The sequence below is a fragment of the Sphingobacterium pedocola genome (assembly GCF_015209965.1).
Taxonomy (GTDB): domain Bacteria; phylum Bacteroidota; class Bacteroidia; order Sphingobacteriales; family Sphingobacteriaceae; genus Sphingobacterium; species Sphingobacterium pedocola.
In genome coordinates this window covers 230686-288356 of the sequence record NZ_MU158690.1, presented here as the reverse complement: position 1 = coordinate 288356, position 57671 = coordinate 230686, and the positions used below count along the sequence as shown (strand labels likewise).

Sequence of the window (57671 nt, the reverse complement as noted above, 5' to 3'; positions counted from 1 at the left end):
TGGTAATGAAGAAGAATAAGTCCTCGAAATAATGGTCTCGCTATTAGCTCGACCTTTTGTTTGCCAGATTTTTCCATATTCAGGCATCAAACTACGTCCTTTCGCAATACACAGATCATATGCAGCCTTATTTGCTTCTAGCGCTTCATCCCATCTTGATGCGTCATACGGATGCTTTGGATCATTAACGGGGTTAAACTGTGGACTTGCCCAGTATAACAATGCTTTTGCTTTCAATGAAGCGGCAGCCTCTTGGGTAATCCGTCCCCAATCATCACCTGTATACGTCACACCCTCCAAATAGTCTTCTGCCTTCGTTAAGTCGTCCACGATGACATCAAAACATTCGCGTGCACTAGCCCGTCCTTTTGCTTCTAAATTTTGTGGATCCTGAGGTTCCAAAACCAAAGTTGTTCCACCATATACTTTAACTAACTCCAGGTAGACCATAGCACGCATTGCGTGGTATTGACCTAAAAATCGACGTTTTGCCTCATCGCTAATCGTACTTTCCGGAATAAATTTAATCGCATTGTTACAACGTGCAATATCAAAGTAACGATTGCTACCATAATTCAATGTGTATAAATTTCCGACATAAAATACATCGTGATTGTGCAGCGCTTCCCCGTTGATTCCCAATGCCCTAGCCGCGTGTCCTTCCTCGGACGCAAAATAGTTTTCGTCACTCGCTAGATGTATATCCCAGCGATTGGGAATAACTTGATGCGGCCATTTCGGAATGATCAATTCATATGTTTTATTCAAATGAAAGTTTATTGAACCTTCTGAACCCCAAACCACTTCGGAGCCTAACCCATTACGGTCCTCCAATAGGAAAAATTTATCATCGTTACAGGCCGTGAGCATACCTGAAAATAACAAGATGCCGAACCCTCTTTTTAATATTGCCTTTATATTCGCTTTCATCACTATTTCATTTATAAATTAGCACTTAAACCCACGGATATCGTCCGAACCGTTGGATAATTATATGCGTTATTCGTATATGGATCTTTGTACGTAAATGGATTTACCAAGGTCCATAGGTTATTACCTGTCAATAGTATACTTGTATTTGATAGACCTACTCGCTTAGAAATTGTAGCTGGAAGAGCATACTTAAGCGTCATGTTATTAATACGTATCGTAGTTGCATTTAATGCCCAAAAATCGGAATTTGCGTTAACAAGTGGATCATCCGCACGTGGATACGTACCTTCCATTGGATTATCCGGTGTCCAACGATCTTTCCAAAACGCCATAACATTGCGAGTGGCCTCAGGTTTAGCTCTGGAATTTCCATCAATAAATACCTTACCACCAAATCTACCGTAAATATTGGTGCTCAAACTCAAGGCCTTGTATCCCAAGTTAAGTGTAATACCGGTAGAAAAAAACGAATTCGTCCGATCAAACAAGTATGTCTGATCCAATGTGTTGACCACACCGTCGCCATTGGTATCCTCATACATCAACCATCCCGGCTGAGGTATTTCTCCACCGATACGGTAGTTTGGATTGTCAGCCAGAAAAGCATCTACCTGATCTTGGGTACGGAACATCCCCAACACCTTATAGCCCACATTGCCGCTGTTGTAGGTACGTGGATCTGTACCGAATTGATTCCCTAACCATTTGCTGTCCGAAAGGTCGGTTTCCAGAAAATTAGCTGTCGGATAAATCATCTGTGTCACAATAGAATTTCCCCAGCCAAAGTTCATACTTGCACCAATTTTAAAATCAGTACCGATGCGGGTATTGTAACCAATAGAAAATTCCGAGCCCCAATTGTACGCCTCTCTATAATTGACAGGAGGCGCAATTATGCCTGAGTACAATGGGTTGGCATTGTTTGTTCCCTGATCAAATCCGTCAAAAATTCTATTCTGGAAAAACTCTGCGCTAACGTTTAGCTTATTATTGAGCATGGCTGTCTCTATGCCCACGTTGACGGTACGTTTCTTTTCCCAGGTTATCGAAGGATTTGGATAAGCTGTTGGGTTAAGGCCGGCACCATATTTGTCACCATCAAAAAGATAGCCATTATCGTTATCTATCTGGTATCGATCTTGCCATAACCTCTCCTCTACACGATCATCTCCCGCGATACCAACATTTGCTTTTAGCTTCAAGAAATTAATAAAGGGTACGTTATCCTTAAAGAAGTCTTCCTGACTCACAACCCAACCCAAACCTACACTTGGAGACAGCCCCCATCGCTCGCCTGTGGCAAAATTGGAAGAAGCATCCAAACGGGAAACAATTTGCAACAAATACTTTTTATCAAAATCATATCCAATCCGACCAAAAAAGGACCGCTTTGTAGTTTCTGTGATCGTTCTAACCGTACGCTGTGTGTTGACATCAAAACCCCAATACTCATCAGATCCAGGGATAAGTTGGTTGATATACCTTGAAGCTAACGCCTCTCCATAAGCCATGGTCTGCTCTCCACCGACGACGGCGTCTATACTGTGTTTACCGAAGGTGTTGGCGTAGGACAAGGTCAGGAAGCCCTGCGAACTATTCAGCCGAGAAACCGATGTATTTAGACTTGAACTTTGGGGCGTTACCGCTGCGTGTTCGGGACTTGACGTTAGCTGGGTAGAATAAAACTGATTATTATTTCCCATCGGAGCAAAATTATACAGTGTATACGGCGGTGAATACTGCGTATTGTTATTGACATCTCCGCCCGTTGACACTTGTAGTTTGGCTGTCAATCCTTTCAAAAATTTAGGCTCATAAGATAAACTCGCATTCACACGGTATCCCTGTAAATTTCGCTCGTCGTAATAGCCCGAGTTTATCAAACCTAGCGGATTACGTGTTCCTGTACGTACGAAGTTGACCGGTAATCCATTAATCTCCATGGGTATCCAATCTGGTGTAGATAGTACTGTTTCAAAAAATGACTGATCGGTATCGTTGCCTAAACCATTTTTGCTATTTCGGATGCGGTTATCAATATTAAAATTTACATCTGCTTTTAAGCCTTCGATAATCGTAGCTTGCAAGCCGCTACGCAGGGTGTACTTATCTTGTTTGGTACCTGCATAGTTACCATTTTCATTTTGGTAACCACCGCCCACAAAGAAGGTAATTCTTTCGGAACCGCCCGATATGCTCAAGTTGTGCCTTTGTGTTAATGAGGCTTGCCACAATTGGTCGTACCAGCTGTCGACATTTAATCCTCTTAGGTAATCCAAGTCTTGATTGCTGAAATACCTTTCCGCGGGCTCGTTGTTCATCCTGTACCCTTCATTCAACATTACACCCAGCTCATAGGCTGACAGCATATCAGGTTTCCTAGCAGCATCCGTAATCCCTGCATAGCCATTGTACGAAATACTCGGCTTCCCAGCCTTACCACGTTTGGTAGTCACCAAGATAACCCCTTTTGCACCGGAAGCACCATAAATCGCAGCCGAAGCATCTTTCAGCACCGTAATATTCTCCACCATCGAGGCATCCAGGTTGTCGAAAACATCGTTACTTACCGTGATACCATCAATTATATAAAGCGGTTCGCTTGTGGATCCGATGGACTGACCAGCTGCACTAGTCGTTGAATTCCGCACATTTAAGCTAACCCGCGCCCCTGGTCGGCCCGAAGCTTCCGACACACTAAGACCAGCGATGCGGTTACGTAATGCTGCCGCAATATTTGGAGCCGGGATATCCATCAACTCTTCACCTTTAATGGTGGCAACAGAACCGACAATTTCTGAGCGTCGTTGTGTACCATAACCGGTGACTACAACTTCATCCATTGCGTTATCAGATTCCTCTAACGTCACGGTGACATTTTGCTGTCCGGCGATATTTACTTCCTTGACCTTATAGCCTACATAGCTTACGACTACAGTAGAGTTCCCTGCAGGTAAATTAATGCGAAAAACTCCATTCTGATCTGTTTTTACGCCTGTCTTCGTCCCTTTTACGAGCACGGTGGCTCCAACGACAGGTTGACCGTCTTGGTCCACAACCTTACCCGTCACATTGACTAATTTCTCCATGCTTATCAGCTCTGGAGCTCGCCCTTCTACGGCACCCACCTCTACCAATGGAGCGGCGAGCAGACAGGCCAACAGCACATTTCGCGTTCCCCGTAAAAAAGCCAGGGGCATATCAGCACGACTCTTCATATCTCTTATTTTAAGTTTATACATTCTAAAAATAGGTTTCATTTTCCTCTCTTGATTAAGGTCTCCAACGTGGATCACCCACCGTAAACAAAGTTTCCTCGATAATTGTCAGGTTGCTATTTGTGAAATTAGTCTTGTCCGGTGCTGCAAAAACCTGCTCGGATGACAACGAAGAACGTACAATACCTGCTGGCAACGCCTGAGTCGCCGAAGTGCCCCACTTCGCGTCAGACGCAGCAAAACTATTCGTAACGGAAACCGAACCCGGTACAAATCGATTAAAGGAACGAGCTCCTTCCGTATAGCCGAACAGGGTATTACTGATACTCAAGCTACCTATTACACTACCTGTTCGCTGCATATTGATAAAGTATTTATTATCATTCGGAGCCTGGAAGAAGGTCGCATTAGTGACAATCATGGAATTCAATGTACTAGCAACTCCATTGGCATATCGAATGACATCCGGTATATTTATAAAGGTCGAATTCGTGAAAGAAATATCGCTCACACTTGCGTCTGCATGATCCACCATCAGCACATTATATCCACCAATGTTCCGCACAATACTATTATTAACGACATATTTACTTATAGTTTTTACGCCAGGATCTTTCATGCGCAATACACCTCGCTGATCGGAGATAATGCAAGCCTCAAATTCAATTCGGTTTATCGAAGAAGCAGCAGAAAGGTTAAAGACATAGGAACCTCCAATATTTCCAGTAATTTTCACATCCTCAAATTTGATAAGTTCCACCGGACTTGGCGCATCCACATCAAAGGAAGATGACATGATAATTTGTGCTTGTTCGCCAAATCCTGGCTCAGTCGTTATAGTTACACCCCGGTTCAGTTTGAATGTTTCCGTAATTGTATACGCCATTCCGCGCTTCAGTGCAATGGTACTACCGTCAGGCACTGTATTCAAGGTATTTTGCAGAATTTGCGGATCGGAGCTCCCTCTTAGGTCAATATATCCCGCCTCCTCTACCGTTGGCTTGGTAATGAACTTCAGTTCTCCCAAGGAGCGATCATCATGGCGGAAAAGCCGGGCGACATAACCTGTGTTCGAGGTAAGCCCATCCAATTGCATGGTAATCAATTCGTCATTGGACACGTTGAATTCTCGGGAATCGGTTCCGTCTTCTTTTTCCACCACCATTTTTGTCAGTTCGCCATGTCTTCCAAAGTTCAGCACTACCGCTTCATGCGATAATTTCCAAACCTTAATTGGCGTAAACAGGTCGATAGGTTTCAGTTGAAAACCTGGTGTGCCTCTCCACTCCGAAAAGCCTGTACCTGTGTTGGAGACAGTCCTTACGCGAGCAAAATACTTCTGTAGTGGTGTAATCTCCTCGTCACCAAGGAATAAAGAAGTTGAATCAGTTTCAAAATCGAAAGCATGCTGACTTGCATCACTAAAGGTAGAATCCGTAGAGACTTGAACCGCATACGACACCACTGCTTGACGACTATCCCCTTCCCAAGCTGCTATACCATGATCCCATGTTAGCGTCAGCGACGTATCCGCGTGCGCGATGGCAATGCCACTTGTCATCTGTGTCAAACTCACCGGTGGATACGTTGTTTCCTTGTTACAGGCGTTAATGGCAACAATAGCGAAAACGAATAACAACGTTCGATAAAATAGCCGCACTGGATTAATCTTCTGAAATTTCATCATGATTAGGTTATTTAAATTAATTAGTTACTTATTATAGATTTTTACTTACTACCCTTTTCCTTCTCTTATTTCAACGTGGTAATAAATAGGTTTATACACATGTTCTACTTACGCTCCTTCGGTTAGCCCCAAAAGCGTAAGATTATTAAATTGATTATTTATTATAAAGTTAATACTCCTTGGCTTAAAGCGTACTCTTCTTATTTTTTATCCTTTCCTGCCATTTCTTTCCTTCCTCGTTCAAATCGTAGCCCTCTTTAGATAGGTAATTGTTGATTCTTCCCTTGTATTTTCCAAACACGGCATGCTTCTCTTTTGATCCCGGTTCAGCCATCGCTAGTTCCCTTGCTTCAGTCAGATTGGTTAATATGTATTCTTTCTGTAGAACCGTTAAACTCGGAATCATCTCTTGAAAAGCCACATACGTCTTCGGCAGCACACTATAGGTCATCCCGTTTTTCACCGCCTCGACTTGCTCCTTCGTCAACAGCTTGGATAAACTGGCGACATACTTCGCATTCAATTTTTGTAGCTTCTTCGCTTTGGCTTCTTCTAGCTTCGTTATTTTTACTTTTTGAACTTCTTTATCCGTCGTAAATTTCTCTTTCAGTGCCTGTATCTCCTTCTGCTCAGCTTCGTGATGCGTATTAACCCTATCGTATTGGTTAACCACGAGTGTACGTACTTTATAGTACTTCGCGCTATCTGCAACATCTAATGTCGCCACGATCTTGTCTGCACGTTCTGTTATTACCTTTAGGTATTCCTGACGGTTGTCTTGAGCAGATACCATACTAAAAGCAAAAACACAAAAAAGAAAATAAAACGCTTGTAATCCTCTCATCTTTCTAATCATTAACTCCTTAACTAATCTATTTTTTTGTAAAATTCTCATTCGAATGTATCATAATTGATTTGTCTATCGACTCTTCACGATCACAATCTATAATTGATTAATTCAAAGTAACGGTTTCTTTACACCAAATTATTATCTCTAGTTATCCATTTATTATACAATATTATCAGAACGAACAAACATCCACATCGTCATATACCTCGCCGCCAGCACCATAACAGGCTCGAAAGCTTTTTCTGTTTAAAATATTGCATTAATTTGGTGTTAACAATACCTTTATTTTCACAAAACACGCCGATTGTTACATATTATTCATTTGAACACTGCTACCGTACTATTTTACTTTCCGATAAAACCAATAGACTAGTCCAGCCACCAATATCAACAAGGTTATCCCGAATCCAAACGTTGTTTTCGCATCCTTCTTTATCCAGCTATATACGCTCGAGCGGTCGTTGCTAGCCGCCACACTATCCTTGGTAAGATACTGCACTTCCTCGCTTCCATTGCGGCGGTGCACATCCCGGTACTTCATGGTTCCGCCGTATGCGGAGAGGCCACTGTCGGGGTGGAAGTAGAATAAACTATCCGTCCAAAAGGACCAATGCCTATCCTGGCTATCGACATAGCCGATCCGTTGATGCTGCTCCATGAGCTGCCATTGTATATTGGCCGAAGCTGCCTTTTGTTGAACCTCCTGCTTTTGTCGTACGCTACGGCAACCGACGCACAGTACTATAAGATATATGTATGTTAATTTCATGTTTTTAATTTCTTAGCTGATGAATAAGCGTTAAGGAATTATGATCTATGGCGGTCTACATTTCTGTATAAACTAGAGCACCAGGGTAGAAACTAATGACAAACATCCAGTCTCTAACCCCTGATCTCTAATTACTAACCCCTAGTCTCTAATCCCTAAAAATTATCTAGCCAATAAGCTCACCACGGCCGACCAGTCGCTTACCCCCTTACCGTTGCGCGCACGTACGCGTACATAATAGGTTACGCCAGCCTGTACGGGTGCAAGAATGTTATTCGCGGTCTTGGTAGTTGCCAATAACTCGCTCCACAGCAATTGTCCATCTGCATCTTCTTCGCTTGCATATTGGTATTCGTACAGCCATGTAGCCGGCACCTTACGAAATTTCAGAAGCAGCTGCCCTTTCTGTGGGCCATCGAGCAACTGTACCAATACCGGTACTTTAGGGGTTTTCGACGGCGTCGGATCCACCTCCAGATAAAATCCAGAGCTCAATAAGGTCGCCAGATTCCCTTCTGCTTTCTGATTGACATAGATTGCCAATCGGCTAAATGCCAAGAGCAAGGCATCTTTAGCTTCGTCCTTCAACGCATTGTCTAATTTGCTTCCACCGTTCTTGGCGATCTGCCATTTGGCCTGAAAATCTTGGCTAAGAGTTTCCAATTCGATCAGCTCTATCGGCAGATCGACAAAGATTGCGCTATCTCTCAAGCAGTCTACGACCTTACCGGCCAAGGTGTGCAGCTCATCCAATTTCACACCTTCATAATTTGTTCTTACTTTTTTTGTTCTCATGATAATTGAGTTTTAAAAATTTGATTTATTTAGTTTACTGACCGGATCGGCCTGTAGCCAATCGGAAAGCGATTTTATCGTGCGCCAGCTGCGGCGCTTGCGGTATACGCCATTAGGCTGCCTTCGGTCGGGGTCGCTCGTATTGCCTTCGACTGTCGTCAGCATACCTTTCGCATAGCTGTCCACAAAACCGACGTGACCGACGCGACCTTTCGAGGCGATATGTATACCCCACACCATCCCCGGCAATACGACTGTCGGCATGGTAGCCCGCACACCGTTATTCCACACCTGTTTACGTTGCGGAAAAAGCGATGGACTCCATGGGGTGCGGGGTTCCGTCTGTCCCAATTGGGCGAAGCAATAGCTTACAAAAGCAGCGCACCATTCGTGACCATAATCCAATCCGGTGTAAGCCAGATATGCGGACACCTTCTTCTTATCGAAGTGTCCCAATTCTGCCTGATAGGTCGCTTGTAGGCGCAGGCGGTCGACAGATAGCGATGGTTGTGCAAAAGCGGTCCCCAGCAGTATCACAGTTACAGCAACGCACAGAGTACGGCGATATAGCCTATATAACTGACTAGCATGAGTAACCCGTTCATAGATCTTCTCCATTTTCCAATACCTCCTTTCCTGCCGATTTTGCACAAGAGAGCAGGCAGCAACCCTGCTATTCCCCATCCCATTAAGCAGCTCCATGCTGCAAAAAGCGGTAGACTCAGTGTTCCGATATCCAACCAACCTGCCGTCGGATCCACCCGTTGTACAGCCAGACCGAGTAAAACGTAGCCGAATGCCGTTCCACCGATCAGACCAAGCCACAGCAACACCAGCTGTATGCTCCTTGGCAGCAAGCTAAGACGTAATCGCCTTTGGACTGTGGGATTCGTTTCCTGTTCCCTGACCCCTTCGATCCTTGACCGAATGAGCCGTTGTTCTTGTAGATAATTTAACATATTTCGTAAATTGATAATACAAGGATACGGGAGGTGTAGTACGAAATCGAGAGATAGGACAACCTGCAACAGACTACATGAAAATTACGCCGAAACAGGACGCCCTGCGACAGTTGGAGAAAAAAAACAGCTGAAAAGGGTACCCTTTTGGACGAAAAGGGTTCACATTTCGAACAAAAGAATACCCTTTCCGAATGGAAGGAGTCCCATTTGGATCAAACAAGTTCCTATTTGATGCAGAAGGACGTACTTTTCGTCTATTATGGCTTACGGTCGAACCAAAAGGAACCACAGTTGACCGGGATTGGTTTCTATCCCGATCAACTGTAAACCATTATCGGTCAAAATCATATGCATATGGATCAAAAGAATCCCCCTTCCAATGCAAAAGGAACACAGGCGGACGAAAAGGAGTTGCTTATAGATCAAAAGGAGTTCTGTTCCAGGCAGCTGGATACCCTTTTGGGTAAAACACAATCCCTTTTGAACCAATAGCATATACATCTCCATCAAATAGAATCACGGATACTTGAGTTTATTACCATTTAGCCGCTTAGCCCTTTTTCTTTTTTGCCATTTTACTAAAGGTATGCGCACCTTTTTCATGTTTGGCCATAAGAGATACGACATCGCTCTTTAAATAGTAGGGGCGAATGCCGATTTGAAGCACACGGAACAACAGCTTGCCATCGACGTTGCGGTAGAAATTAGATCGATGGATATCCAGGTAATCTGCAGCCCATTGTACGCTTACATGCTCGGGAAGTTGTGCTTCCTGGACTTCCGCGTCAAGCTTCGGCGTTATCACCGCATCAACATCGGCGCCCAGATGGGCAGCAAGCTGTTGGAGTTTTTCAGAAAAAAGTTGGAGCGTTTTGTCTTGGGATTCCCGTTGTTGTATGAGCTGGGTATGCAAGGAGATCAGCTCAGCAAAATACTTTTCCATAAGAATAGGATTGGGGCAACATCCTGCAGGGCAATCCCCCAATGTCGTGGCGCATCAGGTTCTCCAATGGCCTCGCCTTAAAAAGATCGACACAAAAGCACCTTCACACCCCTACACCATCCTACCGGACAGGCCAGTTCTGAAAAAGATATATTACGTTTACAATTCGTTCTTACAAACTATTGCTCCTTTAAACCCGCAAAAAAGTCCGTCACCTGTGTCTCCAGTTTACCGAAAAAAGTCGCCTGCTCCACTTCAGATACACTATTGAGACACGAGGAACGGCTGAATATCGCCTTGAAGCGCACGGCACGATCTTCCTCTTCATCGAGCACGTCATCCATTAACATTTGCCAAAATGGATCTACCGTGATAAGTTTCCGTACCTGACCTTCCAATGAATAAGACAGTATATGGATAGGGAGGTTAGCATAGGAATCATAGAGTTCAAATTTGACATCCCCATTTCCATCTTTACTACCCCTCTGCAGCCAGCTCCTCAACGTAGCTATTATTTTATTCAAGGCCTGTTCGATCAAAGAAAGCTCCCTCTCATTGAGCGCATTTCGGCCATATTGATACCTAATCGACCTCATCAAGGGTACGAGGGTACATTCGTTCCATAGTTCGGTCGACGGACGTTTGACATACCAGCTGCAGTGCGAAGCTTCCGAAATCCGCGTGCACATTCCTTTATAACGTAGGGCAAAATCACTGTAATTTCCTTTAAACTGCTGTAATTGTGTAGCCCAATCGAAAAGTCGGAAACATAGGATATCAGGTAAGCACATGTAATGAATCAATGGGATGTCTTGCGCCAAAATCAGAATGGAATTGTCTTGTTCGGCAACAGCGCGATCGAGCTCCCGCCACAGCTTTGCGATGTATTCCTGTAACGACTCTTCTGTTAGGGATTGCAGTTTGATATGCTGCAAAACAGACGTTTCTTCCCTACTTCCATCGAAGATCGCCCAGCCGAGATCGTTCTCCTCCACCAGCGACTGCAACTCTTCTACGGGTACCGATTTGGCATCTTTCAGTCTCCGATAGACGGCACTCTCACTTTTCCCTAATTCCTCCATCAGGTAATGGATCAATTTTTTACGCCCCCCTTTTTTTGGTTCTAATAATTCTACTAATTTCTTCAGCATCTATTTTTTAATTGGTTGTGATTCACAGATACGTTCTAAACTACTAAAAAATGAACAGGAATAACAATAAAAAAAGGCAAAAATAATGCTTTTCGCATATTACGGGAAACAGGATTTGGTATGTGATAGATATTCCCAGATTTTGCGAAAAATAGTTTTCGAATCCCATGAAATGATTATACCAATGGATAAATGGCTCCTACCTTAGTTGTTAAATTATTCTCCAATAGACCATTCTAAGAACTGGCGGATAGACTGAAACGTAAATAGCATCACGCTCACATCCCCCAGGCCGCGGTATTATTTACGAGCAGGTTAATCCGTCGGGCATTGTAAACTAAAAAAACAAAATGATGAAACAACCCATAGATGCCTTTCAACAGGCACTGCTTACCTTCCATAATTATGACGAATCCCTGTGGAGCGCGCTTCGACCGTGGAGCAGCATCAAGCGCATCCGACAGGGCAGCTTTCTGCCATCGCGGAGCTTCGATGCTTTTCTTGTCACGAAAGGAATACTCAGTTTAGAAGCGACCGACACCGGCAATATCATCCATTTTATTGGCCCCGGTTGTATCGTACCCGACTTTTATGTAGAAGAATCACGGGAGTACCACACACAGCAGGATGCCATCCTGATTGTCCTACCTGTTAATACGCTAACCGATGTACACCGTACGCACCCCGACCTGTATCACCTCGAAAAAGATATTGTACGGGAGTGGATCCGTCGGGTACTTTATAGACAGGAATTGCTCGATATCGAAAAGCGTAGCCGCAAAGAAAAGTTTAAAAAACTATTCCCGGATATCCCCGGTGCGATTCCTAATGTCGTAATCTCAAGCTATTTGGCAATGTCGCGTGAATACTTTGGTAAAACGGGCTGGTAACATGCACTATATTTCATTTTGTGAATTATTTCACCTGAGATTGTGAACTATAGCAGAACGAAGAGGTAAATATGCTTTATACCTTTAACCTATCCAATAGGTGGAAGGTATAATAACGTTTAAGTAAGAGCATATGAAAAGAAAGATTCATAACAGAAAATTTGCAGTGTTCCCCGGCAGGTCGGTACATAGAATGAACCTTGAACCCCGATGGCTTGGAGCCATGGGCTACTCACAACAACAAAATTACATTTTTCAAAATACAATCATTTTAAAAACACTGTCATGAACAGAAAAATTAAAACAATCATCAAAGGAGTAGCTGCTCTATTCATAATAGGTACAGCTGCTACAGTAAGTGTACATGCATTGACAAGCGATGCAATAGAAGAGAACAAAATAACAGTCACTGTACAGGACGAACTGCACTGGTTTGATCCATCAATGACAAATTTCTTAGGTAGTAACACTGCCGACAATCAGGAAGCGGAATCGGACGGTTGCGTGCAGAATGAAGCAGGCTGCCAACGAGGTTACTCTACGGAACAGCTCAACGACGAAAACAATCCGGAAGCGGGGGTTAAGTCTGAGGAAATTGATAGCCCTGCATCAACACTCGGTATCCCACAGCCGTAATTGGTAGGTTTTATGTTTAGCGATAGAGGGGACTTCCCCCCCCCTTTATCGTTAAATATAATCTTCGATCAGTAGCACCTCTAATTCCCTTATCGCCTCCTCAAACCTTAATCCTAACGGTGCCAAAGATTGATTCATCAAATCCAGATTATCATATCGCAATTGAAAAGATAAATCTACTTTTAAGTCCTTCGATATACCTGTTTCATCCACAATTGGAAGCGGTGGCAATTCCACCGCATAACTGCCGCTTGTAAGCCCTGTCATAAAATTCCACCATGGTAAGTTTCGAACCTGAAGCATGTAATTCATGTCCAATTTATTAATACTTTCTGTCGTTTTGGAAGCAAGATCCACCTTATCGATTCTCTTTAAAACCAGGCATTTGACGTCACGTTTAACCAAAGTTCCTCTTATATTGTAAAGCCACTTAAGCTGCTCCTCTAGATACTGCATCGTCTTGTCCGAAGAAATATCGTTTCTCACGTTCAAATCGAAAACAAATCTATTATCGCCTACGGAAGGATAATCCGGCATAATCCGATCAGGAGCAGATACTTCCATTTTAACCAGTGTCTTATGCAAAAGAGGTCTTTTATAAATGTGCTTATAAAGTTTGATAATGTCGGTATCATAAGAGTATATTCGTACAATATTACCTGTCTCCTTATCGGTCTTTCTCGCTATAGTACCCGCAAAATGATACTTTGGATCTTTTTTCGCCATAAAAAAAGAGAGGACTTCGTTATCTTCCAAATATTCTGCAATATTCTCTTTTACGGGCTTACGCGTATCCAATTTTAATTCAGTTTTTTCGCTGAAAGATAATTCCTCCCCTGCTATAAACTTCTCAATACTTCCCCTGTCTTTGTATGTACCATTGGTTATATACTGGATTACACCTACCGAATCGATCCATATGAAAGTACCGTACTGTCGAAATTGAAACTTTTTATGCAGTCCACTTTCAGCCGTAATAATAGGTAACCGCACATTCCTGATATTATCTATGCGTTCTTTAGCTTTATTAAGGCGGGCGAGACTATCCGCACAGAGCAGAATGATCTGTATATCGTTGTTATACTTTTGTTGCATCTGTTGGTGACGAGGCATGGCTTCTATACAGGCCTTGCAGCCAACACCCCATATTTCGATCAGGGTCAATTTCTTCCCCGTGACTGGAACCTGCATCGTAGGCTCCGAATGATTCTGTACCTGATCCACTGTGAGACGTAAAGTGTCCCCCACATGGAAAAATCCATCAGCATTTTGGGCATAGCTGTCGTTACAAATTAGAACCAAAAGGAACATCGTGAATACAGTCGTTATCTTTTTCATATATATCATTTCATTTTTAAAGGTCTTGTAGAATAATGCATATTTCATAAAACCTAGTTTGGTGTAAGGGATGGGTTGCGCAATAACTCCGCTTCAGGTATAGGTAATAGTAGATTATCCCCTTTCCAGTCCGGCTTTGTCCTGAGCATCTCTTCATCGATAATCCCCCATCGCTTGAGATCCAACCATCTGTGGCCCCACTCGGCAAAGAATTCGGTACGACGTTCTTTAATAATAGCCTTCATCACCTGCTGTGCATCCATATCTTCAGGATATTCCAGTACATTTGCCCTTCGGCGCAACATATTGATATCACTGACCGCAAGATCGACCTGTTCCATATTTAGCCTTGCCTCTGCCCGTATCAAGTATTGTTCGGCCAGTCGAAATACTGTATTGTACTCCGTCTTGGTCGTATTCGCCCGAATTTTATATTTAAACGGATAGGTATATGTAATACCGGCTAACGTCCGTTGCTGTGTCCAGTTAGCAACACGTTTGTCTCCCTCATCAAAGTCCTGTAGCAATCCGCCATAAAGGGCGTGGGGTGGACGTGCTGTTGCCGATGATGGGATAAAAGCCAATCCTTCTGCACTATTGTAGGAAACATTTACCGGAAACAGCTGCCATATCGCCTCTTTGCTGTCGGATAGAAATACCTCATCGAATTCATACGCCAGCGTATACAGTTCGCTGTTTTCAATAATCTCCGACGCCCTCAACACCGCAGCGGGATAGTTCTCGCGGTAAAGGTAGACACGTGCCAATAGTGCCTTTGCCGCATACACATTTGGACGGATCCGTGTATTGTCCGGATAGTCGGTCGACAGCAGTGTTTCTGCTTGTAGCAGATCGCTTTCTACCTGATCGTACAGGTCATCTAACGATGATTTCGCTAGTACACGGTTCTTCTCGTAGTCGGTATCGAGCACCAACGGTACAGGGCCAAACAGATTTGCGAGATAAAAATTGACCAGTCCCCTAACAAAATAGGCCTCGCCAAGCAAGGCTTGTCTATCCGCTAACGCTATCCCGGTACTTTTTTGCAGGCCATCTATTATAGCATTTGCATGGTACATATAATTATACAAAGGTGCCCATGCGGAGCCCAGAACAGAAGCTGTGGATCCCAATATCGCATTGTTCTTATATACATCAAAAGTGGCATTGACAGCCGTATTGGCAAATTCATCTGCGGCCAGACCCATATAGAGCGACATAAAGCCGTTGAGCGCATGGTTATTGGAGGTTGTCATCCTGCTATACATGCCTATTATCGCTGACTCTGCTGTACGTTTTGAAGAAAAGACCTCTACTGCCATAATATCCTGCACCGGAGGATCGACCGCTAAAAAACTCTCACAGGCCACAGCTTGCAACAGTAAGATGCATCCTGTTATAAAATATAGTATATTTCTCATTACGCTGATTATTTAAAGATTGATTTCTATACCAAAAACATAGGTTCGTAACGGGGGTAATACCCGTAGATTCTGGACCTCCGGATCAGATCCTTTATAAGAGGTCCACGTAAATAAATTCTGCGCCCGGCCAAAAACCTGTAGCCTGTCAATTCCCCATTTGGATACCCACTTTTCCGGCAACGTATAATTGACAGCCAGGGTCTTGAGCCTAATGAACGAGGCATCTGAAAACACACTTGTATTGTGTCCGTTTGCAAACTGGAGTCCGGCCGCGGTGGCCGGTGTACCAAAATTGGCACTAAACTTCTGGATATCTGTCTGGTCTCCGGGCTGTTGCCAACGCTCCATAACGTAGGTCGGCACGTTTCCTATAAAACCGGGCACTCTCACGTCCGAGTAGAGTGAGTTCATGTAGTTCCTTCCCATTTGGCGACGGTATTCCATAAAAATATCTATACCGAACCCCTTATAGGTAAAACTATTCTGCAGTCCTCCATAGAATTTTGGATCAAGGTTGCCCAGATATATCCTATCTTGTATATTGAGCACGCCATCATCGTTTAGATCCGTATAAGTGAACAGTCCCGACTCCGGATTTACCCCTTCAGCGACATAACCACGGATGAGATTGAGGGATCTCCCCACGATATAGGTATTGGCAAAGTTAGATCGATCGAGATCTGGAAAGTCCAATAGTTTGTTCCGCGGTATGGTCATATTGATATTCGTAGACCAGTTCAGATCTCCCCCTTTCAGATTAGTAGACTGTACCACGAGTTCCCATCCCGTATTCTGTACTGTAGCGGGAAAATTCTCGATGATAGTGGTAAAACCGGTAATACGCGGCAAAGGTGTCGAGATGAGCTGATTGCTGCTCCTGTTATCAAAATAGGTTGTATTGAAAAGCAGGCGATCCTTTAAGAAACCCAGATCTACGCTCAATGAAAGCTTACGGTTGGCCTCCCATCGAAAATTAGCATTCGCCAGTCCCGAAGGGTACAGTGCTTTGACATTCAGGTATGGTGTATTAGCATGAGTCCACGTTTCCATATACTGGTAATCGCCTATATTATCCGAGCCCGTGATACCGTAGCTTGTACGCAACTTTCCAAAGGACAAAAATGGTAATATATCTTTTATAGACCCTTCCTCGGAAAATATCCATACCGCCCCTACTGCACCAAAATTTCCAAACTTTCGACCAGCACTAAAACGGCTGGAACCATCTCTACGTCCCGATAGATTCAGTATATATCGATCCATGATATTATAGTTGATGCGACCGAAGATCGCTGAGTACCGATAATCCGACGTATTGCTCGACAAGTTGTATGTTGTCGCCGCTCCTAAAGACCCCATCAGCTCATCTGCAGTGAATCCCGTGGCCGAGATCCGTACCCGGTCATTTACCGTCTGTTGGAAAGTAGTACCGAGCAGCACTTGAAATTTGCCACCAAACAGTACGTCGTTGTACTCCAACTGCGGCTCCACAATCCAGTTATGATACGTATTATCTCCGGTGGTCATGGATCCATCCACATCATACTGTGGATCTTTAGCGAGCTTCGGTGCCATATATTCGGTAAAGGTGGTGGTCGTGTTATACCCTGCGCTAACCTTTGCCACCAGGGATTTCCACAGCCTGTAGGAAAGATTCATATTGGTCATCAATGCGTTGGATCGGGATTCGAATTTCTCTTTCGTATAGGCATAGGGATTACCATAGTAAAGTGGTACCCCGTCATATTCCCAGATCAGGTCGTCTTCTTGGTCTCTGGTCTTCGGATAGTTGGGTGGCAATACGATGGTGAGGTTGGTGAGATCCGATACCGTATTCTTGGTACTGTTTGTTCCGTACCCCGCCGTCATTCCAATCTGCAGACGCTCATTTTCCGATCTATGATTCAGATTTAATCGAGCAGAAGTACGGGTGTATGGCTTACTGTAACGAAACACCATGTTATCTTGCTGGTATGCCCCATTCACCATAAACTGGGTATACTTACTACCTCCAGATAGGGATAGCTGTGCATCGGTAGAAGAAGCACTACTACCGATCAGCTCTTTCTGCCAGTCCGTCTGTGCATGTTGATCCCATAATACCAAATCCGGTGCATTACTGACCGTCGGGGTCACCCCGTCATTGGCAAACGCTTCCCGACGCATCTCTAGGTACTGCTCGGTATTGAGCAGATCGACCAGCCGTGTTACGCGGTTTATTCCTCGATGTAGTCCGGCCTTTACTACTGTCTTGCCGCTGCTTCCTTTTTTTGTTGTAATGAGCACCACACCGTATGCGCCCCGCGAGCCATAGATCGCTGTCGCGTCGGCATCCTTGAGCACCTCGATACTTTCGATATCCGCCGGATTGATCAGGGCGAATGGGCTCAGCAGCGTATTGCCCAACATGTTGGTGGCATCGTTATTGGCTGCGAAGGGAACGCCATCGATAATAAATAACGGATCAGCCGATTGATTGGGATTAAGATTATTGCGTCCCTGTATTTCGATATTGACCCGGCTTCCGGGTACGCCACTGGTCTGCGAGACGACTACCCCCGGTATCCTTCCGGAAAGTGCTGATAGCGGGTTGGAGACGGGTTGATTTGTGATATCAGCCCCGGATATTTTCCCCACAGATCCGGTATTTAACCTTCTGGTCGTTGTCCCATAGCCGATAACAACCGCTTCATCCAGTATATTGTCGACAGGCGCTAACTGTATGTTTATTGAAGTAGTCTTCTCATCATATGCGACGCTTTGCTCGGTAAACCCGATATGTTTAATAATTATAGTTCCGTTCGGTTTATTCACTAAGATGGCAAACTTACCTTCTGTGTCTGTACGCGCTTGCTGCTTATCCGAACTTACAGAAGCATTCGCTATCGGTTGCCCGTCGGCAGTCGAGCGCACAACTCCTCCGAGGGTACGACCCGACTGTGCCTGGGCATCACTAAACAACACACATATAAGACTTAATACGAAGCCGAACAGCGTACAGCTTCGGTTATTTTTTGATTTGAAAAGATGGGATAGCCGCTTCAAATAGCACAGTCCTCTCCCACCCTTGTAAAAATTCTTCATTTTTTAAAGGTTTCATTCATGGTTGACCATCGAACTTGCAACGCTTTAGGCAGGCTACCACACCCCCTTTCCTGCTGTGTGCTAAATCATCGGTCTAATAAGTTTTGTCTAACTGGGAATCGGAATACGCCTATACGCGTTATCAGGTGCTGAATTGGTTTGATTTACGCATTCACCGATCTAAGAACTCCGTTTAAGGAGTTGGGCCGCGCCGAGCTACTCGGGGGCTGAGATTTTGTTTCTTAATACTTGACTTTTTAGATTTCTCATAACTCGTTATAGTTAAACGAGCCTTATTAGATTGGTCACCAGTTGTTTAAAATTTAAAAAGCTGGTCGCCCGCATCCTAAATTGCAACCGCGGCTCTGGAGGGCCACCACCTCTTTCGAGATAGCTGTAGTACAATTAGAATAAGCGAGCGCCAGCCCTATCCTACAAAGGTAGGACATTAGCGCTTCACTTACACTCGTACTACAAAATTTTCCAGATTCCGGTCACGAGGCTCGTAAATTAATTTATTACTTACTCAGTACAAGTAGAATAAGTAGCTTATCTCTATTTTTATAAAATAATCAATACATGGTGCATTTAAAATAACTCAAACATTCAAAAACAAATATAATAACATATATTTAATATCAAAAATAAATTATCCTAAATATAGGATTTATTGCATAAAAAAATACTCCGAAATTGGAGTATGAAGAATGATAATGAAAACAACGCGCTATCCGACCCAAAACTCAACGATGAGATTTTCCTAAAGCAGCTAGGAGCCTTCTTGAAACGAATGAGAATTGCGTCGGGATTCCCAACAATAAGAGCATTTGTGGACACTATAGGCATGAGTTACTCGCAATACCAAGGATATGAAAAAGGAAAGAATATTACGATGTTAATCCTAAAACGCATATTTTCTGAATTCAATCTACAAGTTGAAGACTGGCTAAAAATCGACATATTCAATATTGACACAAACGACCCTGAGGTTATCGAAAAAATCCGAACAACAAGATTAAATCAAGTAATAGAGCAAGTAAGGACAATTGATAGCGAAAAAGCAGCACTATTATTACGTCCAGTTGACGTCCAACGATACGTAGACATATTGATCCATTGCCACATTCCCAAAAGTCGGTCCTATATTCTCGATAAACTCGTACGCCTTGATGATACTCACAACACCTTTCAACGTGTCGCTGGCAAACTAATAATGTACGGTTGGCTCGATTACACTAATAAGGAAAGTAAGAATAGCCCTTCTCAATCCTACTACACCACCGAAGCGGGAAAAAAGGTATTACGCCTTCGCGAAGGGAAATAAAACACTTGTGAACTTCAACATCTTCAGCAAGATAGCCTTGGCAATCATCGATACCGAACGAAGGGCTCTAAACCCAGCGAAAGGATCAGAGCCGCCTGCTCCGATAGTTTCCACAAGTTTAGATGGACTATAGATTCCTAAGTTACTATCTTTTGATAACTAATCGCTGGAATTTTCCTCCGCTCACCCAACATTTGTCTTTCGGTCTATGCCATTTGCGTTCACCAATAGACTACTGAAAATAACACAATACTTAAAAGGACGTAAAAAAGAACCAAACAACCAGTAATAAATTTTTTTTCAGGACTTTCTTTCGCCATATTTTCGCTGATTTTTAAATATTTCTTTGTCCTTATAAATATAACATAATTAATTCCCATAAAAACTCCTCCTAAAAGAACAGCATCTAACATGTGGGATGCTGTTACTGCGGGCCATGAGAAATGTATTCCTAAAGTACTTACATTCAAAACTTCAAATGCAGATAAAAATATTATACCGTCGCCAGGAGGACTTGCAAAAAATGATCCAGCAACGTTTCTTTTTAAATATTCAGAATGTTTGTAAAGGTGATAATACAGTATGAAATATGGATTCATCATTTATTACGCAATCTATTTATAATTTTTTCTCTTTCAACAATAGCGCCTTCATCGTTAGGATCTATAAATCTTATCGGATTATTAACAGTATAATTATTGGTAAATAAGAATAATACTCTTCCGCCAGCGGATCCACTACATTCCACCGTCTTATCTCCGCATCATAGAACCTTGCACTATAATTATATTGCTTTCTCCGCTTGGTTATCCGAATCATTCATAACGAAAGGGATTGAATCTATTTACTATATCAAACTCCGGTTCTTCCCCTTCAGACCTTAATCTTGGATAAAATTCCATCAAAATATACTGATTTGGTAATATAAACAAAGCCCTTGTGCTATAAACACCAGCTCTTACAGACAATATTTCAACTTTCCTAAAACCTATACCCAACTCCTTTTTTATTGTCTTATATTTATACGGATTGTTATTTATACTATCTTTTGTAATTACCTCTCCGTCTATCTTTACTTCTGCATCGATACTGTAGCCGTCTGATGTTGGCGATGACATTCCCAAATAAATGGTCGTTTCATACTTTACACCAAAGAGAAAAAAAGCTATCATTGCCAGGACAAACATCCAAATTATAATTATTCTTTTCATTATAAACAGTTTACTTATACCATAATCCAACATCATTTATATGACCATTTGTCACTTTGTTACCCTCTATCATATGTAAGAATGGATAGGGCTTACCTAGGAACGAATTATTACCGCGATTAACTTTTTTCCTATTTTCGAACATTTTTGCTCTTTGACCATCAGTTATATTCGCACCACTTCCTCCCTGTTTCATTAAATTTCTAAATCCAGAAGCAGAACCATGATCTAAACCAGCTGCATGTCCGAATTCATGTACGGCTGTTCTAGTATTGTTATAAGAGAGATTATTCGACATCCAGTTATCATCAGCAAAATCACTTTCAGCTAGCGTGATCACTTTTCCGCCAATCATACTTGTTGCCCCTCTTGCATTTTTACCATCACTATTAGCCATAACAAACAGATGATCAGAGCTAGAAACTTCGTCCATTGATTTTGCGGCATCAATTTTTACGTTCGTTTTTAGTTCATATGTTTTTCCATTAAGTTTTAGAGAACCGCTAAAAGCATCGTCTATGCCCGAAGCAATATCTCCTGCTGCTCTGCCAACATTTATATTACTGTTAGATTGGTTAATAACTTTTGCTGTCACATTCAACGTAATGACATTTTTATCAATAGTGTACCATATAGAGTCGCCATTGACATCGATGTTCTTAACCGGATCCAAACCAGCATATTGATATTGTGACAAAGGATAATACTTCTCAGCAAATCTGTCTATAACATTAAAACGGCCTACCTCTGCATCGTATAGCCTAGCACCGTAATCATACTGGCCCCCAAGCTCACCCTGGATTTCCTTGCCGTTATAAAGATACTTATTATTCCCTGCCGCTACAACACGCTGCTTACCGTACGGATAGTAATCGTCCTTCTGTAACACCTCGACGGCACTTGTGCTCGGATTGCGGTACACCGTTGAGCGTACATTGCCCAGATGGTCCGTCAGGTTGTAACGGTACGTGTATGTATTGTTAGATGTATTCCGGTACGCCACGCCCTCACCCATATGGATCAGCTCGATGTTGTTCCCGTTATATTCTATACCGCCGACATAGTCACGGTTGCCACCCTGGTTGGAATACTTCCGTAGCTTGGTACCCATTGCATCGTAAAGGTAACCGACCCGGACCGAAGCATTATAAACCGAATCCGGCAGGTTCAGGTGGTTGTAGCGGATCTTCATACCTGTACGGTCCTTTGTCGCATTGCCGTTGGCATCATAGGTATACGTACCACTGACGGCTCCGGTCAAGCTTGCCAGCCTGTTGCTTTTGTTGCTGTTGTTGTATGTATACGTCGTTGATGTGGTAGCCCTGCTGTTTTGATAGGTAGGTTAGGCGTAAATATAAATTTCAGAAAAATTGACACAGAAGAAAAGAAATTTACTGGCCTACCTCTAGATAATAACCTAAATACAAGATTATTATATTTTGACCTTATCCTTTTAGCTGAATAAACAGCTTATATCTCAAGTCGGTTCACTAAAAATACTATAGACTACCGTAGTACATAACATCCATTATCAATGACTGTTTTTTCAAAATTATATCTTGCATAGGGTAAGGGGCAAGATTCCCGTAGGCATATTGTTGGGCTTTTGGAAAGAAACGCCGATAATAATGTGACTTTCCAATACTTATCGGAAACGAAAGAAATTGTCAAATCTGAAGGGATGAAGATGCCAAAGGCGTCAATGGGTAAGGGATAAAGTCTCGGTGGTAGGGCATGGGGCAAAAATAGTAATTTACAATATGGCTGAGCAAAAGCCACCACGTATATCGCTGAGGAGCCTATGCGCCGTTTGAAGGTCTGCTTCTTCCGACATTGTCTGTAAGATAAGACGGAGGAAAATACTTTTTTCCTTCATCTGGAGATGATTTTCCATGATTTTATTGAGCCTTTCTCTCAATTTAGGGGAATGTTCAGCAATCTTTTTCATTTCACGCCCTAATACAATAGGGCCTATACTGTCGAAGCTTGCTACCTTTTCTTCATCAAACAAGTCGTTGTGCTGTTCATATATAAGTTCTTCATGTAGGTTAAAAAAGTGGCGGGCTATATTCGCAATGTCGACCACATCCTTCTGGCGTTGGTCGGGCCTGTCGTCGTAGGCAATAAACTTGAGCAATGCTATTGCCGATAGCGTCGCGACTCTAAATGAATTCCCCGTTTCCAACGTTACCGAAGCTGTTCCATAGTGGTATACTTCTTTCATCCCGTCGACTTTGATGTTGGTCATCCCCTGTCCACTAAATATTACCTCCTCATCGGTCTCGATCTCTCCGAATGGGAGGATATCCACCTGTATGCCGTCTGGAGATATTAATACAAAGGCGTCTCCTTTGTATGCAGTAAAATTTTCTCTATCAATAAGGTACTGTCGGACAGTTTGGTATTCTTCCCTGCTGCTCATCAATACGGCATAATCAACATCTTTAGTAGTGCGGAAATTTACCCCTTCTTTTTCATACCAAATCTGTCTTGCCAATGCATCTATAAGGTAATAGTCGATACGTAATTCGTCGAAACAACGTTCCAACGTGTCGAAAATATGTTTTAGTTCGCCGTGTCTCATTCGTTAAAATCGGCCTTTAGGTATTTCTCAAATATTATCTCTGCCACCTCAATGTTTCGGGGATCCTGTGTCAATAGGAGGTCGGCGTAGGTCAGTAGAGGGTGAACCTGGTTTATGAACCAATTAATTTCCCTGTCTACCCAAAACTGCTGCAAGACTTCGACATTGCCCTTAGGATCGGGAATGAACCGATACCGTTTTACGAGTTCCAATTTTGTCACTGTGGTATACAGTGTCAACTTTTCCGGTTCCAGATAGTCTGTAAGCAATCCTGCTGCGCTTTCTCCGCCCCAAAAATCTCCTTTGGTAAGTCTATACTGTCTCCAATCGATATGCTTTTCTGGCATACGGAAAGTTCCTATAACCAATTTGGGTCTCAATATCTCTTGATAGCCGGCTATCCATCGGTCGAGCAATTCTCTTTTGTTCCTCAATCTGTATCTCGTCTTATCCAATTTGACCAAGAAGCCCGTTTCCTTCAGTCCATTTATAACAAGAGGTATATTCCCTAAGGCCACATTTGCTCCCAAAGCTATTTCGCGATAGGGCATATCCAGTGCATCTGGTTCGGTCAAGAGAAAAAAAAGTACCTTTAGGCCTGCTGCAGTAAACGCCCTATTTGGTATATCTTTTTCCACTTTGGGAAGCTTATTGCCTTCAATCCATATCCATATATCTCGATATCGGATAAAAAAATTACCCGCCACGTCTAAGTAAGCTATGTTTTCTGCTCTTAACCGTTCCTTTGCCTTTGGCAAAATATTTTGAGCAAGGAGCAATAAAGGCCTTTCTTTCCCAACCTTGTTCGCAATCATTTTTAATTGATGGGGGCGAACTTCTCGCCTTATTTCTGTATCCAGCTCAATCCTTCTTCCATCGAGTTCAATAACCAATACGCCGTCTACAGCATTATCGACAGGATCGTTGTTCGGTATCCATTCCGTTTCCATCCCTGTGTGTTGCTTTAGGCTATTTAACGCCTGATCCACCAGTCGTATTTCCAATATATCGTTTCCTGCGTTCATTATTTTTGTTTGTTCACGAAACATGAACAAACAAAAATAATGAACAATATTGAGATAACCAAATAATCACTATGTAGCTGACACCCAATCATTGCTGCTAAGGACGCATATTTAATCTCATTAGCCATTCTTGAAAAACCGAGCGAAGCATTTAAATTCATAATCAACCACCTTAAACTAAATTCTCCGGAACGCCAAGAATTTACATATAAATATGAAAGATATATTGATTTATAAAACCGAAATTTTCCAAAACCCTCCTTTGCTCGCGCTGGTATATGCAAATCGCTGGCGCGTGGACTCTATCCCGTGCCTAATTAATATAGAAGGGCTGCGATTGAGCGATGGGGATTAATAGTAAGTCGATAACGAAACTGCATAAAAAACTCACATTTTGCCGTGTTTTTGCTTTTAGCAGTAACATCTTCTCTTAACAAGGCTACCTAAATTCTTTCATGTAAATTGTTATCATACTAACCCTCTCCGTAAAGTTTCATTATAACGAAACTTTCCTTATCTTGTACCCAAGGGATAAAACCGAATGGACAAACTATTTGAAGTCATATTTTTAGATGAGGCCTTTGAATTTCTGAAAGGGCTGGAACGGAAACACTCCGAAAAAATCCTTTATAATCCGTAAGGCACAGACAGGACACGTTACCGAATTGTTCAAAAAGTTAAATAATGACATCTGGGAGTTTCGAACGCTATACCAAGGATTGCAATACCGGCTCCTTGCATTTTGGGACAAGACTTTTTCTTCTGAAACAATGGTTATCTCGACACATGGATTTATTAAAAAACGAAGTAAGGTTCCCTGACCAAGAGATTCAAAGAGCTACTCAAATAAGAACAGCGTATTTTGATGATAAACAATTAAAAAGAAAGAAAAAATGAAAACATACACGTTAGACCATGTACAGGACGAGCTTATCGGAAAGACAGGAACTGTGGAACGGGATTTATTTGAGTATGAGCTTCAAATGAACCTAGTGGGAAAGGCCATTAAACAAACCAGACAGGAAAGAAACCTGACCCAAGAAGAATTGGGTAAGTTGATCGGTGTTCAGAAATCGCAGATTTCAAGAATTGAAAACAATGCGAGCAATGTAACCATGGAGACTTTATTACGGGTATTTACTGCATTGAAAGCAAAAGTGACATTGCAGGTAGAGCTTCCAAATTTAAGCGTAAACGTCGGATAATGGATAATAATAGTCATTGAAAAAGCCCGAAGGCTCGCGCCGGTATATGCAAATCGTTGGTGCGTGGACTCTATCCCGTGCCTAATTAATATAGAAGGTATTGCGCTTACACAACAATTTCAAAGACCCTTATTTTTTAGATTTATTGGGTCTACAGAAAACCTATCTTGAAAAAGATCTTGAGACTGCTATACTTCGAGAACTTGAATCATTTATCTTAGAGCAAGGGCTTCGCATTTGTCGAAAGACAAAGAGAAAAGGGTGTTTACGGTGCGCTTGCCAATCAATTAACATTGGTAACGGACAACATCAAAGATTTCAAATATATAAAAGAGCTAAAAATTGAAAATTGGTTCGAAAGAAAATAAAAATTCGTAGACCGTTACGCTAATGCTCGGGATAAACCGCAGGGCGTACACAAAAACATATCTTGTTTATCACAGTTTTTCATATTTTTATACAAGTATTGCAACGGGAGGAATTATGTCTAAAACTGCAAAGAGATTAAACACACAAGAAGAAAGAAAAATTGTTTCAAGGGCTGCTAAAAAGGCTTCATCTACAGCATTTAGAATTTCTACGGCTTTGGAATTGCCGATACAAATCGTACAGGGCAAAAAAATAGTCCTTAAAGAAGCAAATGGCACTACTCGCGAGTTAAAAAAAATCAACCAAGTGAAAAGCCGTATTGCCTTAAGTAAAGGAACTAAAATATGTCTGCAACCAAAAGGTTAAGGGTATTTGCTGGGCCAAATGGTTCTGGAAAGTCAACCCTCTTCACCACTATAATGCAACAATTCAGAACTGGCCATTTTGTTAATTCTGATGAAATCGAAAAGGAGTCCGTTAAGCTACCTATCGGACATTTCGTATTTCACCCCTTTCGTAAATGCCTTTCTTTAAACGCTTTTAAGGAAATCGACTCACCACGGTTATATTGATCAAATCCGTTATGAATACTTTTTGTTACATGATCGGGCAAACTAGCTGATTGGGGTTCAAAAGGAACTTTCCAAGCTTTTGACACAGCCTTAACGGTCTTTAATTGTTCTATAGATTCCGGATGTATTGTGATTGCTTTCATAATTCTTTCTTTGTAAAGGCTATATACAAATATAGTTGAAGTGCTTTGTATTCAAAAACCGATGTTAGTGAGTTTATTGATGCGCTCTGGCACGAGCATAAGCAAAGCGGCACTCGTGACCTTCCTTAAGCACGAGAACCGTTACACCAACCGAATGATGCCAGCTCTACGAAGTAAATGCTCCGGTGTTTTGATGCGCCCCACTACCAAGAATTTATCCGGTTAAAACAAAAAAAGCCGCCCAGAATTGGATGGCTGTAATAATTTATAAACTCACCTCGGGACAGAGTCGCCGAGGTATTTATTGTTTCCGTTAACTTACTGTACCGTTACGTCCCCTACTTCCCACCATCCTTCTTGCGTGACATTTCCAGACATCGCAAGGTTGAGGGCTGGTTTATTATCTTTCGACGTGTCGACAACAGCGACTGCCAAACGGTATTTACCTGCTTTGACTCCATTTAACCGACCTCTATGCTTATAGCTTTTTGGCTGTCCTCGAAGCCACTGTGACGGTTCTGCCTCATCGTCAATAAGTAGCGTTCTGATCTCTTTGGTCTGTGTATCAAGAAGAGCGAAAGCTACCTTATATTTGTAGTTCCATTGCTTCAGATTGTTGGGACACACACCGATGCCCATATTGTTCCATGTATGGGAAATGGTAAAATCTTCTCCGATCCCTATGGTTTCCATGTATTTCACTTCGGAAGGATACAACCGGTACCCCCCATCTGCTATAAAACGCTGTACCAAATCTGGTGAGGTCTGTATCCAGGAGGTTGCTTCGTTTAGACTTCTTAGATCAAGCGTATTTGCTTGTTGCAACAAGGCATCTCCCAAAGTGCCTTCCCACACATTTCTCCATGCGTTATATCCTCTTGGATCATTCATCCATGCCGTATTCCCATTCATCCACCACCCACTTTCTGTTATGATCGGTCGGTTGGGAAAATGTGCAGCCACCATACCTTTTTCGAAATTACCATACCATTCGCTCATACCGAAGGCATCGTGCCTCAAGATAAAATCTTTTTCATTAAAAGCGTAGTTCAGCAATGGCGCGCCAATTTCCACATGGTAATTGAGAGCAAGTAGTACGTGCTTAAACTGCTGATGATAAAGATCAACTATCCATTTGAATACGGTCTCATAATTGTAATCATTACGGAGTATCATACTATGTCCTTCGCCCCATTTACCAAGTCCAAAACCATCAACATAGTCCACAACATCCGAGTCATCGAATTCATCTGCAAAAGCGGTTATAAAGTCCGTGTAGTGCGCTTGAAAGATTGTATCGTCCGCATAGGGAGACCAGGGCGTACCGTATCCCTGAGCACCCGCATCTCTCACGTATTGTGGCGTGGAAGAAGTCGCGTAGTCGCGACTGTCTACATATACTCGGAAAGCAAGCTTTAAGCCTCGTTGCTTCGCTCCTTCCACCAACAGCTTAAAAAACGGATTCGTATCCCAAGCGTACTGACCTTTTGCCCCTTCATAAGCACTCCATGGCCAACGGATATAGAGGTGAGTAGCATACCGATCAATATTTAATGCATCGAATTTTGTCCAGAATTGCATATCGCCGGCATAGTTATCGGTATAATCGGATAAATCGCTGTAAATACCCCATCCCATCATCGGATTCTTGATCAGCCCTGTAGTTTTGGGGTAGAAGGTTACAGTCTTCTCTGTCGGTAGCGGATTATCCTCATCATTGATCTGTGGACTGCTTTTCGAGCAAGCCATTGACATGGCTATTGTGGTAATCCAAAGGATTATGTTCGCTATTGCGGTGTATATATGACGTTTCATTACTCTTTTTTTTATATAAAATGTATTGTTTAAATCGGCAGATTATCTACCGATATTGCTCGACATTTACCAGGAACTAATCAAAAGGCATACACTTCCGCTATATGCGTGGAAGGATTGGGCCGGTTATTAATCATGTCGATATACGTGCTATTAACGGTAATCCGAAAATATCGAGCTTGAACGGCAATGGCCAAATCTATTTGCTGCTCACCGTCTATGTTTTCCAGGATGAACTCTTCCTTCTGACTCCATACAGAGCCACTCGTACTGAACTGAACAGTTATATTCTGTGGATTACCTCCATTCAGCAATCGATTATTACGGTTAATTAGGACGAACCCGTTGACGGTTTGATTATTATCCATGTCGAATGCTATGTGATGGGGTGGCGCTGGCTGACCGCCATCCCACTGCGTGTGCCAGTAAGTGCCTGTCATACCGTCTATTGCATGGCGTCCCTCACCACCACCAGTGCCACCCCACATATTCTCACCCGGTTCTTCTGTAGACGTATCGAATACCGTCCAAGAACTCCGATCTATAAATTCGCGCGTGACTCTAAAAAGAAAATAGGCAGTCTTAAGATCTTCGTTGAATTCCACACCTGCAGATATGTCTGCTATACTTATTGGAAGCAGGTATTCTTGATCTACTTGCAACGTACCAAATCCATTGACCAACAATTCAATCACCGGAGAGCTAATTTCTCCAATGGCAATAGTCGCTTTGTCGGAAGAGAACCTGTAGGCAGCTGCTGGCAATAAGCGGTATGTAGTTGCATTATTTTGATTATACTGATCTACTAATTGCGGGTCGACCCGAAAGGATACTTCGATCTCCTGTTCCGATGCTTCCACTCCTCCTAAGGCTGCACCAACTACAATCCTCGTCTCCTCATCTTTTAATGATATCGTATAGGAATGCGGTGAGTTGAGTGATTGGGGCATATATACTCGCTTGTATTCTCCTAACTCGATTTCTTTTTTACAGGAAGAGAGTAATGTAAGAATAATAAAAACAGCCAAATACTTCTTAATATCCATTTACTTTAAATTTTATTTTTTTAACAACACTTATTTTTCAAATACAATGTACATGGAAGCTTTACCATCCGGGGTTTTGTATCAGCATGGGGTTTTTATCAATTTCCAGTTGGGGGATAGGGAAGAAATAATGTTTGCTCGGATCGAATACCCGTACACTCCAAATGGGATAGGTAAAGTCTCCCTGATTATTTACATAAATCTTCCTTACAGGACCGACATCTACAATATGTGCGGTTCTCCATCTCCTGACATCCCAAAAAGTCAGCCCCTCCAAAACAAATTCAACTTTACGCTCCCGAATGATCCTCTCGCGCATCTGCTCTTTGGAAAGACCTGTTGGTAAGTTTGGCATACCTGCTCTCAGGCGAATAGCATTCACCGCATCATACACGTGCTGATCAGGATCAGAGAGTCGCTCGTTCCGCGCCTCTGCATAGTTAAGGTACAATTCGGCTAATCTAAAAAGTACAAACCTCCGTGCGCTCATCCCTGTCTCCGTTACCAAGTTTCGTTCTTCGAGCATTCCTTTTCGCCAAGAATAATTGACACGCGGACGATCGGTAAAATAATCACGACCTCCCGGGCTGATGTCGATCTGACGCCCTTTCCACTGCGCTCCGTGATATAGAATGGACTGATAGAAGCGGGGGTCTCTGCCTGCAAAAGGGCTTTTTGGATCGTATCCAGAAGTCGGATTGGGCTGTACTGTTCCGTCTGCATTATAACCCAATACAGGCAACTGGCCGGTAGCTTGCATTTCATAGGAATCGACCATTTCCTGAATAGGCGCTTCGCCATACCAACCCCCATAACCCAAAGACTCTGCCCAGAAATCCCACCAATAGGAATCGGAAGTACGAGACCATATCACTTCCGCATTATTTAGTTCTACGAAAATTCGTTCATAAGCCTGACGGTTATTAAGTGGTTGCAATGAAAGCGTGTGTCCGTTAACTTCAGACAGCCTCCATGCTTCTTCAGCGGCGGTTTCGGCTTCTTCCCATCGCATCGCTATATTTTGTGGATTGAACAGTGGGCTGGCATAATAGAGAAGAGTACGAGCTAATAGAGCGCGAGCTGTAAGACCGGTAAATCGACCATATTCGGCTCCGCCAATCCTCGGAGGAAGGGCTATAATAGCTTGATCGATATCTTTCTTTATAAATTCAACAACCTCGTCTACAGAGTTTCGCCCCATTAGATAATCACTTTCATTACTGGAATCCAGAGGTCGGTCTATGATAGGTACTTCTCCCCACATCTTCATCAACTGAAAATAATAGAAAGCACGAAGTCCATAGGCCTCTCCCAGCATTCTCCGCTTTCTGAGCAAGTTGTTTTGGGTACCAGCTTCATCCGGAAGCAGTTCATAATTTTTCAGAAATATGTTAACTCGACGTATCGCATTATAGTATTGACTCCATCTGTAATCCAGAGGAAAAGAATTTGGATTCCAATTACCGTTGTTAAAATCTACCGACATTTTAGTATAGTCGTTCCACATACTTACACCCTCACCGGTTCCCGAGCCAAGATTGTAGTCGCCTCCCGTTCCACCCTTATTGAGAAAATCCGGAAGATATGTATACGCATTATTCAAAAATGCTTCGGCATTATCTAGGTTAGAAAAGACTTCATTTTCATCAATAAAGTCACTCGGTGCACGCTCCAAAAAATCTTTACCACACCCTAATAGCAAGATGATACTGCAAGCCACTATATATTTATATAATCTCATCGGTCTATAGTTTTATGTTAACACCAAAATTTACTATGCGCTGTATCGGATACGGCACATCCCAACTGCTGGTTGCTTCCGGGTCACGATCTTTGATCCAAAGTTTATCCCAAACCGCCAAATTCTGGCCATTTACAAATACTCTGACAGCGGATAGCTTAACGCTTTTAAGCCACTGAGGAGGGATTTCATATCCCAGTTCCATGTTTCTCAGCTTTATATAATCTGTGTTATGAAGCAATAGTGAGGAGTACAGGGCATTGTTTTCTGATCTACGCGGAGCAGGAAGACGCGCATTTTCTGCGCTTTCTGATGTCCAACGTTGCAGCTGTGCGATATCTCTAGACGAAGGTACCATATCGGCTGTACCACCCATTGCTCCGTTTAATAATAAGCTTATGTCGAATCCTTTATACGTCGCGCCTATAGAAAGCCCCCCCATATAACGTGGTATATTTTGAACCTGCATAGGGACTCTATCATAGGCATTAATGACTCCGTCTGAGTTTACGTCCATATATTTTACATCTCCCGGAATCGTTTTGCTGTCGAAATTCTGTATAGCGCTGTTCAGTATCTCGTCTTCAGAGTTGAAAAACCCCAATGCTTTGTACCAAATGGTATACCCCACTTCATAACCGACAAGGTTTTGATATCCGTACATCGGTGTAGGTTGATCATTTTGCAAAACCTTGTTACGAGCGTAAGTAAACATCAGGTTCGAAAATATCCGTACATCATTCCACGATTTGTTAAATCGTAGTTCTCCTTCAAACCCACGGTTAAGAACAACTCCGGTATTCCTAGGAGCCAAATTGCCGATTCCTACATAATCTGGCACTGACCCGGGAGCAGTAAGGATATTTGCCCTGTATTCACGAAAAACATCGAAGGTGAGCTGAAGGGCATCTTTGGGCAAGATCGACACTTCAAACCCGACATTAGATTTTTGCGATCGCTCCCATGTGACAAAACGATTACCTACTCTATTTTCATTATAACCAGGTCTTCCGGATGGAGATTCTCCAAAGGAAAAGCCTCCGCCAGGTGCATAATCACTGATATAAAGCCATCTATTTCCCCCCACTTGATCATTTCCAGCTACACCATAGGAGCCTCTCACTTTCAAATAATTTATACCGGACACTTCCATAAAGGGTTCATCGCTAACAATCCATCCTGCCGATACGCTTGGAAAAAAACCATATCTGCGAGTAGGTGGAAAATTTTCAGAGCCATTAAACCCCATGTTTGTTTCGACGAAATATCTGTTCTTAAAATTATAGGTCAACCTTCCACTAATTCCTTGATATGCATAAGGTAGCTCATCGTTCAGTACACGTAATGTCCGGTTTGCCAAAACCTGGGCACTGAAGTTATGCTCGTTCCAGTTCTTTCTATAATTTAGTCGAAAGTCGAGGTAATTTGACCTTTCTATAGCGCTCGTTCCCGAAGTAGTGAGCCGGGTTCCCACATCTGTCTGTTGGTAAATAGGCGCACCTTGTTGATCAGCCCCCCTATACCAAAACATATCAAACTGCTGTAATCTAGAGGTGCCTTTGTAGTTATTATTTTCAAAGCTAAAAAACATCTGTGCGTCTAAACCATTCGCCAAAAAACCCAGATCATGTTTTGCGGAGAGTGTTCCGTACATAACATTTGTTGTGTTGGTATAATACCCCCCTCTGGTAACGGAGCCATACGGGTTCTGATAATATGGGATTTCAACATTACTTGCCGCGCCCAGACTGCCATCGGGATTAAATACCGGAAGCGCGACGGGTGACATATTGGTTAAATGGCTGAAGATACTTTCAAAACCAGATCCTGGCCCCACACGGTTTTCTAACCTCCCGGCCAAATCAATCTGAATAGATAATAATGAAGTAGCCTCAATGTCTAAATTGGATCTAAAATTATAGCGGTCAAACTTGCTCTTAACACCATAGTTGTCAAAAAACTCATCATCATGTTTCAAGAGTGTCCCTTGGTTGATATAACTACCCGATGCAAAATACCGTACTCGATTGGAACTTCCTGAGATATTGAGGTTATAATGGCTTTGGGGAGAGGAACTCTTTAAAATTTCATCAAACCAATTGACATCCGGATAAAGGTAAGGATCGGCACCTGTTCGGACTATCTCCAATGCTTGTTCACTAAATCTTGGAAGTAGATCACTGTTGATATCCCATTCATTCCAATATTTTGCGATATCATATCCGCTCATATTCTGCGGCAACCGATATGGGCTTTGAATGGCTTGCTGGGTAGTAAAGTCAATGTTGGGTTTCTGGCTAGAGCTACCCCGTTTCGTGGTTACGACAATCACACCATTCGCACCTTGTATCCCATATAGCGCAGACGAACTGGCATCTTTTAATATAGAAATAGATTCAACTTCATTCGGATCTATTTGACTAAAATTTCCTTGTCCACGGGGTAGTCCGTCGATCACTACCAGAGGAGCTCGATTTGGTCCATATGTACCTACGCCTCTGATGTACATGGCTGCCGCGTCTTGCCCAGGTTGACCCGAAGACTGAACGGTGATCAATCCTGGTAATCTACCCGCCAACGCGTTGTTCAGATTGGCCACCGGACTTTGTTTAAGCGCTTTGGTTTCTATAGTCGCCATTGCACCAGTCACTGATCGCTTCGTCTGCCTGAAGTTCATGCCTACGACGACCACTTCGTCCATATCTCCTATCGCTGGTTTCAGCGAAACATCTGTGGAACCTTTATTATTGACATTGGTTTCAATTGTTTCGAAACCTATGCTGGAAAACACCAATACCGCAGTTCCACTAAAGTTCGCAGGGATCAGTATTCGATAGTTCCCTTCATCATCTGTCTTTGTCTGCCTATCGGTTCCTTTCAGCTGGATCGTAGCTCCAGCAACCGGCCGACGCGATTCGTCGCTTACTTTACCGAAGATCACCTTCTCTTGTAGATCTTCAGCGATAGCATGCCTCGGGCCAGGATGATTCCTCGATTCTTTCTGATCTGCAAAGATTGTAACAATACCCTCTTCCAGCGACCATTGTAAACCTTTGTTCTCGACAAGAATCCGCATAGCATCCGCGAAATCAATATTTTCGGCCTTAAACGTCACCCGTGTCTTGGCAATATTCTCTCCACGAAATAGAAATGAATAACCCTGTTGTTTCTGGATCTGCTTCATGATGTTCTGAAGCGTGGAGTTCTTGGCGTTCAAAGTGATCTTTTGTGCCTTGATCTCCGCAATAGCCTGAAGTGAAAATATAAATGTTAAGAGGATCACTAACTTCATCATTATAACTAATTGGTAGCTGAAGAACCTACCGAAGCTCTTCAGACGTCGTATAAAAATCATATATTTGTAATGTTTGTATGGTTAGATAATCGTTTTTCGGCTGATTTTTCAAGAATGGCCGATAACTGATCCAGACAAATCTGACGGATGATGTAGCAAGCATCATCCGCTTTTTTTTGTGAATGGACCTTAATGGATTGATAATCAGTTCATTCTTTACATAACCCCCCTCCTTTTTTAGTTTTACAATTGGTTTATAATCTATCTTCCCCTAGAATAATTAGTTTATTCCTTCCGGATGACCGTACAAGCTTAAAAGCTAATCCACTTTTTTCCAAAGATTTCAAGACAGCATGCAAAGGCTTATCCCTGCTTACGATTCCAAAAATTCTTACCTCAGGCACGCTCCCTTCGTACGTCACGTCCAGGTCATACCATCTAGCCAATTCGGATATGGCCACCTTTGGCAAAACATGATCAAAATGGAAAAATCCATCTTTCCAGGCTATGTATGGTTCTGTATCTACGTTTTTCACTTCAATAGCCTGATCGTACACTACAGCTTGCTGCCCTGGCATCAGCATAACATTTTTTGTCGGCGAGCTGGACACAGGTCTAGAACTATGGATTCCTATCCTTACTTTCCCTTCGGTTAGTGTGGTTTGCATATGCATATTTTCCTTGTAGGCTGATATATTGAATTTTGTACCCAGCACCTCAACCTCTTGTCCATGAGAGATTACTTTGAACGGGATCCTATATTTATGCATTGACTGGCGTGAAAACTGGGCAGCAACTTCAAAAAAAGCTTCACCTTCCAGAAAGACCACCCGCTGCTCTTGGCGAAATCTTGTCGGATATTTTAAGGTAGTATTTGCATTGAGCCAGATATTAGACCCGTCGGGCAAAGTGACCTGGTAGGTTCCTCCTCTTGGCGTGGTCAATGTCAACGTATCAGAAAACGAAGAGGAACGGAATTCATGTTGCCCAAAAACAGGAATAGCTCCGTTTCCATAAGTAATATGATCCTCACCCAAAATGATTTTATTTTGATCTTCATTCAGCGCAATTACCTGACCATCGCCTAAATGCAACGTAGCACGGTTGCCTCCGGGGAGAATATCATCTGAGGCAACATCTATGGGACGTTCATTCATAAAATAGCTAGAGATATACGTTCCCCACAGTAATCCTGACAATGTTATGCCGGCAAGCAACACTGCGGCAACGTACGGCAACCATCTTTTCAATCTAGGGTATCTTCTTTGGGTAACTTTTTCTATTCGCCGACCGATGAGGGATATGATCTGCTGATCTTCCGCAGCAAGTTCTGTTATGTCCGTTTCCTCCGCCAACCTCGATTCGATCAAAGCGACCAACTCCATATCTCCTTCTTCGGATCGAAAGTGCTCCAAAAGTAGTTTGGCTTCTTCTTTTGAACATTGACAGTTTAAAAATCGGGTATATAGTTCCTTATAATTAATCATAATGTGTCAGCAATTGCGACTGCTTATAAATACATATTCGAAGAAATATCAAAAAGTCTCTGCTCGGGAATGAAAATAATTTAATTTTTCTATCTTTTGGATCACGCGAGTTTCTAGAGAAGACAGACTAAATGTAAACACACTTACATATAAGGCTATGAATGAAAGTGTTACAACACCAAAAAAAGGGAATTAAAATCTCTTGCTTAAGAAAAAACTTTATATATCTCCATCAAAAAAGTTGATAGGAGAAGGCTGAGTTGTTTTTTTGTAAGTTCGTCACGGAGGAAAGCCATTGCTTTGGCCATGTGGTCTTTGACGGTACTAAGGCTGATATCCAACTCCTTAGCTACCTCTTCGTAACGTTTCCCCTCCAATTTAATCAATGAAAAAACCCTTTTGCGCTGTGGAGGTAGTTTTTCTATGGCACAATACAGGGACTTGTTGATCTCACTGTCTTCAAAAGAAGGATCCGATACATAATACTCGGTCACTATATCGATCAACTGTTCTTGCATCTTCTTATCACGAATTGCCTTTCTATAAAAATCTATGGCAAGACTTTTTGCCGTCCGAAAGAGAATCGCTTGAAAAGGCACATCATCGTTGATTTTAGCCCGATTCTCCCACACTTTGAGAAATACTTCCTGATGTAGTTCTTCGACCCACTCTTGGTGGTGGATCAATTTCTTTAGACGGCTATATATTACCGGCGCGTACTGACAATAAAGTTCCTGAAAAGCATTATGATCACCTCTCTTTAGTCTAGAAAGCAAATCCTTATCATCTTGAATCGTGAGTGGCATCATAAGTTATTAGCAATACCAAAACTACAAAATTATCTAATGAAATCAAAGTAGGAGTGATGCAAGCTAATTTAACATATTTCATTCCCGAATGCGATTGCGCCTGTTATAATAGGCTACTTCACGTCTTACAAAGGCCTCCTCCCGAAGCTGGTTGCGGTAAGCAATGTCATTAATCCAGCGTGCTAGCGCCATTTCCATCTTCGTCAAATGATATTTGGAACACACGGGGCACCGATAAGCCCGAAAATGCAAACCCTGGCTTTTTACATCATCTTCTTGATTTATTTCCTTAGATCTTACCGTTGCAAATTGTTTGTTGTCAAAAGACACTTTTTTACATGGCGGGTGTATATTTAACGATACATCCATAAGTATAGCAAATTGATTACAGATACTAAATTAATCATTATCAATTTATTATTCAAAATTTTATTCCTAATTATGTGTTCTGTATTACACGCACATTGCGCATTTAATCTTCCCCCTTACCGCAAATGGCAGTATATCCAAGCGAAGCGTGCAGCTGTATAAAAAGACAAAGATGTAAAGTAAGGTGCTTCTATACGGCAACGAAAAGCGGACGGTAGTGGGGGTGTGTAGTAGAGACATGATAAGTTATTTCTTGTTTGCCTTTTCCCGATATTCCGTCAATGCCTCTAAATATAATCTGTTAAACGCAGCTCCGGAAAATGGATTCTGGCTGGTCACCAAATTTCTGTCTTTCACGGCAAAGTTTGATTTTGGCAACTTGCGCCTGTATTTTAGTCCCATTTTCTTTAACTGTTTCGCTATTTTTCTGCTTTCTGGTTTCCCTTTCATGATAAAGCGCTCAATAACAAATTCTTCAAATGGCGAAACTGAATTAACTTTAAATCCTAAGTACGGATTTTCCTCCTTTGGTATCGTTAAGATAAGACTTGGCGCATGGCAAATAAGCCCAGTCGGTTTATTTGCTACTGCAAAGTACTTCAACAAAACGGGAATGTTAATATCCTCTTTAAGATCTACCATTAAGCCCTGTCCGCCTGGAATAATCAAGCCTGCATAATCAATTCTTTTTTCGATGGCCTCCTCGAGCGTGATGGGGTTATTAAACAGGCTATCTGTTGCAACAAATGTTAACGCCTTATTTTTTACGTCCAAATTATTTTTCCAATACTTGTCGTTTACACTTTCTTCATCCACGGTAGCAGCGATTCCGTTCGGGGTTGCGAACTCAACGGCATAGCCGGCTTCTGTTACCGATTGATAGGCAAGATAAAGCTCATTCAGAAACACACCGGTCTGCCGAAGTTTCTTGCCGTTGTTTAACGGTAATGTATCTGCAGCACTCATCACGAATAATACGTTGTTGTTCTGTGCGGAAACTGTGTAGGACAGCAGCACCATTATTATTAAAGTCCTGATTTTCATATTATATGTTTTTAAATTGTAATACCTTTCATTATGCTATCCGCTATTTTTGGACTGATCCTGTTTATAATTCTCAAAAGTTTTAAGTTATGAATATTTACCTCGTATCTATTAGTTTGATACGCCTTCCGGAGGAAGCTCCTGTAATCAGGATTTTGTTGTTGTTCAGTTTCATACTCGTGATCGTTAAAGCAAATTTCACGAGAATAAAACCTGAAAGCATTTACATATGTAAAGATTTTACCTTTTGGCTCTTATACGGCTCAGTTGGGTTGGTGTAATGCCCAAATAGGAGGCAATATGGTATTGGTTGATGAGGTTTTCTAAATCTGGGTGCTCTTTTTTGAAAATTTCGTAGCGTTCTGTTGCTTCAATGGTGACAAGTTCTATCTCTCTTTTTTCTTTGATGGCAAACTTGTATTCTGCAATGATCCGGGCGAGGCTTTCAAATTTTGGATATTTTTCATAAAGCGAGGTGATTTGTCTAAAATCAGCCACAAACAGTATGCAGTCAGTGAGACACTGAATATTTATTAAATTCCGCTGTTTTGTTGTTATTGATGAATATGCGGCCACGAAATTTGAAGCCGTAAAGAAGGTTTTATTGTATTCGTTTCCTGATCCATTGCGAAAAAATGCACGCATTACCCCGCTTGAAACAAAGGCTATCTTTACCGAAAATTCTCCTTCTTTAGCAAAATATTCGTTCTTTTTAAGCTTGGTTTCAGAAAACAGAGCGGTAAAGACTTCCATTTCACGTTCGGTAAAAGGGACAAGCTTCCTCAAGTATATCTCCAGTTCATCCATCTTTATTAGGTAAGTTTCGTTCTATTTGTTATGTCACTTCTTGTCATTCTTTCTGCTCGACTTGCATCTAAGGGATTGGGTAACATCAAAGTGGGAAGTTAAGAGCACTAACGTTCAATACAGCACAAAGGTATAAAAAGCTGACGTTGAATTACACACCTCCACCCGCATTATACAAAACCGAATACAAAACCGATCTTAGCAGTTAGGCCTTTTTTTGCCCGTTCTGCTGTTGGAATGCTTTATTGACAAGTAAATAGTTGATGCTGCAAACAAGACTGTAACCTCTAAGATCTATTGTATAAAGTTTTCCTTTTATTGTATTATATTGACATCAAAAAGTTTTCTCACCTCTTTAATAAAGCAGGCAATAATAGATGCATCAAGAATCTAAACGATGGTGTTGATCTCTTTTATTATCGACATAACAACGTGTTAAACATAATTGTTACATTTATTTATTTGCGCTTATTGTATATTTAAGTACAATTTATAAACAAATGATAACATCCTACTACGAATAACATGAAAATGAAAACATCCTATCAAATTATGATGGCAGGGCTGCTTACAGTCGCTTCCTTATGTCCAACCATAGACGCATATGCGCAGCACGGACAAGCTGCATCTGGACAAATACCACCGCATCCGCCGCGATTGCCTGAAGGTGCGATCCCCGCATTCCCAGGAGCATGGGGAGGCGGTATGTTTACCACAGGCGGACGTGGTGGCCAAGTGATTGCTGTGACTAATCTTAACGATAGCGGTACCGGAAGCTTACGCGCCGCATTGGAAGCCGAGGGTCCTCGTATTGTGGTATTCAAAGTGGCGGGTACCATTAAGGTCGATGGTGATTTGAACATCAATCATCCTGATATCACCGTTGCAGGGCAATCTGCACCCGGTGACGGAATTTGTATAGCCGGTACGTTGAATATCAACACGCACAATGTGATACTCCGACACCTACGCGTACGTCGCGGTGTGCCTGTCGGAGGACAAGGCGATGATAACATCGGTGGAAACCCACACCACCACATTATAATCGACCATTGTTCGACAAGCTGGGGTATGGACGAGAACATCTCGCTCTACCGGCACATGAGGCCATCGCTCGACGGTAGCACGCAGATCAAAGATCCTGCAGAAAATATTACTATTCAATGGACCATCTCCAGTGAGGCGCTTGATGCCAGAGGGCACGCATTTGGTGGTACATGGGGAGGAAATCCATCGACCTTCCACCACAACTTATTTGCGAGCAACACCGCACGAAACCCGTCGATAGGCATGTCCGGGCCTTTTGATTATCGGTATAATGTCGTGTTTAATTGGCGCCACCGTACGATGGATGGTGGTGATGAAACGTCAACGATCAATGTGATCAACAACTATTACAAACCAGGGCCGGCGACGAATGACAACATGCGTGCTATATTTGCACGTATCGAACAACGCAGCATGTACTCTCCCGGTAGCGCGTGGCGTGAAGGTGAATGGTATCCTAAAGAACCAAACCGCCCTGGGAAATGGTATGTGGCTGGTAATGTTATGCATGGCAACGATGAAGTAACGAACAACAACTGGGCTGGGATACGTACAAAGGAAACCAAAGGGTCTATTATTCCCGATGAAAGTGAGTCCGAAAAGTTTGCTCGTGTTTATACACCATTCGAAGGTTGGCCGGTGGCTCCTCACCAGACTGCCGAAGTTGCATTCGAATCGGTTCTTGCAAAAGCTGGTGCAACATTGCCGAAACGCGACGCAGTAGACACCCGTGTAGTAGAGACGGTCCGCTCTGGAAGGCCAACGACAGCAACAGGTATCATCAAAGACGTTGCCGAGGTAGGTGGATATCCTAACCTAACGTTCGACCCGGCTCAAGTTCCTGTCGATAGCGATGGCGATGGCATGCCTGATGCGTGGGAAATCAAACACGGCCTAAACCCTAACGACCCGAGCGATGGTACGATCGATTCTGATGGTGATGGGTATACCAATGTGGAGGAATACCTGAATGGAACGAACCCCCAGGAAAAAATCAACTACCGCAATCTAGGTAACAACGTTGACACAATAAGTTAATTACGCATCTCGAGGAATCGACGATAAAAATGTAAAAAGCCCAATCTCAAAAAAGATTAGGCTTTTTATGCTATATACTCTCATCGAGCAGAAAATCTGCTATGTGAAGGTGTTTTACTCCTTCAATATCATCCTTCCAAAAATCATCCATTGTAACAACATATTTTGGATATTGATCCTCGATTGCTAATAATGGTGAAAATTCACGTTTCACCGTCGACTCGCTTTCCAGTTTGTAAGCAACTTGGACATACAGCTTATGTCCTAACTTTTCGGCAACAAAATCAATTTCAACCGTATCTAGTTTTCCAATAAACACCTTATAACCGCGCCGTTTAAGTTCAATAAAAACTAAATTCTCTAATATGCCAGCAATCATTCTATCGCGAAACCCCAAATTTGCATATATCAAAGAAACATCGCTCACAAAGAATTTCTCCTGTGTTTTTAATATTTCCTTGCCTTTTATGTCATAACGTGGTACTCTATATATAACGAAAGCTCCTTCCAGTGCATGGAGATAATTATAAATGGTATTCAAATCTACTTTACGATGCTGACTTTTAAAATAGTCAGCGACATTTTTGCCCGAAAACGTATTCCCTATATTGTCAAACACATATTTTATAACTCTATCTAACAATTCGACATCTCTAATCTTGTACCGCTGTACGGTATCTCGTAGAATAACAGAAGAATAAATATCATGGACAACTTTGTAAGCAGATTCCTCGTCATAATTCACAGTATGAATTACTGGAAAGCCTCCCATTCTCAAGTAATATGTAAAGTCACGATTAGAATCTGAAGGGAAATATTCTGCTTTAAATTCAAGATATTCGCTAAAAGATAACGGGTAAATTGAAATTTCGACATATCGCCCTGCTAAATAAGTAGACAATTCGGAAGATAAAAGGTTCGAATTAGAACCAGTAATATATATATCCACATCAAAATCCACCAAAAAAGCATTAATTACTTTTTCCCAATCATTCACCTCCTGAATCTCATCTAACAAGATGTAAAATCTTTTATTGCCTATTATTCTCTCCTGGACATAGGAGTATAATAATTTCGCATCTGTTAAAGATTGGAAGTTAAAACTTTCAAAGTTTATTCTGATAATTCTCTCCTCTGGCACGCCAGACTGCATTAACTCATTTTTTAGAATGGCCAACACGGTGGACTTGCCCGACCTCCTGATGCCAGTAATTACTTTGATTTGGGGCTTATCAATAAATTTTTTGAGCTGTTTAATATAATTTTTTCTAAATATCATTATCTTTTGGGTTATACCCATAAAGATATAGAAAAATAAAAAGTTTTTATGGTTATAACCATAAAAACTTTCTGAAAAAAACTTTATTTAGGGTTATAACCATAAATAACAGCTTCCAGAAATCTGCTGTTAATAATAAAAACGCCGAATAGCAAGAGCTATCCGGCGAATACAACACCATAAAAACTAACATTATTTTTTTACCACCAACGTGGATCACCGATAGCATTACCGCCAGCTGCAGCGCGCAGCTCGCTATCTGCTCCGATCTTGAAATTGCCACTCTCCGCATTTTCGTATTTCGGATCAAAAGCCATGGGGTATTCTTTAATCGAATTTGGGTTGGCATGGCTTGCATCGTTCATCACAAATGCCGGCACCACTTCATTCCATCGGTTATTGGGATGCCTTAATTCCCAGTTATACACAGGCATGTTAGAAGAGTTACTTCCGTAAATAGTGGCTTTAGACCGCACATTCCAAAAATTGCAGTTGATCAAGCGCTTGTCAAAATCGTTGGCCACCTGCGCAAAGTTGTTGAAGAAATTGGCCGCAGTGGTGATATTGGAGAACAGGTTATTCTCTAAACGCACCACAGTCGGCAACTTCGATGCTTTGAAATCAAATGCCATCGCATTCCAACTATTATCGACCGTGTTATTCTTAAACAAGAAGTCAATATCATTTTGCAAATTCTTCTCCCTATCTACGTTGATAAACATCTTGTTGGTCTTGAAAAACGTTGAATTCGTAAACTTTCCTTCCTTGATACGAGCCGCTCCTACGTTGATAAACGCATGCTGCCCGTCTTCTCCCATATAACCGACTACGGTATTATGAATGGACACTGAATTTCCCACCTGCTCTTCGTTTATCGTCAACAAACCGGTATAGTAGCTTCTGATTTTGCAATTATCAAATGATACCGCATCAAATCCTGTCGCATCTCCATCCACATGGATCAACCAACTGTTCCACCGCGTATCGGCTGTGTTCGGAATCTCTTTCTTATAACTATCGACACGTGTACCGGATAGATCTAACCCTGCAAAGCTAATACCTGCATTTCCGGATCCTTTAAGCACAAAACTCTTTACATAAACCTTTGCATCGATGGCATCGCCTATCGACTGGATACTGATGTGCTTGTTATCGACTATGATTTCTTCATTCCAGAAATCGTAAACGCCTGCTTTCAATACGATCTGATCACCATCCACACTTCGTTCTATGGCATCTTTTAGATCACTATGTGGACTCAAGGTCCAGACACCGTTCACCGATTCTGCACCTGTAATAAATTCCTGCCGGCCTCGCAAAAAGGCATTATTATAAATGCGCACCTCATAAGCCATATCCTTTTCCAGATCGTCTATATTCGTCGTTTTTGCGGCAATCTGTTGTTCAGAAAGTTTAATCTCCCGCGTTGTACCAAATTCCGGAATCAACACAATATGACTTACTTCCTGCGACGTGGATTCATCGGTGTGCGGGAAATCCCACGACACCGTAACGCTTGTTCCGGAAACATGCTCACGGGCGATGGGCATTAGGATATCTGAAGGATTGGTGGTAATACGCACCTCCGCCCAATCCGACTGCGAATCGGGTGTGCTCTTTTGTGTCCGGATGCGGACATAATGATTTTCGGCGAGATCCAATCCGCGCAGAATCACCGATTCATTCTCGGCGTCGACAAACTCGCTCCGATCAATCACCGAGAAATCGGCAAACTTGGAGAGCTCCAGAAAATAAGTATCAAAGGATTCTCCTGGCTTTGTCCAACTAATTTTGACATTGGTTTGCTGTACCATGTACGTGATATTAGACGGCGCTTCGCTCAGCATGCCTCCGCCTGTAGCAGGATCCTTCTTACAGGACCAAAATATGGTGCTGCATATCAGCACGAGCGTTATTAATTGTGTTATATATCTTTTCATCCGTTTATCTTTTATTATTAGTAATCATCTTTATCAATCTGTTCTACTACCACCAACGCGGATCGCCAATAGCATTGCCTTGTGCCAACGTCCGCAATGGACTCGATGCGGAAACCGTAAAATCACCGTTAGCCACATCAGTATAGCCAGGATCGAAAGAAACCGGATACTCCCGGATGGAATTGGGATTTTGATGCTGTCCATCATTCATGGTGAATGCCGGAACAACCTCATTCCACATCGTATTTGGATGCCGCAATTCCCAGCTGTGTACAGGCATATTCGAAGAATTACTGCCGTAGATCGTCGACTTCGACTTCACATTGAAAAAATTACTATTGATCAACCGCTTGTTAAACGTATTTTGGACATACGCAAAATTGGGAAAGAAGTTACCGCCGGACGTCATGTTGGTTAGATTGTTATTTTCAAATGAAAACCTGGATGGTGCCTTGACCGCCAAGAAGTCGAAAGAACCTCCGGCCCAACTTTCATTAACAGTATTGTTTTTGAAGACAAAATCAACCACATTAGCGGCGTTACGCTCTGCATCGACTTTCACAAACAAACGGTTGGTGCGATAGAACGTGGAATTAGATACTTCGAATTTGTGTACCTGTGCAGCATTGATAGCCAGCGTGGGGGATTCATTATTTCCACCGATATCGTGTATGATACAATTATTAATGCGAATGGCATTTCCCACTTTGTGTGGCGGTCTGTTCGTGTCATTCATCTGGAAAATTCCCGACCAGTAGTTCCGAACAATACAGTTATCAAATGAGATGGCATCTAAGCCGGAAGAGGCTACATCAAGCGATATCAACCAATTGTTCCAAAGGTGATCCTGGCTATTCGATAGCTCTTGATTATACCGATCTATCCGAGTTCCTGAAATCTCCAGATTCTTAAACGAGATGCCCGATTCTACACCATTAAGGAAGAAATTACGGGCGTAGAGCTTAGCGAGGTCATCCGCGTTTTCTCCTTCTATAGCAATAGACTTGTTCTGAATGGAAGGGATAAGGGTGCTGAGATCGTAGACTCCTGGCCTTAGCACGATCCGGTCGCCATTCGCGCTGGTCTCGATAGCCATCAACAGATCACTATGGGGAGACAGCGTCCACACCCCGTTTTCTGGCACGGCCAGCGTGATAAATTCGGTGCGACCTACGACAAAGCCGCCGTCGTATAAGCGCACATCATATTGCATGTCGGCATCCAGGCCTTCAATGGTAACGGATTTGTTACTAAGGTCGGAACTCGTTAGCGGGTATTCCTTAGCTGCGCCTAAAACGGGCTTTAGCACGATTTTCGAGAGCTTCACATCAGAAGAAATCGGATCCCAGCGTACCGTGGCGGTCTTTCCTTCAAGATCTTCAGGTGCAACTGGCAGTAGTATATTACTTTCGCTGGTATTAAAATCTACCGTTGCCCAGTCGGTTTCGGTATCCTCATCGACCTTCTTGATCCGGCAATAATAGTCCTCGCCACGATCCAACTTCCAAAAGATATGTTCATTAACGGAATGCTCAAGTGTCACGCTCTGATTGAGAACGGAAAAATCGGCCAGCCGAGAGAGTTCTACTACATAATGGGTAAAGGACTCAGAAGACTGGTCCCATGCGATTTTTACATGTTCACCTTGCACCACATGCCGCAGATTTTCGATAGGGCCGGATAGGTTGCTTACTGGACTATCCGTCTTCTTACATGCGGCAATCCAAAGTAGCATAAAAACGAAAGGAACGTAGCCTTTCTTTCGTAATAAAGTTCTCATCTAAATTTGTTTATAATCGTTACTTAAAAATACAACGTGTCGCTACTGCAGTAGATGACAGCGCCGTACATGTTTCATAGGCCTATACCGTCAAATATACTATTTTACACTGCGGCACCTTTATAGCATATTAGCACATTACTATACTTTATTAGCTGACAATCAGTATGTTGCACAACAAAACTCCGTTACACGACAAGTCGTGTAACGGAGTTTAAAAACTAAATTACAAAGTAGATTTACGCTAGTTTACAGCAATGGATCAAAAGTACCTGTCCCACCGGTTAAATCGGGCCAGCCATTTGTCTGTTGCAGATAGGGCGAGGCCAGTAGTATATTTTGATGCAGACCGAAGAAATAATATTCATTGTACCATCGGAATGTCCAATCGGCTGGATTAGTCGGATCTAGATCGTCTTTCTCTACGACTTCAAAATGATTACTATATAGATAATCTAAATATTCTTCAAAAGTTGTAATGCCTGGCGGATACTGAGCCGGTTCCCGATCCACAATTGGCGCGCTGCCGTTTACTGTAGATCGCAAAGGGTCAGGAGTCGCTTTATAGCGTTGACCATCCGCATTTTTGACTATTACAAACAGACCTGTTCTTCGGCTTCCATCCAGCACCTGGTCTTGAAATCCTAACCGAGCTACTGTTGGACTGCCTGCCTCAAACAACATCCAGCGCCGTAAGTCCCAGAAACGATGTCCTTCGTAGGCAAATTCAACCTTTCGTTCGTTCAACATAGCGGCAAAATGCTCATCCCGGGAGCTCACGCTGGAAAGACCATAGCTTCCATCCAGGTTCTCTACACCTGCACGCTTGCGGATTTCGACAATAGCTTCCTTACCTTCCGACAACCGTTCCGTACCGATAGCGCTCTCGCCCAGATTGAGCAATACCTCTGCAAACCTAATCTTCATCACATCTGTGCCACTCAAGTTAAAGTTACCTTGACTATTAGAGCCATTCGGATCTGTACCCTTTCGCAAATAAATTCCACTTGCATTGGCTCCTTCGGTCTCCGTAGTAGCATTGGGATTTCCGGACAAGTCTCCGGAGTCATTATACCAGCGGTAGGTCCACTGAATAAAATTCTGGTTCTCCCGATATGGCCAGCGGGCGCCATTGTACGCAAAAGTTTTGTAAAAACGGGGGTCCCGATTTTTGTAGAACTTATTGGGATCATACGTATAGGTAGATTGTCCAGGCATCTTCCCATCTTTCATCGGAAAGGCATCTAGTAATTGCTTTGTCGGACTGATACCTCCAGCGCCTAAGATCTCTTTCGAACGGGCATTCTGCTCCCAACCGTTGTTTTTGCGCGTTTGATCGGAAGTAGTTGAATTGAATCCATAAATCATGACCGCCTCAGGATTTCCGGATTCTACAAAGAACATTTTTTCCCAGGCCTCGCCTGGCGCCGTACCTGCCGTATACAGCGCAAAACCGTTGCTCTCCAGCAATTGCTTTGCCGCTAGATTCGCTTGATAAGCTTCTTCCCAACGGTTTCTATCGTCAGCTCGGTTGAAAAGTGGGCTCGCCCAAGTCAAGAGAACGCGCCCCTTTAATGCCGCCGCAGCGCCACTCGTAATCCGGCCCCAATCGTTGCCTTCCCATCGCCCGGGCAGCAAATTAATTGCCGAATCAAGATCAGCACAGATCTGTTTTATACACTCCGAAGTCGGACTCCGTGGTACCGAATTCTCAGAACCCGTCGAAGAAATCGGATCTTGTGGCGTCAATATCAACGGGACACCCCCGTAGATCTTCACCAAATCAAAATACTGCCAAGCCCTCCAAAAGTACAGCTGCCCCCTGCACAAATCACGAATCTCTTCGTCTAAACCATGTTTATCGGCCTCCTGTAGAAACAAGTTCATTTGCCGAATGCGCGTCCATGAGTTGTTCGCAATGCTGGATGACATGCGCTGTCCGAAATACTGCAACGCGTGTGATTGGGTTATAGAAATCTGCGGCCACTCTCTATTAAAATCGGATTGTCCAGGTATTTCGTCTGTGGTGGCCTGGAATGCATTACCGGCCGCCAGCTCCCAGTACAAACTCGTATTGTTTCCATTGGGGGGCTGTATCAGACCATAGATATAGTCCACATAGGCCTTGGCCATCTCGGGAACACGAAATACATCTTCGTTGACACCGGTAAAATCTCTCTTTTCTTGCAAAAAATCATCCTTACAGCTGTGGAAGGAAAGCCCCAATAATGCTGCAAACAGGCTATATGCTAATGTTTTCTTTCTCATAGTAGTAATAATTAGAACCTCACGTTTAAACCCAACGAAAATGACCGTAAAACAGGATACGCATCGAATTCTATCTCAGGATCTCGGTAGCTATACGGATTGTAAATATAAAATGGATTAAGGGCCGTAAAATATAGACGCACATTGTCCACTCCATAAGGCTTCATTATGGCCTGTGGTAACGTATAACCTACATTAAAATTTCTAACCCGAAGCATCAACGAATTTACTTTCCAAAACTGCGAATTGATATTCACATCTGAATTATTATTCATTTCTGTGAGCCAATGCGGATTAGGAAGCTTACCTCCGGGATTAAGCTCGGGATCATAGATATCATTCCAAATAGTCGGCTTATTAGCCACCGAGCTGGAGATGTTGCCCGGAATGGCCTGTCGCATCAAGCCCTCCATCTCTCTGTGCCCGCCGAAACTACCGTCTATCACCATCTCAAAACTAATTCCCTTGTAGGAAGCATTGAGTGTAGAACCAATAAAGTATGGCGCTGCCTGTCTGCGGGAAATTTGTACCCGGTCATTTTCATCCACAATACCATCAGGATCAGCAAATGTACCATCGTCCTGCAACGGGCCACGCACGTCGCGATAGTACAACATACCGGGTCTTAGCTGATCTACCGGCAAGCCAAATAGCGACGTAATATTATATGTATTAACGTATGCATCAATATCCTGCTGGCTTCTAAACATTCCCAGATGATCAAATCCCCAAACACCTATATCACTAGACCTGTCTGGTTTCGGATTCCAAGGGTACATCAAATCCTGAGGGCTGAAATTGCCGACAAGCACCTTGTTGTCGTACCAGGTAAAACGGAAACTACCGCCATAATTGAAGTCGGATCCGATTTTGTCCCGCCAACCAACCTGAAATTCAGTTCCGAACATATCAATCTCCCCAAAGTTCTCAGACGCGATACTTCCTCCTACCGTAATTGGCACCGTAGCAGTACGCTCCATCAACATATTCCTACCCCTGTTGTAAAACAGTTCTACCGTTGTAGATAACCGACTCTTTAAAAATGTAGCGTCAATACCTAAGTTGTTTTTATAATCATCGCTCCATCGTGCATTTCGGTTGGGCGACACCTCCATCTTCATACCCATCGACGCCGGGTTGTCGCCTCCAAACACCGCGCCTTTTCCATTCTGGTAGGTATAGCGCTGACGCCATTGCCATGCGCGCGTGTCATCTTTGCCTAAGATTCCGAAGCTGTAGCGAATCTTTAATAGATCAACAAAAGACGACTTAAAGAAATTTTCCTCCGAAATCACCCAACCTCCGGATAAGGTATAGAATTGTCCCCAGTAATTCTCCGGCGCAAAGCGCGTGGAGGCATCGGAACGGAACAGGAACTCTGCCATATACTTATTACCGTACGACCAGTTGGCCCTTCCGACATAAGATAAGGTACCGGCTTCGTATCGGGTGGTCGATCCGTCGATAGTACCAAATGCGGAATTAAATTGCCCATTGGTATCCGAGAGCGGATCGTCACGCAGTAAATTCTCCTGGTACGATTCGGACTCGCTACGTTCTACAAGGAATAACCCAGAGACATTATGCTTTCCAAAACTGCGGCCATAATTGAGGGAGAAGTTAATCTGATTATTCTGTCCACTTTGATTGATAATAGAAAGCCTATTATCATTATTAATACGCGTAGCATTGCCTACTGTAGCTCCTTCATCGTAAATATGCTGGTTCGCTCCGGCACGGTTAAACTGGTACAGCATATAGTGAGTACCGATCCGACCGGTGCGCCCGTTGTCGAAATTGCTGCCATAGCTCAATCTCGCAGTCAATTCTTTTAAAAACGGCAATTTGTATTCCGCCGTCACATTAACCGAAAGCTTGCGCCGGCGGCCATCCGAAAGATTGTTCAACCTCAGGATCTCATAATAGTGGTAGCCTCCTCCGCCGGGCGGGCGGACCGGATAACCATCCACATACATCGGAATATACTGCGGCATAGTAATTAGATTACGATAATCATTATCGTCATTCTCTCCACCCAATTTATTAAATGTTTTAACCTGTTGTTCGGCATTACCAGACAACTGCAAATCTAACTTCAAACCTTCCGCAACATTGAGGCTAGACCCCGCACGAAAATTCCATCGATCGTAATCCAAGGAACCTAGATTTCCGCCCTGATTGACATACGACACGTTGGAAAAGTAAGTTGCGCGGTCGCTTCCGCCACTAATGTTAAGTGCATGACTGGTATTGTGCGCCGTTTTCCAAGCGGGCTCTAACCAATCAAAGCTTCTCGTGCGGAAATGTTCCACCTCATCGGGACTAAAAAAGAAATTAGGATCTTCCGCACTTCGATTTGCACCGTTGGGTCCGTTCATGATATTGATGTAGTTCGCGTAATCATATGCAGACATCATTTCCGTCCGATAGGCGGCGTCCATGAACCCATAGTTTCCGTTATAACTGATCATCGGTTTCCCCGATTTTCCTCTTCGGGTGGTGACGAGCACAACCCCGTTGGCCCCTCTAGCTCCGTATACCGCAGCAGAACCGTCTTTTAAAAAGGAAAGGCTTTCGATTTCGGCCGGAGACAAGGTATTAAAAAGAGAATTGTCAGGAGCTCCCTGCGAAGTTACTTGGATAATACCGTCAATCACATAGAGGGGCTGATTAGTACCCCCGTCTTTGGAGACGCTCATTGGATTCCGTAACTGCAATGTCGCCGGTCCTCCAGGTCTTCGAACTCCGCCAGAAACATTTAAACCAAGTACTCTACCAGCTAACGCTGCGCCAACGTTGGTCACGGGCAGGTCTTCTAATTCTTCGCCGCTGATCGTCTCAACAGCACCCGTTAAATGGATTTTTTTCTGTTGCCCATACCCGACAACCACGACCTCATCAAGATTGTCTGCAGATGATTCTAGTGTAATGCTCAGGTTAACGCGGCCATCCACGGCAATCTCTTGCGATTTATAGCCGACAAACGAAACAACCAAAACCTCATTGCCTGTAGGTAAATTCATGCGGAAGACACCATTTTGATCGGTGCCCGCACTCGTTTTACTGCCCTTAATAAAGACCGTGGCGCCCGCTATGGGATTGCCCGCTTTATCGACCACCTTACCGGTTACGTTAATTAACTTGTGCGAATACGCCAGATCGGAAACCACCTTGGAAGCGACGCCTACTGCAGGCACACCTAAAACCAAAAAAATGGGTAACCAATAAGCGCTTCGCTTTACAAGACGTGTGTTGAAAGGAAATTTACGCTTCATAGTTTAATTAATTAGTAATAACTATATGTTTATAATTGCAGTCCTTGACAAAGCCCTCGTGCACGTATCCAAATCATTAAATATGATTATATCCCTCAAGTGCATTGCAACTTCGCGATGACCTAAAATGTTTCTAATAAATAATACAGAAATCTCTCTAATTAGATGGTTCTGTTTATAATTGTTAGGATGAAATTACGAAACTAACGAACCCTTATATTAGCGATATTTATCCTTTTACTGTACCATCTTAGCCAAACTTGTACTTATGACCGATGAAAAAAAAAAGGGGTTTCAAGTGTATTCAACCTGAGCCCCTTTTTACGCACTAAAAACCGGCAATTAACTAATCCATTTTTATTCCTTTCTTTCGTCCATGAGCATTTTTTATACCATCTTACCATTACTAAAAAAGAACAAAATACAACTACAGCCTTTGCCATTTAAAGCGAAACAAACAACAAACAACTGAAAAACAAGAGAATAAAAAAAAAGTAGCAAAAAAAAACGCCGTATTCGTCAAGAAAATTTTACACAAATTGTTATATTATATTCTCGTTATTAATACTTTCATGGCAAAAATATACTAATTTTGAAGTTGTAGGATTTACAAACAGAGGAGAGAAACTATCTATGAAGCCACTATTTAGAAAAGTTCCGGTACAATATGAGAGTTCTTTTTCAGCTCGACATGATATCATGCCTAACTTTGGTAATGTGTGGCACTACCATGACGAGTTAGAGCTACATTATACAATCCGGGGGGAAGGGATTCGGTTTATTGGAGACAATATAACCAGTTTTGCCCCTGGCGAGATTATTTTAGTGGGCGAAAAACTATCCCATGCCTGGCGTTGCAATGAAGAATATTATCAGAATAACCCGGACTATTCTATCGAAGCAATCGTCATGCAGTTTCTCCCAGACTGTTTAGGCAGGCAGCTTTTGACATTGCCCGAGATGTACCTGTTGCCAAAGCTATACGAGAAAGCAAAAAGTGGACTAATCCTAAAAGGAGATACGAAAGAAACGGTAGCCAAACTAATGCGCGAATGTGTACAAGAGGAGGGTATGGGCCGGGTTATTTCTCTCATGAAAATCCTGCAGACCATTGCCGAAAGTGAAGAATGCGAAACGATCGTGAAAACGCAGAGCGCTTTTCACCATTCTAATGAAGCAGACAGCATCCGGCTGAATGATGTCTTCAACTTTACACATGCCAACTACAAAAATGATATATCCCTAGAGGAGGTTGCCAGCATATCCAACCTCAGTGTTACGTCCTTTTGTCGCTATTTTAAGATGATGACCAAAAAGACGTATTACGACTTTTTGATCGAAATCCGTATCAGCCACGCCTGCCGTTTGCTGGTTGAAAACAAATTGCCGACAGAAGTGATCTGTTTTGAATGCGGTTTTAATAATGTGTCTAACTTCTACCGACACTTTAAGCGGGTGACTGGTATGACGCCACTAGATTACAAAAAGAAATACTTACACCGGGCATAGTTCCTACCGTACATCCAGGTTATCGATATACACTTCTTTCGCCCCCTCCGAGTAGATGCGAACAATATAGGTACCTGCGTTGACCATCGTACCGGTATTCTCATCCAGGTAATTCCATTTCCCTTCTCTCGTGGGTTCAAATACGACCGGCGTACGCGCCCGCAGTACAGTTCCATCTTTAGCTAGCACTTCGTAATAGCCATACTTCTGTTCTGTACTCGCATTGTGGTATTTGAACGTCAAGGCATACACGTCGGCCACGCCGACGGAAATTTCCCATCCAACCATACTTTCCTGATCGCCCAGGAACTGTAAGCGCTCCTGTCCCTGAAAGTCGACCAGCCCTACGTAATGATACATCTTCGTTTGATTCGCTTTGTAACCGACCGTCTTTTTAAGGTCATAGGCGGGCTGGAGTCCACTCATTAGCTGAAAAGCATAGGCCACTTCACCTTCCTGCCGCTTCCATACAAACGATAAGGAATCGTTGAGAATTTTCTTATAGACGAAGAGCTCCTCTCCTCGGTTGTTTACAACTTTCTGTTGCGTATCTTCGTAACCCGACAGCTTATTCTTCGCCAATACATAAAAATTTGACGGGAAATCAAACCGAAGTTCCGCCGAGTCAACTTCATCACGCAGGGTATAGTAATCCGAACCGTAAAGGAAGGAAGGCAACGCATGAATAGATAGATTCTGCTCCTGATCGTAGACATCACCGGTGTCCATCCAAGCATGCCGGTTTAATTCGACAGAATCTACTACCTGAAGATTGTAAGATCGAATGGCCCGCGGCACTGCATCCGATGCTTCAGACACCGCTGCAATGGCTATCGCCTGTACAACCGCCTGCCCTGCATACACCCGCGGAAAGTTTATAAAAATAGTTCCGTTGGTGGCTTTAACTTGATACGTTCTTTTTAACGCCATGTCATGTCCCACTTCTTTCCAGATATCAAGCTTTTTATCGACTACCTCACCGTTAACAGCAACATCAAACACCCTTCGTCCTGTTGCATCTGAAACACCCCCCGTACCGATCCAGGGTTCCGCAAAATATAGCTCAACGACGTAATTGCCATTCGGCACATCAAAGGTATAGGCTAATTTATCCTGTCCGTATCTGAATGTTTGGAACAAAGGCCAATCGGATGTACCTTGAATCGGGTCAAACACTCTTCGTTGGCTGGCAAACACCGGATTAATACCGGGATATTCATCTGTCCACGAATGAGCACCCCAACCTTGCGACTTATGATAAGGTCTATCGGCGGACCAGACCTGACCGAACGCGTCTTCGTACTGCGGTCCGCCCGCATTGACACGAAAAAGATAATTTGCACTATCGGTGCCCTTTAACAGTGTAGAAGCCGTGTCACGCAAGGCGTTAAAATTTGGACTTTCTGGTAAATGGTGTAAAACGATCGTATCCCGTGCGACAACTCGCCCCCTAATTCTACCTTCGGCGTACAGCACATTGTACTGTACATTGACGTTGTTGAATTCGAAATGCGTTCCGACACCTTGGTGCTTTTTAATGCCTAATGACTGTTGTCCGATGTCATTAAACAACTCGACCTCATCACAATTGGAATAGATCCGGACGTGGTTTTTAATGCCCGGTGTACGCCAGCGGTTTGGCCAGGTATGGGATGCAATGTAGAGCATGGGATCCGTCTGTGGCGCATAATTCGCGCGGTACATAAAGTAGGCATCTGTCGGCTCGCCCCAAGGCGTAAGCAGCCCTTTATAATTTACGGGGCCTATTTTATCAATATCCCGATAGCCCTCTCCGCCCTGTACACGTCCCGGATTATCATGCGAATTCCACAGCCATTGATAATGTCCGATAGACTCACCTTTCACCGAGTCTGCTAATCGAATCTTCGTCTCCAATATTTCGGTAAAACGTGCTTCGCTGTACACGTTATGGTTGGGCAAATAAGGTGGCTCGGTATGCAACTCCAGACTGCGCCATGCACCGTACTCACCAACCAAAATCTGCCGCTTCAAATCCTCACCATAGGTGTTGTGATGTCCGCCGTATGTCCCTGTCCAGTTTTGAGGCACATCCCAATCCGTTCCGCTACCACCATTACAGGTCGTTACCAAGCGTTGAATAGATGCGGTCGGATCCAAGCTGCGTATAATGTCTGTGCACTCCCGTGCAAATTCTTCAGGAAGCGTACTTTCGTTTTCCAATCCCCAGAGAAATACTGAAGGACTATTCCTTCGTTCACGTACCCAATCACGCAGTAAGGTCTTAAAATTCTGCTTAAAAGCATCGTTGTCAAACCAGATGTGTGCTGCCATCTGGGTCCACAGTAAAATTCCGTTTTCATCCCAATAATCCTGATAGCGCAGATTGTGTGGCTGATGGGCATCCCGAAACGAATTAAAGCCAAGTGATTTCATTTCGCTTACGCGAGCTGTGATCTCTTCATCGTCAAAGGCATGGGAATTACCCAACTTGTGTTCATACTCTGCAATACCGTGTATAAAAACAGGTTTGTCGTTTACAAACAACTGATTTGTCCCGTTTGGTAGCAATCCTTTTGGCCAGCTGATTTTGCGAATACCATAAGGTGTCGTTACCCGGTCCAATATCGTTTTTCCGTCAGCTACTGTGGTCTCCGCCTGATACAAGTAAGGTGTTTCAGGTGACCATAATGCAGGGTCTGAAACCTGTAGATCGTGCAGCCGAAATTGTGCTTCTTTATTTGCGGCAAGTGTCACCACCTGCGACGATCTCGCGACCTGCTTTCCTTCCTTATTCAACAGGCGCGTTTCTAGCGTTAGCCTTCTCTTACGAGGAGATGTATTGTTTACTTCGACAGTCTGTTGAATGACAGCTTGCTGCCGGTCGATCTTTTCATCATTCCAGTAATGAACACCAAAGGGAACGATATTGACTTCATTTTTTACAATTAGGGACACCGGCCGAAAGATACCAAGCGGCTGAGAACCTTCTGAAAACCCGCGCTCCGGCGAACATCCTCCGTCTACCCAAGGGAGATCGCGAATGTCGGCGGGATGATCGGCCCGTACCGCTAAGATATTTTCTTTGCCATCTACACGTATGGCATCTGTAACGTCTATCGTAAAGGTAGTACGCCCGCCGGCATGATAGCCGACCCGCTTTTCATTGAGCCATACCGTAGCATAGGCTCCTACTCCTTCAAAAAAGAGGTAATATCTTTTGTTATTTCCTTTGTTTTTTTTCAGTTTAAACGTCTTCCGATACCAGGCATAACCGTGTAAGTTCCCGTGCAGCTGACGTCGGTAACCACCGTACTGATCCCAATTATGCGGTACTTGCACTTGCTTCCAGTGCGACCCTTCTTCGAAATTAAGGGCTTGAAAACCTTCGTAAGCAGATGTATCACTTTCATGCATCACTGTATTCCAGCCCTCATGCAGCTCCAGCTGTTCACGTGGACTCTGGGTATAGGCAATAAAAGGAAAAATTAGAATCAGAATGAAATAACCGTATCGGAACATATTAATTTACGTGTTTTAAACTTGAGTCGAATGTATATGTCTTCCCTTTTTCCGTGTTTAGCTGAATAGCATTGCCTTTGTACTTTAGAGATAATGGCTTGCCAGCCGTGGATCGCACTTCCAATGTGCGCAACGTCTTATCTTTCCAAACCATGTTTACTTCAAATCCCCCACGCGCTTTTATCCCTTTGATACTACCCATAGCGAGCCTCTCTGGCAAAGCAGGTAATATTTCGATGTACGAAAGATGGCTCTGTAGAAACAGTTCGGCAATTCCTGCTGCACCGCCGAAATTTCCATCAATCTGGAAGGGGGGATGCGCATCGAAAAGATTGGGATAAGACCCGCCGTCGCTATCTGCAGGACGCAACAGCATTTTGATCATATTCAGCGTGTGCTCGCTATCCTTTAGGCGAGCCCAAAAATTGATTTTCCAAGCCAGGCTCCAACCTGTCCCTTCATCGCCGCGCATTTTCAACGTTTGTTTTGCCGCATCCATCAATGCCGG

At 43.0% G+C, this 57671-nt stretch carries 45 protein-coding genes (2 of these 45 only partly in view); 10 read left to right on the top strand and 35 right to left on the bottom strand.

Annotation, left to right across the window (positions count from 1 at the left end; all coding sequences use genetic code 11):
- The 8 genes from C4F40_RS11425 to C4F40_RS11390 form a co-directional block, all read right to left on the bottom strand.
- A protein-coding gene (locus C4F40_RS11425) for a RagB/SusD family nutrient uptake outer membrane protein (protein WP_196939532.1) crosses the window boundary here: on the bottom strand, positions 1-930 show its 5' portion. It extends 936 nt beyond the left edge of the window; only the first 930 of its 1866 coding nucleotides appear in the window; the start codon lies at positions 928-930; its stop codon lies off the left edge, out of view.
- Positions 931-941: 11 nt separating this feature from the next.
- Complete coding sequence (locus C4F40_RS11420; protein ID WP_231390031.1) at positions 942-4151, bottom strand: SusC/RagA family TonB-linked outer membrane protein; 3210 nt, start codon at positions 4149-4151, stop codon at positions 942-944.
- Positions 4152-4206: 55 nt separating this feature from the next.
- Positions 4207-5838: a DUF4957 domain-containing protein gene (locus C4F40_RS11415; RefSeq protein ID WP_196939531.1), complete on the bottom strand. Its 1632-nt coding sequence runs from the start codon at positions 5836-5838 to the stop codon at positions 4207-4209.
- 184 nt (positions 5839-6022) lie between these two features.
- Positions 6023-6682 (bottom strand): DUF3826 domain-containing protein, encoded by a 660-nt coding sequence (locus C4F40_RS11410; RefSeq protein ID WP_231390030.1) that lies wholly within the window; start codon positions 6680-6682, stop codon positions 6023-6025.
- A gap of 346 nt (positions 6683-7028) precedes the next feature.
- Positions 7029-7457 carry a hypothetical protein gene (locus tag C4F40_RS11405; protein ID WP_196939529.1) on the bottom strand — a complete coding sequence of 143 codons (429 nt, stop codon included), beginning with the start codon at positions 7455-7457 and terminating at the stop codon, positions 7029-7031.
- Between the two features lie 162 nt (positions 7458-7619).
- Entirely contained in the window at positions 7620-8252 is a 633-nt protein-coding gene (locus tag C4F40_RS11400; RefSeq protein ID WP_196939528.1) for a fibronectin type III domain-containing protein, read from the bottom strand.
- 12 nt (positions 8253-8264) lie between these two features.
- On the bottom strand, positions 8265-8789 hold the full coding sequence (locus tag C4F40_RS11395) for a CHAP domain-containing protein (protein ID WP_196939527.1): 525 nt from the start codon (positions 8787-8789) through the stop codon (positions 8265-8267).
- Between the two features lie 2 nt (positions 8790-8791).
- Positions 8792-9211 (bottom strand): hypothetical protein, encoded by a 420-nt coding sequence (locus C4F40_RS11390; protein ID WP_196939526.1) that lies wholly within the window; start codon positions 9209-9211, stop codon positions 8792-8794.
- A gap of 147 nt (positions 9212-9358) precedes the next feature.
- Between C4F40_RS11390 and C4F40_RS11385 the strand changes: the two genes are divergently transcribed.
- A complete protein-coding gene (locus C4F40_RS11385) occupies positions 9359-9541 on the top strand; it encodes a hypothetical protein (RefSeq protein WP_196939525.1) in 183 nt (60 codons plus the stop codon).
- 27 nt (positions 9542-9568) lie between these two features.
- Entirely contained in the window at positions 9569-9706 is a 138-nt protein-coding gene (locus C4F40_RS11380; RefSeq protein ID WP_196939524.1) for a hypothetical protein, read from the top strand.
- 58 nt (positions 9707-9764) lie between these two features.
- Here C4F40_RS11380 and C4F40_RS11375 read toward each other — a convergent pair whose 3' ends face one another.
- Complete coding sequence (locus C4F40_RS11375) at positions 9765-10157, bottom strand: hypothetical protein (protein ID WP_196939523.1); 393 nt, start codon at positions 10155-10157, stop codon at positions 9765-9767.
- A gap of 179 nt (positions 10158-10336) precedes the next feature.
- A complete protein-coding gene (locus tag C4F40_RS11370) occupies positions 10337-11308 on the bottom strand; it encodes a hypothetical protein (protein ID WP_196939522.1) in 972 nt (323 codons plus the stop codon).
- A 350-nt stretch (positions 11309-11658) separates the two neighbouring features.
- On the opposite strand from C4F40_RS11370, the gene C4F40_RS11365 reads away from it, so the two are divergent.
- Both C4F40_RS11365 and C4F40_RS11360 read left to right on the top strand, forming a co-directional pair.
- A complete protein-coding gene (locus C4F40_RS11365; RefSeq protein ID WP_196939521.1) occupies positions 11659-12198 on the top strand; it encodes a cyclic nucleotide-binding domain-containing protein in 540 nt (179 codons plus the stop codon).
- Positions 12199-12483: 285 nt separating this feature from the next.
- Positions 12484-12834 (top strand): hypothetical protein, encoded by a 351-nt coding sequence (locus C4F40_RS11360; RefSeq protein WP_196939520.1) that lies wholly within the window; start codon positions 12484-12486, stop codon positions 12832-12834.
- Between the two features lie 51 nt (positions 12835-12885).
- Here the strand turns inward: C4F40_RS11360 and C4F40_RS11355 are convergent, their stop codons facing one another.
- The 3 genes from C4F40_RS11355 to C4F40_RS11345 are packed head-to-tail and all read right to left on the bottom strand — an operon-like array spanning position 12886 to position 18680.
- Positions 12886-14172: a peroxiredoxin family protein gene (locus C4F40_RS11355; RefSeq protein ID WP_196939519.1), complete on the bottom strand. Its 1287-nt coding sequence runs from the start codon at positions 14170-14172 to the stop codon at positions 12886-12888.
- A gap of 53 nt (positions 14173-14225) precedes the next feature.
- Complete coding sequence (locus C4F40_RS11350) at positions 14226-15593, bottom strand: RagB/SusD family nutrient uptake outer membrane protein (protein WP_196939518.1); 1368 nt, start codon at positions 15591-15593, stop codon at positions 14226-14228.
- Between the two features lie 12 nt (positions 15594-15605).
- The gene (locus tag C4F40_RS11345; RefSeq protein ID WP_196939517.1) at positions 15606-18680 is read right to left on the bottom strand and encodes a SusC/RagA family TonB-linked outer membrane protein; all 3075 of its coding nucleotides are present in this window, start codon (positions 18678-18680) and stop codon (positions 15606-15608) included.
- Between the two features lie 700 nt (positions 18681-19380).
- Between C4F40_RS11345 and C4F40_RS11340 the strand changes: the two genes are divergently transcribed.
- The gene (locus C4F40_RS11340; RefSeq protein WP_196939516.1) at positions 19381-20004 is read left to right on the top strand and encodes a helix-turn-helix domain-containing protein; all 624 of its coding nucleotides are present in this window, start codon (positions 19381-19383) and stop codon (positions 20002-20004) included.
- Positions 20005-20225: 221 nt separating this feature from the next.
- On the opposite strand, the gene C4F40_RS11335 is transcribed toward C4F40_RS11340, so the two are convergent.
- The 5 genes from C4F40_RS11335 to C4F40_RS11315 all read right to left on the bottom strand — a co-directional run bounded on the left by C4F40_RS11335 (position 20226) and on the right by C4F40_RS11315 (position 24824).
- Entirely contained in the window at positions 20226-20606 is a 381-nt protein-coding gene (locus C4F40_RS11335; RefSeq protein WP_196939515.1) for a hypothetical protein, read from the bottom strand.
- 213 nt (positions 20607-20819) lie between these two features.
- Positions 20820-21215: a hypothetical protein gene (locus tag C4F40_RS11330; protein ID WP_196939514.1), complete on the bottom strand. Its 396-nt coding sequence runs from the start codon at positions 21213-21215 to the stop codon at positions 20820-20822.
- A 10-nt stretch (positions 21216-21225) separates the two neighbouring features.
- Positions 21226-22476, bottom strand: coding sequence for an RHS repeat-associated core domain-containing protein (locus C4F40_RS11325; RefSeq protein WP_231390028.1), 1251 nt, complete (start codon positions 22474-22476; stop codon positions 21226-21228).
- Positions 22477-22968: 492 nt separating this feature from the next.
- Complete coding sequence (locus tag C4F40_RS11320) at positions 22969-23799, bottom strand: nucleotidyl transferase AbiEii/AbiGii toxin family protein (RefSeq protein ID WP_196939513.1); 831 nt, start codon at positions 23797-23799, stop codon at positions 22969-22971.
- Positions 23796-24824, bottom strand: coding sequence for a type IV toxin-antitoxin system AbiEi family antitoxin (locus tag C4F40_RS11315; RefSeq protein ID WP_196939512.1), 1029 nt, complete (start codon positions 24822-24824; stop codon positions 23796-23798). Before C4F40_RS11315 ends, C4F40_RS11320 begins: the two co-directional genes overlap by 4 nt.
- A gap of 665 nt (positions 24825-25489) precedes the next feature.
- On the opposite strand from C4F40_RS11315, the gene C4F40_RS21580 reads away from it, so the two are divergent.
- From C4F40_RS21580 to C4F40_RS11295, 3 genes are all read left to right on the top strand, one after another.
- Positions 25490-25645: a type II toxin-antitoxin system RelE/ParE family toxin gene (locus C4F40_RS21580; RefSeq protein ID WP_231390026.1), complete on the top strand. Its 156-nt coding sequence runs from the start codon at positions 25490-25492 to the stop codon at positions 25643-25645.
- A 72-nt stretch (positions 25646-25717) separates the two neighbouring features.
- Entirely contained in the window at positions 25718-26029 is a 312-nt protein-coding gene (locus tag C4F40_RS11305) for a helix-turn-helix domain-containing protein (protein ID WP_196939511.1), read from the top strand.
- A gap of 483 nt (positions 26030-26512) precedes the next feature.
- On the top strand, positions 26513-26764 hold the full coding sequence (locus tag C4F40_RS11295) for a hypothetical protein (protein WP_196939509.1): 252 nt from the start codon (positions 26513-26515) through the stop codon (positions 26762-26764).
- A 139-nt stretch (positions 26765-26903) separates the two neighbouring features.
- Here C4F40_RS11295 and C4F40_RS11290 read toward each other — a convergent pair whose 3' ends face one another.
- From C4F40_RS11290 to C4F40_RS11245, 10 genes are all read right to left on the bottom strand, one after another.
- Positions 26904-27113: a hypothetical protein gene (locus C4F40_RS11290; protein WP_196939508.1), complete on the bottom strand. Its 210-nt coding sequence runs from the start codon at positions 27111-27113 to the stop codon at positions 26904-26906.
- Positions 27114-27431: 318 nt separating this feature from the next.
- The gene (locus C4F40_RS11285) at positions 27432-28928 is read right to left on the bottom strand and encodes a DUF4832 domain-containing protein (protein WP_196939507.1); all 1497 of its coding nucleotides are present in this window, start codon (positions 28926-28928) and stop codon (positions 27432-27434) included.
- 80 nt (positions 28929-29008) lie between these two features.
- A complete protein-coding gene (locus C4F40_RS11280) occupies positions 29009-29974 on the bottom strand; it encodes a BT_3987 domain-containing protein (RefSeq protein WP_196939506.1) in 966 nt (321 codons plus the stop codon).
- A 61-nt stretch (positions 29975-30035) separates the two neighbouring features.
- Positions 30036-31715 (bottom strand): RagB/SusD family nutrient uptake outer membrane protein, encoded by a 1680-nt coding sequence (locus C4F40_RS11275; protein ID WP_196939505.1) that lies wholly within the window; start codon positions 31713-31715, stop codon positions 30036-30038.
- Positions 31716-31719: 4 nt separating this feature from the next.
- Positions 31720-35010 (bottom strand): SusC/RagA family TonB-linked outer membrane protein, encoded by a 3291-nt coding sequence (locus C4F40_RS11270; RefSeq protein WP_196939504.1) that lies wholly within the window; start codon positions 35008-35010, stop codon positions 31720-31722.
- A gap of 254 nt (positions 35011-35264) precedes the next feature.
- Complete coding sequence (locus C4F40_RS11265) at positions 35265-36497, bottom strand: FecR family protein (RefSeq protein WP_196939503.1); 1233 nt, start codon at positions 36495-36497, stop codon at positions 35265-35267.
- A gap of 206 nt (positions 36498-36703) precedes the next feature.
- On the bottom strand, positions 36704-37306 hold the full coding sequence (locus tag C4F40_RS11260) for an RNA polymerase sigma factor (RefSeq protein WP_196939502.1): 603 nt from the start codon (positions 37304-37306) through the stop codon (positions 36704-36706).
- 78 nt (positions 37307-37384) lie between these two features.
- Positions 37385-37675: a hypothetical protein gene (locus C4F40_RS11255; protein WP_196939501.1), complete on the bottom strand. Its 291-nt coding sequence runs from the start codon at positions 37673-37675 to the stop codon at positions 37385-37387.
- A gap of 246 nt (positions 37676-37921) precedes the next feature.
- Complete coding sequence (locus tag C4F40_RS11250) at positions 37922-38719, bottom strand: DJ-1/PfpI family protein (RefSeq protein ID WP_196939500.1); 798 nt, start codon at positions 38717-38719, stop codon at positions 37922-37924.
- Positions 38720-38959: 240 nt separating this feature from the next.
- Positions 38960-39526, bottom strand: coding sequence for a Crp/Fnr family transcriptional regulator (locus C4F40_RS11245; protein WP_196939499.1), 567 nt, complete (start codon positions 39524-39526; stop codon positions 38960-38962).
- Between the two features lie 525 nt (positions 39527-40051).
- On the opposite strand from C4F40_RS11245, the gene C4F40_RS11240 reads away from it, so the two are divergent.
- Positions 40052-41611, top strand: coding sequence for a pectate lyase family protein (locus C4F40_RS11240; protein ID WP_231390025.1), 1560 nt, complete (start codon positions 40052-40054; stop codon positions 41609-41611).
- A gap of 70 nt (positions 41612-41681) precedes the next feature.
- Here the strand turns inward: C4F40_RS11240 and C4F40_RS11235 are convergent, their stop codons facing one another.
- The 5 genes from C4F40_RS11235 to C4F40_RS11215 form a co-directional block, all read right to left on the bottom strand.
- A complete protein-coding gene (locus tag C4F40_RS11235; RefSeq protein ID WP_196939498.1) occupies positions 41682-42890 on the bottom strand; it encodes an ATP-binding protein in 1209 nt (402 codons plus the stop codon).
- 200 nt (positions 42891-43090) lie between these two features.
- A complete protein-coding gene (locus tag C4F40_RS11230) occupies positions 43091-44830 on the bottom strand; it encodes a DUF4957 domain-containing protein (RefSeq protein ID WP_196939497.1) in 1740 nt (579 codons plus the stop codon).
- Between the two features lie 46 nt (positions 44831-44876).
- On the bottom strand, positions 44877-46610 hold the full coding sequence (locus C4F40_RS11225) for a DUF5123 domain-containing protein (protein WP_196939496.1): 1734 nt from the start codon (positions 46608-46610) through the stop codon (positions 44877-44879).
- 249 nt (positions 46611-46859) lie between these two features.
- Complete coding sequence (locus C4F40_RS11220) at positions 46860-48878, bottom strand: RagB/SusD family nutrient uptake outer membrane protein (RefSeq protein WP_196939495.1); 2019 nt, start codon at positions 48876-48878, stop codon at positions 46860-46862.
- 11 nt (positions 48879-48889) lie between these two features.
- A complete protein-coding gene (locus tag C4F40_RS11215; RefSeq protein ID WP_196939494.1) occupies positions 48890-52153 on the bottom strand; it encodes a SusC/RagA family TonB-linked outer membrane protein in 3264 nt (1087 codons plus the stop codon).
- Between the two features lie 633 nt (positions 52154-52786).
- On the opposite strand from C4F40_RS11215, the gene C4F40_RS11210 reads away from it, so the two are divergent.
- Positions 52787-53662: an AraC family transcriptional regulator gene (locus C4F40_RS11210; RefSeq protein WP_196939493.1), complete on the top strand. Its 876-nt coding sequence runs from the start codon at positions 52787-52789 to the stop codon at positions 53660-53662.
- A gap of 3 nt (positions 53663-53665) precedes the next feature.
- Here C4F40_RS11210 and C4F40_RS11205 read toward each other — a convergent pair whose 3' ends face one another.
- Entirely contained in the window at positions 53666-57163 is a 3498-nt protein-coding gene (locus C4F40_RS11205) for a malectin domain-containing carbohydrate-binding protein (RefSeq protein WP_231390024.1), read from the bottom strand.
- Between the two features lies 1 nt (position 57164).
- Positions 57165-57671 carry the 3' end of a glycoside hydrolase family 95 protein gene (locus tag C4F40_RS11200; RefSeq protein ID WP_196939492.1) on the bottom strand. The gene runs 2280 nt beyond the window's last position, so 507 of the gene's 2787 nt are visible here — the last part of the coding sequence; its start codon lies beyond the right edge, outside the window; its stop codon occupies positions 57165-57167.

Coding starts and splice junctions, on each gene's coding strand:
- C4F40_RS11420 (WP_231390031.1), bottom strand. CDS start 4,151: ATGAAGAGTCGTGCTGATATGCCCCTGGCTTTTTTACGGGGAACGCGA.
- C4F40_RS11415 (WP_196939531.1), bottom strand. CDS start 5,838: ATGATGAAATTTCAGAAGATTAATCCAGTGCGGCTATTTTATCGAACG.
- C4F40_RS11410 (WP_231390030.1), bottom strand. CDS start 6,682: ATGAGAGGATTACAAGCGTTTTATTTTCTTTTTTGTGTTTTTGCTTTT.
- C4F40_RS11405 (WP_196939529.1), bottom strand. CDS start 7,457: ATGAAATTAACATACATATATCTTATAGTACTGTGCGTCGGTTGCCGT.
- C4F40_RS11400 (WP_196939528.1), bottom strand. CDS start 8,252: ATGAGAACAAAAAAAGTAAGAACAAATTATGAAGGTGTGAAATTGGAT.
- C4F40_RS11390 (WP_196939526.1), bottom strand. CDS start 9,211: ATGTTAAATTATCTACAAGAACAACGGCTCATTCGGTCAAGGATCGAA.
- C4F40_RS11380 (WP_196939524.1), top strand. CDS start 9,569: ATGGATCAAAAGAATCCCCCTTCCAATGCAAAAGGAACACAGGCGGAC.
- C4F40_RS11375 (WP_196939523.1), bottom strand. CDS start 10,157: ATGGAAAAGTATTTTGCTGAGCTGATCTCCTTGCATACCCAGCTCATA.
- C4F40_RS11370 (WP_196939522.1), bottom strand. CDS start 11,308: ATGCTGAAGAAATTAGTAGAATTATTAGAACCAAAAAAAGGGGGGCGT.
- C4F40_RS11365 (WP_196939521.1), top strand. CDS start 11,659: ATGATGAAACAACCCATAGATGCCTTTCAACAGGCACTGCTTACCTTC.
- C4F40_RS11360 (WP_196939520.1), top strand. CDS start 12,484: ATGAACAGAAAAATTAAAACAATCATCAAAGGAGTAGCTGCTCTATTC.
- C4F40_RS11355 (WP_196939519.1), bottom strand. CDS start 14,172: ATGAAAAAGATAACGACTGTATTCACGATGTTCCTTTTGGTTCTAATT.
- C4F40_RS11350 (WP_196939518.1), bottom strand. CDS start 15,593: ATGAGAAATATACTATATTTTATAACAGGATGCATCTTACTGTTGCAA.
- C4F40_RS11345 (WP_196939517.1), bottom strand. CDS start 18,680: ATGAAGAATTTTTACAAGGGTGGGAGAGGACTGTGCTATTTGAAGCGG.
- C4F40_RS11340 (WP_196939516.1), top strand. CDS start 19,381: ATGAAGAATGATAATGAAAACAACGCGCTATCCGACCCAAAACTCAAC.
- C4F40_RS11335 (WP_196939515.1), bottom strand. CDS start 20,606: ATGATGAATCCATATTTCATACTGTATTATCACCTTTACAAACATTCT.
- C4F40_RS11330 (WP_196939514.1), bottom strand. CDS start 21,215: ATGAAAAGAATAATTATAATTTGGATGTTTGTCCTGGCAATGATAGCT.
- C4F40_RS11320 (WP_196939513.1), bottom strand. CDS start 23,799: ATGAGACACGGCGAACTAAAACATATTTTCGACACGTTGGAACGTTGT.
- C4F40_RS11315 (WP_196939512.1), bottom strand. CDS start 24,824: ATGAACGCAGGAAACGATATATTGGAAATACGACTGGTGGATCAGGCG.
- C4F40_RS11305 (WP_196939511.1), top strand. CDS start 25,718: ATGAAAACATACACGTTAGACCATGTACAGGACGAGCTTATCGGAAAG.
- C4F40_RS11295 (WP_196939509.1), top strand. CDS start 26,513: ATGTCTAAAACTGCAAAGAGATTAAACACACAAGAAGAAAGAAAAATT.
- C4F40_RS11290 (WP_196939508.1), bottom strand. CDS start 27,113: ATGAAAGCAATCACAATACATCCGGAATCTATAGAACAATTAAAGACC.
- C4F40_RS11285 (WP_196939507.1), bottom strand. CDS start 28,928: ATGAAACGTCATATATACACCGCAATAGCGAACATAATCCTTTGGATT.
- C4F40_RS11280 (WP_196939506.1), bottom strand. CDS start 29,974: ATGGATATTAAGAAGTATTTGGCTGTTTTTATTATTCTTACATTACTC.
- C4F40_RS11275 (WP_196939505.1), bottom strand. CDS start 31,715: ATGAGATTATATAAATATATAGTGGCTTGCAGTATCATCTTGCTATTA.
- C4F40_RS11270 (WP_196939504.1), bottom strand. CDS start 35,010: ATGATGAAGTTAGTGATCCTCTTAACATTTATATTTTCACTTCAGGCT.
- C4F40_RS11265 (WP_196939503.1), bottom strand. CDS start 36,497: ATGATTAATTATAAGGAACTATATACCCGATTTTTAAACTGTCAATGT.
- C4F40_RS11260 (WP_196939502.1), bottom strand. CDS start 37,306: ATGATGCCACTCACGATTCAAGATGATAAGGATTTGCTTTCTAGACTA.
- C4F40_RS11255 (WP_196939501.1), bottom strand. CDS start 37,675: ATGGATGTATCGTTAAATATACACCCGCCATGTAAAAAAGTGTCTTTT.
- C4F40_RS11250 (WP_196939500.1), bottom strand. CDS start 38,719: ATGAAAATCAGGACTTTAATAATAATGGTGCTGCTGTCCTACACAGTT.
- C4F40_RS11245 (WP_196939499.1), bottom strand. CDS start 39,526: ATGGATGAACTGGAGATATACTTGAGGAAGCTTGTCCCTTTTACCGAA.
- C4F40_RS11240 (WP_231390025.1), top strand. CDS start 40,052: ATGAAAATGAAAACATCCTATCAAATTATGATGGCAGGGCTGCTTACA.
- C4F40_RS11235 (WP_196939498.1), bottom strand. CDS start 42,890: ATGATATTTAGAAAAAATTATATTAAACAGCTCAAAAAATTTATTGAT.
- C4F40_RS11230 (WP_196939497.1), bottom strand. CDS start 44,830: ATGAAAAGATATATAACACAATTAATAACGCTCGTGCTGATATGCAGC.
- C4F40_RS11225 (WP_196939496.1), bottom strand. CDS start 46,610: ATGAGAACTTTATTACGAAAGAAAGGCTACGTTCCTTTCGTTTTTATG.
- C4F40_RS11220 (WP_196939495.1), bottom strand. CDS start 48,878: ATGAGAAAGAAAACATTAGCATATAGCCTGTTTGCAGCATTATTGGGG.
- C4F40_RS11215 (WP_196939494.1), bottom strand. CDS start 52,153: ATGAAGCGTAAATTTCCTTTCAACACACGTCTTGTAAAGCGAAGCGCT.
- C4F40_RS11210 (WP_196939493.1), top strand. CDS start 52,787: ATGAAGCCACTATTTAGAAAAGTTCCGGTACAATATGAGAGTTCTTTT.
- C4F40_RS11205 (WP_231390024.1), bottom strand. CDS start 57,163: ATGTTCCGATACGGTTATTTCATTCTGATTCTAATTTTTCCTTTTATT.